The sequence below is a fragment of the Burkholderia sp. SR8 genome (genome assembly GCF_052851275.1).
Map to the genome: position 1 here is coordinate 1 of NZ_JAULUC010000034.1, position 55,052 is coordinate 55,052.

The 55,052-nt window shown below is 67.8% G+C and carries 49 protein-coding genes and 1 pseudogene; 21 read left to right on the forward strand and 29 right to left on the reverse strand.

All coding sequences use genetic code 11. The features are described 5' to 3' along the window. Nucleotides 1-480 precede the first annotated feature (480 nt). On the forward strand, nt 481-837 hold the full coding sequence (arsC, locus tag Q3A80_RS28925; protein ID WP_446332268.1) for an arsenate reductase (glutaredoxin): 357 nt from the start codon (nt 481-483) through the stop codon (nt 835-837). 460 nt (nt 838-1,297) lie between these two features. Here arsC and Q3A80_RS28930 read toward each other — a convergent pair whose 3' ends face one another. Next, complete coding sequence (locus Q3A80_RS28930; protein WP_446332223.1) at nt 1,298-1,528, reverse strand: zf-HC2 domain-containing protein; 231 nt, start codon at nt 1,526-1,528, stop codon at nt 1,298-1,300. Beyond that, the gene (locus Q3A80_RS28935; RefSeq protein ID WP_446332224.1) at nt 1,509-2,105 is read right to left on the reverse strand and encodes an RNA polymerase factor sigma-70; all 597 of its coding nucleotides are present in this window, start codon (nt 2,103-2,105) and stop codon (nt 1,509-1,511) included. The genes Q3A80_RS28930 and Q3A80_RS28935 overlap by 20 nt, the downstream gene beginning before the upstream one ends. 380 nt (nt 2,106-2,485) lie before the next feature. Here Q3A80_RS28935 and Q3A80_RS28940 point away from each other — a divergent pair, with 380 nt between their 5' ends. After that, nucleotides 2,486-3,040, forward strand: a complete 555-nt coding sequence (locus Q3A80_RS28940) for an NADPH-dependent FMN reductase (RefSeq protein ID WP_446332225.1) — start codon at nt 2,486-2,488, stop codon at nt 3,038-3,040. Nucleotides 3,041-3,086: 46 nt separating this feature from the next. Here the strand turns inward: Q3A80_RS28940 and Q3A80_RS28945 are convergent, their stop codons facing one another. Then, the gene (locus tag Q3A80_RS28945) at nt 3,087-5,327 is read right to left on the reverse strand and encodes a response regulator (protein WP_446332226.1); all 2,241 of its coding nucleotides are present in this window, start codon (nt 5,325-5,327) and stop codon (nt 3,087-3,089) included. A 470-nt stretch (nt 5,328-5,797) separates the two neighbouring features. On the opposite strand from Q3A80_RS28945, the gene Q3A80_RS28950 reads away from it, so the two are divergent. Genes Q3A80_RS28950 through Q3A80_RS28960 form a run of 3 tightly spaced genes read left to right on the forward strand, consistent with a single transcriptional unit; the run spans nt 5,798 to nt 7,732 of the window. Further along, nucleotides 5,798-6,166 carry a response regulator gene (locus Q3A80_RS28950; RefSeq protein ID WP_446332227.1) on the forward strand — a complete coding sequence of 123 codons (369 nt, stop codon included), beginning with the start codon at nt 5,798-5,800 and terminating at the stop codon, nt 6,164-6,166. Next, nucleotides 6,159-6,785 (forward strand): chemotaxis protein CheC, encoded by a 627-nt coding sequence (locus Q3A80_RS28955; protein WP_446332228.1) that lies wholly within the window; start codon nt 6,159-6,161, stop codon nt 6,783-6,785. Before Q3A80_RS28950 ends, Q3A80_RS28955 begins: the two co-directional genes overlap by 8 nt. After that, nucleotides 6,782-7,732, forward strand: coding sequence for a GGDEF domain-containing protein (locus Q3A80_RS28960; protein ID WP_446332229.1), 951 nt, complete (start codon nt 6,782-6,784; stop codon nt 7,730-7,732). The genes Q3A80_RS28955 and Q3A80_RS28960 overlap by 4 nt, the downstream gene beginning before the upstream one ends. Before the next feature lie 47 nt (nt 7,733-7,779). Here the strand turns inward: Q3A80_RS28960 and Q3A80_RS28965 are convergent, their stop codons facing one another. Then, the gene (locus Q3A80_RS28965) at nt 7,780-8,664 is read right to left on the reverse strand and encodes an alpha/beta fold hydrolase (RefSeq protein WP_446332230.1); all 885 of its coding nucleotides are present in this window, start codon (nt 8,662-8,664) and stop codon (nt 7,780-7,782) included. Nucleotides 8,665-8,842: 178 nt separating this feature from the next. On the opposite strand from Q3A80_RS28965, the gene Q3A80_RS28970 reads away from it, so the two are divergent. The 5 genes from Q3A80_RS28970 to Q3A80_RS28990 all read left to right on the forward strand — a co-directional run bounded on the left by Q3A80_RS28970 (nt 8,843) and on the right by Q3A80_RS28990 (nt 14,240). After that, entirely contained in the window at nt 8,843-9,175 is a 333-nt protein-coding gene (locus Q3A80_RS28970) for a hypothetical protein (RefSeq protein WP_446332231.1), read from the forward strand. Between the two features lie 258 nt (nt 9,176-9,433). Next, nucleotides 9,434-10,282 (forward strand): presqualene diphosphate synthase HpnD, encoded by an 849-nt coding sequence (gene hpnD / locus Q3A80_RS28975; RefSeq protein ID WP_446332232.1) that lies wholly within the window; start codon nt 9,434-9,436, stop codon nt 10,280-10,282. A 4-nt stretch (nt 10,283-10,286) separates the two neighbouring features. Next, nucleotides 10,287-11,540, forward strand: coding sequence for a hydroxysqualene dehydroxylase HpnE (gene hpnE / locus Q3A80_RS28980; RefSeq protein ID WP_446332233.1), 1,254 nt, complete (start codon nt 10,287-10,289; stop codon nt 11,538-11,540). Between the two features lie 15 nt (nt 11,541-11,555). Continuing rightward, on the forward strand, nt 11,556-13,529 hold the full coding sequence (shc, locus tag Q3A80_RS28985) for a squalene--hopene cyclase (RefSeq protein ID WP_446332234.1): 1,974 nt from the start codon (nt 11,556-11,558) through the stop codon (nt 13,527-13,529). Nucleotides 13,530-13,532: 3 nt separating this feature from the next. Next, nucleotides 13,533-14,240, forward strand: coding sequence for a phosphorylase (locus Q3A80_RS28990; RefSeq protein ID WP_446332235.1), 708 nt, complete (start codon nt 13,533-13,535; stop codon nt 14,238-14,240). Nucleotides 14,241-14,351: 111 nt separating this feature from the next. Here Q3A80_RS28990 and Q3A80_RS28995 read toward each other — a convergent pair whose 3' ends face one another. Both Q3A80_RS28995 and hpnN read right to left on the reverse strand, forming a co-directional pair. Next, nucleotides 14,352-15,359, reverse strand: a complete 1,008-nt coding sequence (locus tag Q3A80_RS28995; RefSeq protein ID WP_446332236.1) for an MlaA family lipoprotein — start codon at nt 15,357-15,359, stop codon at nt 14,352-14,354. Continuing rightward, a complete protein-coding gene (gene hpnN / locus Q3A80_RS29000) occupies nt 15,352-17,985 on the reverse strand; it encodes a hopanoid transporter HpnN (protein ID WP_446332237.1) in 2,634 nt (877 codons plus the stop codon). The genes Q3A80_RS28995 and hpnN overlap by 8 nt, the downstream gene beginning before the upstream one ends. A 328-nt stretch (nt 17,986-18,313) precedes the next feature. On the opposite strand from hpnN, the gene Q3A80_RS29005 reads away from it, so the two are divergent. Then, entirely contained in the window at nt 18,314-18,910 is a 597-nt protein-coding gene (locus Q3A80_RS29005) for an MlaC/ttg2D family ABC transporter substrate-binding protein (RefSeq protein WP_446332238.1), read from the forward strand. A gap of 288 nt (nt 18,911-19,198) precedes the next feature. Here Q3A80_RS29005 and Q3A80_RS29010 read toward each other — a convergent pair whose 3' ends face one another. The 10 genes from Q3A80_RS29010 to glcD all read right to left on the reverse strand — a co-directional run bounded on the left by Q3A80_RS29010 (nt 19,199) and on the right by glcD (nt 31,063). Beyond that, entirely contained in the window at nt 19,199-19,423 is a 225-nt protein-coding gene (locus tag Q3A80_RS29010; protein ID WP_446332239.1) for a hypothetical protein, read from the reverse strand. Between the two features lie 29 nt (nt 19,424-19,452). Then, nucleotides 19,453-19,938 (reverse strand): DUF2778 domain-containing protein, encoded by a 486-nt coding sequence (locus Q3A80_RS29015; protein ID WP_446332240.1) that lies wholly within the window; start codon nt 19,936-19,938, stop codon nt 19,453-19,455. Nucleotides 19,939-20,277: 339 nt separating this feature from the next. Beyond that, entirely contained in the window at nt 20,278-20,922 is a 645-nt protein-coding gene (locus tag Q3A80_RS29020; RefSeq protein WP_446332241.1) for a response regulator, read from the reverse strand. A 32-nt stretch (nt 20,923-20,954) separates the two neighbouring features. After that, nucleotides 20,955-22,334: a cache domain-containing protein gene (locus Q3A80_RS29025; RefSeq protein WP_446332242.1), complete on the reverse strand. Its 1,380-nt coding sequence runs from the start codon at nt 22,332-22,334 to the stop codon at nt 20,955-20,957. A gap of 119 nt (nt 22,335-22,453) precedes the next feature. After that, on the reverse strand, nt 22,454-24,019 hold the full coding sequence (locus Q3A80_RS29030) for a sensor domain-containing diguanylate cyclase (protein ID WP_446332243.1): 1,566 nt from the start codon (nt 24,017-24,019) through the stop codon (nt 22,454-22,456). 550 nt (nt 24,020-24,569) lie between these two features. After that, nucleotides 24,570-26,744: a malate synthase G gene (locus tag Q3A80_RS29035; protein WP_446332244.1), complete on the reverse strand. Its 2,175-nt coding sequence runs from the start codon at nt 26,742-26,744 to the stop codon at nt 24,570-24,572. A 67-nt stretch (nt 26,745-26,811) separates the two neighbouring features. Continuing rightward, entirely contained in the window at nt 26,812-27,216 is a 405-nt protein-coding gene (locus Q3A80_RS29040; protein ID WP_446332245.1) for a GlcG/HbpS family heme-binding protein, read from the reverse strand. A gap of 14 nt (nt 27,217-27,230) precedes the next feature. After that, a complete protein-coding gene (gene glcF / locus Q3A80_RS29045; RefSeq protein ID WP_446332246.1) occupies nt 27,231-28,457 on the reverse strand; it encodes a glycolate oxidase subunit GlcF in 1,227 nt (408 codons plus the stop codon). A gap of 24 nt (nt 28,458-28,481) precedes the next feature. Then, nucleotides 28,482-29,564, reverse strand: a complete 1,083-nt coding sequence (glcE, locus tag Q3A80_RS29050; protein ID WP_446332247.1) for a glycolate oxidase subunit GlcE — start codon at nt 29,562-29,564, stop codon at nt 28,482-28,484. Continuing rightward, nucleotides 29,564-31,063: a glycolate oxidase subunit GlcD gene (gene glcD, locus Q3A80_RS29055; protein ID WP_446332248.1), complete on the reverse strand. Its 1,500-nt coding sequence runs from the start codon at nt 31,061-31,063 to the stop codon at nt 29,564-29,566. The genes glcE and glcD overlap by 1 nt, the downstream gene beginning before the upstream one ends. 223 nt (nt 31,064-31,286) lie before the next feature. On the opposite strand from glcD, the gene glcC reads away from it, so the two are divergent. Together glcC and Q3A80_RS29065 are read left to right on the forward strand one after the other, a co-directional pair. Continuing rightward, on the forward strand, nt 31,287-32,057 hold the full coding sequence (gene glcC, locus Q3A80_RS29060) for a transcriptional regulator GlcC (protein WP_446332249.1): 771 nt from the start codon (nt 31,287-31,289) through the stop codon (nt 32,055-32,057). A gap of 201 nt (nt 32,058-32,258) precedes the next feature. Continuing rightward, nucleotides 32,259-33,740 carry a nitronate monooxygenase gene (locus Q3A80_RS29065; RefSeq protein ID WP_446332250.1) on the forward strand — a complete coding sequence of 494 codons (1,482 nt, stop codon included), beginning with the start codon at nt 32,259-32,261 and terminating at the stop codon, nt 33,738-33,740. A 67-nt stretch (nt 33,741-33,807) separates the two neighbouring features. On the opposite strand, the gene Q3A80_RS29070 is transcribed toward Q3A80_RS29065, so the two are convergent. From Q3A80_RS29070 to Q3A80_RS29095, 6 genes are read right to left on the reverse strand one after another with little or no spacing between them, the layout of a single operon-like run. After that, nucleotides 33,808-33,990, reverse strand: a complete 183-nt coding sequence (locus tag Q3A80_RS29070) for a hypothetical protein (protein WP_446332251.1) — start codon at nt 33,988-33,990, stop codon at nt 33,808-33,810. A 19-nt stretch (nt 33,991-34,009) separates the two neighbouring features. After that, a complete protein-coding gene (gene aroE, locus Q3A80_RS29075) occupies nt 34,010-34,852 on the reverse strand; it encodes a shikimate dehydrogenase (protein WP_446332252.1) in 843 nt (280 codons plus the stop codon). Continuing rightward, nucleotides 34,849-36,072: a CaiB/BaiF CoA transferase family protein gene (locus Q3A80_RS29080; protein WP_446332253.1), complete on the reverse strand. Its 1,224-nt coding sequence runs from the start codon at nt 36,070-36,072 to the stop codon at nt 34,849-34,851. Before Q3A80_RS29080 ends, aroE begins: the two co-directional genes overlap by 4 nt. Next, on the reverse strand, nt 36,072-36,530 hold the full coding sequence (locus Q3A80_RS29085) for a MaoC family dehydratase (protein WP_446332254.1): 459 nt from the start codon (nt 36,528-36,530) through the stop codon (nt 36,072-36,074). Before Q3A80_RS29085 ends, Q3A80_RS29080 begins: the two co-directional genes overlap by 1 nt. Nucleotides 36,531-36,532: 2 nt before the next feature. Continuing rightward, nucleotides 36,533-36,925, reverse strand: a complete 393-nt coding sequence (locus Q3A80_RS29090; RefSeq protein WP_446332255.1) for a VOC family protein — start codon at nt 36,923-36,925, stop codon at nt 36,533-36,535. Then, nucleotides 36,922-37,872 carry a ketopantoate reductase family protein gene (locus tag Q3A80_RS29095; RefSeq protein ID WP_446332256.1) on the reverse strand — a complete coding sequence of 317 codons (951 nt, stop codon included), beginning with the start codon at nt 37,870-37,872 and terminating at the stop codon, nt 36,922-36,924. The genes Q3A80_RS29090 and Q3A80_RS29095 overlap by 4 nt, the downstream gene beginning before the upstream one ends. An 81-nt stretch (nt 37,873-37,953) precedes the next feature. On the opposite strand from Q3A80_RS29095, the gene Q3A80_RS29100 reads away from it, so the two are divergent. The 3 genes from Q3A80_RS29100 (at nt 37,954) to Q3A80_RS29110 (ending at nt 40,802) form a co-directional block, all read left to right on the forward strand. Then, a complete protein-coding gene (locus Q3A80_RS29100; RefSeq protein ID WP_446332269.1) occupies nt 37,954-38,874 on the forward strand; it encodes a LysR family transcriptional regulator in 921 nt (306 codons plus the stop codon). A 135-nt stretch (nt 38,875-39,009) separates the two neighbouring features. Continuing rightward, nucleotides 39,010-40,509, forward strand: coding sequence for a DEAD/DEAH box helicase (locus Q3A80_RS29105; protein WP_446332257.1), 1,500 nt, complete (start codon nt 39,010-39,012; stop codon nt 40,507-40,509). A 104-nt stretch (nt 40,510-40,613) separates the two neighbouring features. Then, nucleotides 40,614-40,802, forward strand: coding sequence for a hypothetical protein (locus Q3A80_RS29110; RefSeq protein WP_446332258.1), 189 nt, complete (start codon nt 40,614-40,616; stop codon nt 40,800-40,802). Between the two features lie 436 nt (nt 40,803-41,238). Here the strand turns inward: Q3A80_RS29110 and Q3A80_RS29115 are convergent, their stop codons facing one another. The 5 genes from Q3A80_RS29115 to Q3A80_RS29135 form a co-directional block, all read right to left on the reverse strand. After that, nucleotides 41,239-42,090 carry a carbohydrate ABC transporter permease gene (locus Q3A80_RS29115; protein WP_057925490.1) on the reverse strand — a complete coding sequence of 284 codons (852 nt, stop codon included), beginning with the start codon at nt 42,088-42,090 and terminating at the stop codon, nt 41,239-41,241. Nucleotides 42,091-42,111: 21 nt separating this feature from the next. Then, entirely contained in the window at nt 42,112-43,077 is a 966-nt protein-coding gene (locus Q3A80_RS29120) for a carbohydrate ABC transporter permease (RefSeq protein WP_446332259.1), read from the reverse strand. 54 nt (nt 43,078-43,131) lie between these two features. Beyond that, nucleotides 43,132-44,391: an ABC transporter substrate-binding protein gene (locus Q3A80_RS29125; protein WP_446332260.1), complete on the reverse strand. Its 1,260-nt coding sequence runs from the start codon at nt 44,389-44,391 to the stop codon at nt 43,132-43,134. Between the two features lie 63 nt (nt 44,392-44,454). Beyond that, complete coding sequence (locus tag Q3A80_RS29130) at nt 44,455-46,446, reverse strand: beta-galactosidase (RefSeq protein WP_446332261.1); 1,992 nt, start codon at nt 46,444-46,446, stop codon at nt 44,455-44,457. A gap of 9 nt (nt 46,447-46,455) precedes the next feature. Next, entirely contained in the window at nt 46,456-47,613 is a 1,158-nt protein-coding gene (locus tag Q3A80_RS29135; RefSeq protein WP_446332262.1) for an ABC transporter ATP-binding protein, read from the reverse strand. Between the two features lie 192 nt (nt 47,614-47,805). Between Q3A80_RS29135 and Q3A80_RS29140 the strand changes: the two genes are divergently transcribed. Further along, entirely contained in the window at nt 47,806-48,840 is a 1,035-nt protein-coding gene (locus Q3A80_RS29140) for a LacI family DNA-binding transcriptional regulator (protein ID WP_446332263.1), read from the forward strand. A 93-nt stretch (nt 48,841-48,933) separates the two neighbouring features. Here the strand turns inward: Q3A80_RS29140 and Q3A80_RS29145 are convergent, their stop codons facing one another. After that, nucleotides 48,934-51,039 (reverse strand): TonB-dependent siderophore receptor, encoded by a 2,106-nt coding sequence (locus tag Q3A80_RS29145; protein ID WP_446332264.1) that lies wholly within the window; start codon nt 51,037-51,039, stop codon nt 48,934-48,936. A 487-nt stretch (nt 51,040-51,526) separates the two neighbouring features. After that, nucleotides 51,527-52,168, reverse strand: coding sequence for a GntR family transcriptional regulator (locus Q3A80_RS29150; protein WP_446332265.1), 642 nt, complete (start codon nt 52,166-52,168; stop codon nt 51,527-51,529). 94 nt (nt 52,169-52,262) lie between these two features. Between Q3A80_RS29150 and Q3A80_RS29155 the strand changes: the two genes are divergently transcribed. From Q3A80_RS29155 to Q3A80_RS29170, 4 genes and pseudogenes are all read left to right on the forward strand, one after another. Next, nucleotides 52,263-52,739: an OsmC family protein gene (locus Q3A80_RS29155; RefSeq protein WP_446332266.1), complete on the forward strand. Its 477-nt coding sequence runs from the start codon at nt 52,263-52,265 to the stop codon at nt 52,737-52,739. A 20-nt stretch (nt 52,740-52,759) separates the two neighbouring features. Beyond that, nucleotides 52,760-52,912, forward strand: coding sequence for a hypothetical protein (locus Q3A80_RS29160; protein ID WP_446332267.1), 153 nt, complete (start codon nt 52,760-52,762; stop codon nt 52,910-52,912). A 363-nt stretch (nt 52,913-53,275) separates the two neighbouring features. Then, nucleotides 53,276-53,563 (forward strand): hypothetical protein, encoded by a 288-nt coding sequence (locus Q3A80_RS29165; RefSeq protein WP_446332270.1) that lies wholly within the window; start codon nt 53,276-53,278, stop codon nt 53,561-53,563. Continuing rightward, nucleotides 53,539-55,052 (forward strand): annotated as a pseudogene (locus tag Q3A80_RS29170) (hemagglutinin repeat-containing protein); the annotation flags it as partial. The gene Q3A80_RS29165 and the pseudogene Q3A80_RS29170, both read left to right, overlap by 25 nt.

The window sequence follows — 55,052 nt, forward strand, 5'->3', positions numbered from 1 at the left end:
ACCCGCGACGACCCGCGACGACCCGCGACGACCCGCGACGACCCGCGACGACCCGCGACGACCGTGAGGCGCCGGACACATCGTGTATCGAGTCGAGTATCTGAATGCGGGTACCTTCGCTGAACGTCCGCATGCCCCTGGCTCGACAGCGGCAGCTTTATGCGCATAAAGCTCCTGCCGATAAGCCGTACCGCGGCCCAATCGGACATACCGATCGTGTCGCATGACGATGCGCCATCATTCGACTGCACGCTTCCAATACGCGAGTACCCGCGCCCATTGCCTTCGCTCCGCACTGAGCTAAGCCCCGGCTTTATGCGCATAAACGCACCACCCGCCCACCACCTGCGGTAGGCGCTGCCGACGCACAGCATGCCAAACCAGACATTCAAACTTGCATCCGCATATGCGTCGATACCCACCGAAACACTGACAATCAGACTCGCTACAATACGGGCCTCTTCCATCCAGGCCTGAATGATGATCACGATCTACCACAACCCCCGCTGCTCGAAGTCCCGCGAGACGCTCGCACTGGTCGAAACGCTGAACACGACCGGCATGCCGGTGAACGTCGTCGAGTATCTGAAGACGCCGCCGACCGTCGAGGAACTGGAAGCGCTGCATCGTCAGCTTGGACTCCCGGTGCGCGACATGCTTCGCGATGGCGAGGAGCCGTACAAGACACTGGATCTAGCGCGTGCGAGCCTGACCGACGCGCAGGCGTACGAGGCAATCGCCGCGCATCCGATTCTGCTGCAGCGACCGATCGTCGTGTATCGAGGCAGGGCTGCAATCGGCCGGCCGCCGGAGTCGGTGCGCGCGCTGTTTGAATAATTGTTGTACGGCGTATTTTTCTTATCGCATCACGCCGTCGCAAACATGCCGGACTGACGGAAGAACGGACTGAGTTCGCGCACTACGATCGAGGTCGCCGCCCGCGCAGACCGCCGGCGGTCGAGCGCGATGGCCACCACGATCCTCCATCGGCCGATCAAGCGGGGCACCGGATCAACCACCGGGATCCATGTGCGCCCGCCGCCCACCATGGGTACGCGATCAACAGCTACCGGCGCGTCGACCCTCGACCACGCATCGCGGCAATGACGAACCCAGTCGGATCGATCGCCCGAAATCGCATCCCGCGGCTGACCTGGAACGTGCGCTTCGGGCAACACCGTCGGCAACAACCATGCGCACTCGACAGCGGCACCGCTCGACAGCCCATCGCTCGCCACCCACCCCCGACATCGCCACCCGCCCCTCCGCGCGCATGCCACGCAAGCGCGCCCGCGACTCAACGCTGCCCGTCGCCCGACGACTCGTCCCGATCCTCATCTGCCACCGCACCGCACCCCGCCGCCGCATGCGCGGCCGTCCGCAGCAACGCGATCTGTCCGCGATACGCGCGGCATCCGCTGCAAACAGGCAGATGCACGCGCACCTGCATGTGCTCGTGAAGCGTCAACGACCGGTCGAGCCCATCCGACAGCAGTCGCGTCACGTCCCTACATTTCCCCGGCAGCATCTTCGGTCGTCAGTCCTTTTTCGCTGAGGCAGGTGCGCAGGCGCGTCCGCGCGCGATACAGCAGCACGCTGCAATGGTTCGTCGTCAACGTCAGTTCGTGGCAGATATCGTCGATCTCGACATCGAGGAATTCGCGCATCATGAACACGCGGCCGATATGTTCGGGCAGATGATCGAGGCAGACCTGGAACAGTATCCAGAACTGCTGCTGCTGCAACAGCGTTTCGGGGCGCGGCCACGGTCGCGGCTTCGTATGTGCGGCCCAGTGTCCGTTTTCCTTGAACAGTTCGCGATCGAGCGCGGATTCGCCGTCGAGCTCCGCATCGAGCGCGGAGAGGCTCACCGTCCGCTGCCGCGCGCGCAGCACGTCGATCAGCTTGTTGCGCAGGATCCCGAACACCCAGGTCTTGTGCGCCGACCGTCCCGCGAACTCGCCCGCATGCTGCCACGCAGCGGTCAACGCCTCCTGCACGGCGTCCTCGGCCGCGTCGGCATCGCGCAGCTGCAGCCGCGCAAAGCGCAGCAGATCGTGCCGGAGTTGAGCGAGATAGGCAGGGTCGTCGTACGCGGACAGCATGGCGAGCGGGAAGCCTTACGAGGCGAAAGCGATGGATCGCGCGCGCGCCGCCGGGCGGCCACGTCACGGTGTGCGAGCAGCTTACTGGGCACGACGCCGCGCCGCAACGCATGTTCCGTCACGAATTCATGAAGCCGGCCGGCGCGCTGCGCTATGCTTGCCGGAACCCCGCGTCGAGTGCCGCAAAATCGCGATGCGGGCAGTTTGTAACTTCAGACCATAACGGCCAAGTTATCCACAATTTCTGTGGAAAACCTTGTGGAAAGTCGGCCGGTCGGCCCCGTGGGGCGGTTCGCGGGCTGGCTTGCCTATAAACAGACCTTTGTCGCCTGTCTCGAATCAATCGATCCGATTCCTCACTCACCGGAAAGGAGAAGACCATGTCCTATCGTGTTGCGGTCGTCGTCGGCAGCCTGCGTCGCGGTTCGTGGAACCGTGCACTCGCGCATGCCGTGATCTCGCTCGCCCCTGCCGATTTCTCGTTCGACTTCGTCGAAATCGGCGAACTGCCGCTGTACAGCCAGGACTACGACGCGGATTTTCCGGAAGTCGCGACACGCTTCAAGCAGTCGATCGAAGCAGCCGACGCGCTGCTGTTCGTCACGCCGGAATACAACCGCTCGATCCCGGGCGTGCTGAAGAACGCGCTCGACTGGGGCTCGCGCCCGTGGGGCCACAATTCGTGGGCGGGCAAGCCGGGCGCGGTGCTCGGCACGTCGCCGGGTGCGGTCGGCACCGCGCTCGCGCAGCAGCACCTGCGCAACGTGCTTGCGTATCTGGACGTGAAGATGCTCGGCCAGCCGGAAATGTTCATCAAGCACGACCCGGCGCGCATCGACGACGAAGGCCGGATCGTCAGCGAGGACACCCGCAAGTTCCTGCAGGGCTTCGTCGACCGCTACGTCGACTGGGTGCGCATGCTGAAGGCGGCCTGATCGCCGTCAGTGTCGCGTTGCCGGCGCCGGCCCGCGTGCCCGCGGGTCAGGCGCGGGCGTGCCGCGCATCGCGCGCATCGCGGATACCGAGCAGGATCTCGTCGAGCAGCGCGATGTCGAACGGTTTCGACAGCACGCGTACGTTGACGGTCCGCGTACGGTCGAGTTCTTCCGCGTAACCCGTGACGAGGATCACGGGCAGCTTGCCCGGCCGCTGGTCGATCGCTTCCGCGAGGTCGATGCCGTTCAGGCGGCCCGGCATGTGGATATCCGAAATCACGAGGTCGAATGCGTCGTTCGCGGCCGCGCCCTCGATCAGGCGCAACGCGTCGTCGGCGGTAGGCGCATAGGTGACGCGGTGACCGAGTAGCGTGAGCAGCGCTTCGGTGCCGGCCGCGACTTCGCTGTTGTCCTCCACCAGCAGCACGTGCAGGCCCGCGTGCGCGCCGGCGTCGTGCGCGCCCGGCTGCGGCCGCGCGACGATGTCCTCCACGCGCGCACGCGGCAGATAGAGCCGCACCGACGTACCGGCACCGACCGCGCTGTCGATCGTCGCCAGGCCGCCCGAGCGTTCGCAGAACGCGAACACCTGCGGCAGCCCGAGCCCGGTTCCCATCCCCTGCGCCTTCGTCGTGAACAGCGGCTCGAACGCGCGCGCGAGCACGTCGGGCGCCATGCCCGAGCCCGTATCGTCGAGCGAGATCTGCACGAAATCGCCGGTCAGCGGGAAGCCGTCCTCGCGGCGCAGCGTCACGTTGCGCGCGCCGACCGTGAAGCGGCCGCCCATCGCCATCGCATCGCGCGCGTTGACGGCCAGGTTGATCACCGCGAGCTCGAGCTCGGCGACATCGACCCGGATCGGCCAAACGCCCGGTTCGATCGCGACGACGAGCGACGACTTCGAGCCGAGCGACGTCTTCAGCAGTTCGCGGCACGTGTCGAGCCACTGGCCGATGTCGATCGTTTCGTTGTGCAGCGGCTGCTTGCGCGCGACGCCGAGCAACTGGCGCGTGAGCGACTGGCCGTTCTTCAGTGCGCGCTCGATCGCGCCCAGTTCCTTGTCGAGATGCTGGACGCCGCGCCGCCGCGCGATCTGCACGTTGCTCGAAATGATCATCAACAGGTTGTTGAAGTCGTGCGCGACGCTGCCGACCAGCGTGCCGAGCGCCTGCATCTTGCGCGACTGCCGGTACGCCGACTCGATCGAGCGGCGCATCGATGCTTCGGCCTGCCAGCGATCCCACGCCGCCTCTTCCGCCTTCAGCCGCTTCAGCGACAGCCAGATCACCCACCACAGCGCGACCGACGGCGCGAACATCGAGAGGAACAGCACGCTCAGGTGTTCGTACCATTCGTGCCAGATGGCCGAGGTCCGGTACGCGCAGCTCACGTATACCGGATAGCTGCCGACCTGCCGGTACGCGACGATCTCGCTGCCGGTGCCGTGGCCCACGCGTACGACGCCCGCGCGCGGATCGTTGTGCGCGTCGCCGAAGGTCGCCGCGCGATCGGTGTGCGCGAGCGACGGCGGCGGCGGATACGACGCGATCACTGCGCCGTCGGAGCGCGCGAGCGCCATCGTCATCGGCGTGGATGCGCCGCCGAGCAGGTCGCGGTAGAACGCACTGAAGTATGACGATTTCAGCGCGATCGACACCATCCCGGCGAACGAACCGTCGCTATGGCGCCGCGCGACGCCGGTGTTGAACACGGGGATGTTCTCGAGCTTGAGCGGCCCCATCATCAGCCGCGAGATATGTTCGATGACCTTGCCGTCGCGGATGCCGGCGAAGTCGTCGCGGTTCGCGATCGACGCATAGGGCGCCGGATAGTAGAGGCTGTTCGCGAGCAGCATCCCGCTCGCGCCGAAGATCGACACCGCGGCCACCTGCGGATAGCCGCCGCCGATCGTGTTCAGCGCGTCGTGAATGTCGGCTTCCTGGCGGCGCACCGCGGCGTCGTCCATGTCCTGCACGAGGTCGACGATGCGCGCATCGAGTGTTTCGCTCAGGTCGAACACCTTGAGCGCGTGCTCCTCGGCGACGCGCACGGTGCGCATCGTCACGTCGCTCGCGGCGGCTTCGCGCGCCTTCAGGTCGTTGTACGCCATGACCGACACGTAGATGCACGGCAGCACGATCGCCGCGACCAGCAGCACGATCAGCGTCACGCGCCGGACCGCGAAATCGTGCTCGGGCGCGCCGGACGAATAGTTGCCGTCGTCCTGCCAGTCGTCGGCAGGCGGAGAAGCAGGCGGGCGGGAGTCGGCGGGACGTTCGGACGTCATCGAAGCAAGCGGGCGAAGCGGAGGTGTTCAATCATAAACGAGTTGCGCGCGGCCGCCGTACGCCAGCGCACATGGACAACCTGTTGATTCCGACAGGAACGGAATGAAAGAATGAAAACGCTATGAATCCGGCAGCGCAAACGTACACAAAGAAAAATTTTGCGGGCTTATCTCGAAAATGGTCGCGGCTGTTTTCGGAATGACAGGGAATCGAAGCGATTCTGTTCGAAATGGTGAAAAATGGCGAGTTGCACCGCCTCCGGTTTACTCAGAGAATCGCGCCTTGCTTTCCCTATGACAGATATATGCGCCCGCCGGCGTTTGCGGCGCGGTGCGTCGCGTGCTTCGTGCCGCGATGCCCGCGCGCGGCCGCCAGGCGGTTGCCCGCGCTTGATTGCATGGCGCCCTCAAGAAGCGCGCCGCGCGGTCGTTAACGCGAGAGAGACCATTCCGTATACCGCTTCGCCGCCATGCCTTTGCCGATAGTGATTGCCGACGATTCCCTGCTCGCTCGCAAACTGCTGACAAAGGCGCTGCCGGGAGACTGGGACGTCGACGTCGCATATGCGGCGAATGGTCGCGAAGCCCTGGCGCTCTATCGTGACGGCAAAGCTTCCGTGATGTTTCTGGACCTGACGATGCCCGACATGAACGGCTACCAGGTGCTCGAGACACTGCGCCACGAAGATCTGAACACGTTCGTGATCGTGGTATCCGCCGATATCCAGCCGCAAGCGCAAGCACGCGTGCGCGAGCTCGGCGCGATCGCATTCGTTGCCAAGCCCGTGACGTCGGACGCGTTGCTGCCCATTCTCAAGGAGTATGGGTTGTATGCCTGAATCGGTGTTCACGGCGGAGCAACGCGACGCGTTGCAGGAGATCGCCAACCTCGCGATGGGACGAGCCGCCGCACGGCTCGCGCTGCTGCTCGGGCACTTCATCGAGCTGTCGGTACCGCGCGTGCGCGTCGTGAAGGCGGCCGACGCGGGCGACGCGCTGCGCGAGATGACCGGCATTCACGAGAACGTGACGGCCGTGCGCCAGGGTTTTCGTTCCGACATCAAGGGCGAGGCGATCGTGCTGTGCCGCAGCGCGGGCGTCGCGCGCCTGATGTCGCTGATGGATCGTACGTTCGGCGACGGCGTGTATGCGGGCATGGCGACGCAGGACGAACTCGTGTTCGACGTCGCCAACGTGCTGATGAGCGCGTGCGTCGCGTCGATCCTCGACGAGCTCGGCCGCAAGCCGGTGTTCTTCCCGCCGGGGCTGCTCGGCGCGAACGTATCGTTCGAAGACGTGTTCCAGCCGAACGCGCTTGCATGGAGCGTCGCGCTGCTGCTCGAAGTGAACTTCGGGCTCGAGGATCACGCGTTCCGCGCACATTTCGTGATGCTGATGGCCGAGGATTCGATCCGGCTGATGGGCGATGCGCTCGACGCGTTGCTGTCCGCGCTATGAACGCGCCGATCCCTGCCACCGCTCCGTCGCTGAGCGACCTCGTGATCGAGCGGGTCGGCTTCGGCCTGTTCGTGCTCGATCGTGCGATGACCGTGCTGATGTGGAACCGCTTCATGCAGGACCACAGCGGCATTCCGGCCGCCGACGTGATCGGCCGCAACCTGTTCGACTGCTTTCCCGATCTGCCGCGCGCGTGGCTGCAGCGCAAGCTCGAGAGCGTGTTCCAGCTCGGCAGCTTCGCGTTCAGCTCGTGGGAGCAGCGCCCGTACCTGTTTCGCTTCGAGCACGACCGGCCGATCACGGGCGGCGTCGACTACATGCAGCAGGACTGCACGTTCATGCCGCTCACGCGCGGCCGCGAAGTCGAGGCCGTGTGCGTGACGATCTCGGATGTCACCCATGTGAGCGTGATGCAGCGCGAGCGCGAGGAGGCCGTCGCGAAGCTGCGCGAACACGCGAATCTCGACGGCCTGACCGGTATCGCGAACCGGCGCTACTTCGAGGCGCGGCTCAGCGACGAGTTCGCGCGCTGGCAGCGCTACGGCGGCGACCTGTCGGTGCTGCTGTTCGATCTCGACCACTTCAAGACGATCAACGACCGGTTCGGGCACGCGGTCGGCGACGCGGTATTGCGCGAGACGGCGCGCCGCGTGGCGTCGATCGTGCGCGCGCAGGATACGTTCGGCCGCTTCGGCGGCGAGGAATTCGCGTTGCTGCTGCCGTGCACGGATCTCGACGAGGCGATGCTCGTGGCCGACAAGGTGCGCGACGCGATCAGCGGCACGCCGGTCGACGCGGAAGGCGTCAGCGTGCCGGTGACGGCGAGCGTCGGCGGCGCGTGCGCGACGGCGGGCGCGGCGGCGTGCGACGTGCTCGTCAACGAGGCCGACACCGCGCTGTATCGCGCGAAGCGGCTCGGGCGCGACCGGTCGGTCGCTTACGCATGACGTCCGCGCCGCCGCCGTTGCCGCTTCGCGCGTTCGCCGCACGCCGTTCAGCTTTTCGCGATGTCGGCGAGCACGCCGGCCAGCACGGCCGGCTGCGACACGAACGGCGAATGGCTGCTGTCCAGCTGGTGCACGTGCGTCGGATTGCCGGGCACGAACACGTCGGCTTCGTCGATGAAGCGCTGCTGTAGCGCAGGCAGGATCACGCGATCGGCCAGGCACTTGATGTAGTGACGGTCGATCGTCCCCCAGCGCGCGGCGCTTGTCGGGATCGCGGTCGCGAACGGCGCGGCCGGTACGTCGCAGGTCATCAGGTTCGCCACCGCATCGAAGTCGGCCTGCGGCGCGTCGTCGTACAGCGCGCGCTTCACGAGCGCGCGATACGCGGTGTCGCCGCTGCGCGGATCGATCCGCAGCGCGCCGGCGACGCGCGGGCTCGCGAGCATCAGCGGGCCGAGCAACTCGCCGTTGTTCTCGGGCGCGCGCACGTAATCGAGGCCCGGCACGCCCGACGCGGGCATGAACGCGGCGAGATAGACGATCTTCGCGATCTTCTCCGGCGCGCGTTCGGCGGCTGCCGTGATCGCGAGTCCGCCCATGCTGTGGCCGACCAGCACGACCTTGCCGCGGCCGAGCGCATACGCGTCGTCGACGGCCTGCATCACCTGCGTCGCGTAATCGTCGAGCGTGGTGTTCGCGACCGGCGACGGCTCGGCGCCGAACGCATCCTTGTCGAGCGGCCGGGCGAGATACGACGCGGGAAAGCGGGCATTGATGCCGTGCGCCGGCAGGTCGCGCGCGATCGACAGGTAGCCGCGCGCGGCCAGCGCCGCCGCGACGTGCGCGAAGCACCACGCGCCGTGCCATGCGCCGTGCACGAGCACGAAGACGGGGTGGTCGGACTGCGGGGTGGCGGTTGCGTTCGTCTCCATGATGTCCGTGTCGTTCGAGAAAGATGTCCATCTTAGACGAAGCCGCGCGCGTTCAAGCATCGTCGCGCGGCGCGTCGCGATGCAGCCTTTTGTCTCGTACAGGCCACATTTCGTCCTGATCTGATTTGAATTTGCGCCGAAGCGCGCTAATTTGACGCTTTCCTCCCGATTGCGCCCCATGAACGTCGACTATCTGTTCTACCGGAAGCCGGACAAACCCGGCCCCTATTCCCTCGACGACCTGGGCGACGTCGCGCCGCCGATCGGCCCGAGCGACGTCGTGCGTGCGGGCATCGCCCGCGTATTCGACACGATCGACTGGCAGGAGTCGCCCGACGTGCCCGGCGCGTGGTTCGGCACCGGCGGCCCGTCGTTCCAGTTCACCGCGGAGCCGGACGGCTGCGTGACGAGCTTCATGGGCTCGCGGCTCGAACGCCGGTCGATGCTGCAGCTGACCCGCGAAATGGGCCTCATCGCGCTCGACCTGCAACGCGACATCGTCTACGGCTGACGCGGGGCGCACCGCCCCGCCGGCCGCGCTTGCTCACGCCCGGCCCACGCGCACTCGGAAGGCCCGCCGGGCATGGCGCCCGTCCGCCATCGAACTTCAAAGATTGCTATACTTTCGGCCAATTCCGGCTTCCGGCCGGTAATTTGTGCCTGTCTGCGTCGATCGTTCGCATATCTCGCACGCATTTGACGCCCTGACCAACCCAGCCGGGCATGGCTTCTTCAATCGCCCCGCGTGGGGGTCTCCGTGGAGCTCGTCTTGGCCGTTTCCAATCTCGTCGTGGACGAACAAGAAACCGACGCCGCTGCCGTTACTTCGGGCAGTTCTTTCTATCTGGCAATGCGCATCCTGCCGGCGGTGCAGCGCGATGCGATGTTCCAGGTCTACGCGTTCTGCCGCGCGGTCGACGACATCGCCGACAGCGACCTGCCGCGGGCCGAGCGCAACGCGGGCCTCGACCGCTGGCGCGCGGACATCGACGCGTGCTTCGCCGGCCGTCCGCCGCGCCACCTGGTCGCGCTCGAGCGCGAGATCCGCGCGTTCAACCTGCAGCGCGACGACTTCCACGCGATGATCGACGGGATGGCGATGGACGCCGCCGAAGACATCTGCGCACCCGACGAGCCGACGCTCGATCTCTTCTGCGATCGCGTCGCGAGCGCGGCCGGCCGTCTGTCGGTGAGGATTTTCGGGATCCCCGAAGCGGAAGGCATCAAGCTGTCGCACCACCTCGGCCGCGCGCTGCAACTGACGAACATCCTGCGCGACATCGACGACGATGCGGCGATCAACCGCTGCTACCTGCCGCGCGAGCTGCTCGCGCGCGAAGGCATCGCGATCGCCGATCCGGCGACGATCGCGCGCGATCCGGCGCTGCCGCGCGTGTGCGCGACGCTCGTCGAGCGCGCACTCGCGCACTTCCGCGAAGCGGACGCCGTGATGGATACCTGCACGCGTGCGCAGGTGAAGGCGCCGCGCATCATGTCGGGCGCGTATCGCTGCATTCTCGATGCCGCGATCGCACGCGGTTTCGCTTACCCGCGCGCACCGCTGCGCAAGCCGAAGGCGCGCATGCTGATGATCGCGGCGCGCTACGCGCTGTTCTGAGCCGATGCCCAGAACCGTCCACGTGATCGGTGCAGGACTCGCGGGCCTGTCGGCTGCCGTCGAGCTGCAACGCCGCGGGCGGCGCATCGTGCTGCACGACGCGCATGCGCACGCGGGCGGCCGCTGCCGCACGTGGTTCGACGGCACGCTGAACACGACGCTCGACAGCGGGCTGCACCAGATCTTCGCGGGGCAGCCCGCGACGCAGCGCTACCTGCGCACGACCGGCGCGGCCGATCAGCTCGCAGGGCCCGCGCTGTCCGAATATCCGGTCGTCGACGTCGCGTCGCAGCAGCGCTGGACGCTGCGCTTCGGCAACGGACGCTGGCCGTGGTGGCTGTTCGACGCCGCATCGCGCGCGCCGGGCACCACGCCGCTCGATTACCTCGCGCTGGCGCCGCTCGCATTCGCGCGCACCGGCCGCTCACTCGCACAGACGATGCGATGCGACGGCGTGCTGTGGGATCGTTGGTTGCGGCCGTTTTTCCTCGGCGTGCTGAACGTCGAGCCGCGTCATGCGAGCGCGGAACTCGCTCGGGCGGCGCTGTGCGGCACATTCGCCGCGGGCGGCCCCGGCTGTCGTCCGCTCGTCGCGCGCCACGGGCTCGGCAGCGCATTCGTCGAGCCCGCGCTGCGGATGCTGCAGCACGGCGGCGCCCAGATCCGGCTGAACTCGCGGCTCGATGCATTCGAATTCGGCGCACACGGCAATGCGGTCGACGCGATCACGATCGGCGGCGAACGCGTCGATCTCGCACCGGGCGACGCGGTCGTGCTGGCCGTGCCGCCGGAGGTCGCGCAGCCGCTGGTGCCGGATCTCGCCGCGCCCGATACGTTCGGCGCGGTCGTGACCGCGTATTTCGCGGTCGACACGCAGGACGGCAATCCGCAGCAGACGACCGTCGTGAACGGCATCGTCGACGCGGTGCGCACCGGCAACGGCACGCTCGCGGCGACGATCCGCGATGCGGGCCGCTGGCTCGACACGCCGCGCGACGTGCTCGCGCAGCGCATCTGGGAAGACGTGGCGCGCGTGACGGGCGTGAACCCGGACGCCATCCCCGCGTGGCAGCTCGTCGTCGAGCCGCGCGCCGGTTTTGCGGCGGTGCCGTCGCAGGAAATGAAACGTCCGGCCGTGCGTACGCGCTGGACCAATCTCGTGCTGGCGGGCGACTGGATTGCCACCGGCCTGCCCGCCACGATCGAGGGCGCGATCCGTTCCGGCCAGCTGGCCGCGGACGTGCTCCAGACACAATAAGCAACAGAGGGACCGATGAACGATCTCACCGAAATGGCTAACCTGTCCGCCGGCACCGTGCCGGCGGGGCTCGACACGGCCGTCGCGCGCGCGACCGACGCGTTGCTGGCCGCACAGAATGCGGATGGACACTGGGTCTACGAACTCGAGGCCGATTCGACGATTCCCGCCGAATACGTGCTGCTCGTCCACTACCTCGGCGAGACGCCGAACCTGGAGCTCGAACAGAAGATCGGCCGCTATCTGCGCCGCATCCAGCAGGCCGACGGCGGCTGGCCGCTGTTTACCGACGGCGCGCCGAACATCAGCGCGAGCGTGAAGGCGTATTTCGCGCTGAAGGTGATCGGCGACGACGAGAACGCCGAGCACATGCAGCGCGCGCGCCGCGCGATCCATGCGATGGGCGGCGCCGAGATGTCGAACGTGTTCACGCGGATCCAGCTCGCGCTGTACGGTGCGATTCCGTGGCGCGCGGTGCCGATGATGCCGGTCGAGATCATGCTGCTGCCGCAGTGGTTCCCGTTCCACCTGTCGAAGGTGTCGTACTGGGCGCGCACGGTGATCGTGCCGCTGCTGGTGCTGAATGCGAAGCGCCCGCTCGCGAAGAACCCGCGCGGCGTGCGGATCGACGAGCTGTTCATCGACCCGCCGGTCAACGCCGGGCTGCTGCCGCGCCAGGGCCACCAGAGCCCCGGCTGGTTCGCGTTCTTCCGCGTGGTCGACCATGCGCTGCGCGCGGTCGACGGCCTGTTCCCGAGCTACACGCGCGAACGCGCGATCCGTCAGGCCGTGTCGTTCGTCGACGAGCGCCTGAACGGCGAGGACGGCCTCGGCGCGATCTATCCGGCAATGGCCAACGCGGTGATGATGTACGACGTGCTCGGCTATGCGGAAGATCATCCGAACCGCGCGATCGCGCGCAAGTCGGTCGAGAAGCTGCTCGTCGTGCACGACGACGAAGCGTATTGCCAGCCGTGCCTGTCGCCGGTGTGGGACACGTCGCTCGCCGCGCATGCGTTGCTCGAAACCGGCGACGCCCGTGCCGAGGAAGCCGTGCTGCGCGGCCTCGAGTGGCTGCGCCCGCTGCAGATCCTCGACGTGCGCGGCGACTGGATCTCGCGCCGCCCGAACGTGCGGCCGGGCGGCTGGGCGTTCCAGTACGCGAACGCGCATTACCCGGACGTCGACGACACGGCCGTGGTCGTGATGGCGATGGACCGCGCGCAGAAGCTCAAGCAGACGGACACGTACCGCGAATCGATGGCGCGTGCGCGCGAATGGGTCGTCGGCATGCAGAGCAGCGACGGCGGCTGGGGCGCGTTCGAACCGGAAAACACCCAGTACTACCTGAACAACATCCCGTTCTCGGATCACGGCGCGCTGCTCGATCCGCCGACGGCCGACGTGTCGGGCCGCTGCCTGTCGATGCTGTCGCAGCTCGGCGAGACGCCGCTGAACAGCGAACCGGCCCGCCGTGCGCTCGACTACATGCTGAAGGAGCAGGAACCGGACGGCAGCTGGTACGGCCGCTGGGGGATGAACTACGTGTACGGCACGTGGACGGCGCTGTGCTCGCTGAACGCGGCCGGTTTGACGCCGGACGATCCGCGCATGAAGCGCGGCGCGCAGTGGCTGCTGTCGATCCAGAACAAGGACGGCGGCTGGGGCGAGGACGGCGACAGCTACAAGCTCAACTACCGCGGCTACGAGCAGGCGCCGAGCACGGCATCGCAGACGGCCTGGGCGCTGCTCGGCCTGATGGCGGCCGGCGAGGTGAACAACCCGGCCGTCGCGCGCGGCGTCGACTACCTGATCGCGCAGCAGAACGAAGAAGGGCTGTGGGACGAGACGCGCTTCACGGCGACCGGCTTCCCGCGCGTGTTCTACCTGCGCTATCACGGCTATCGCAAGTTCTTCCCGCTGTGGGCGCTCGCGCGCTATCGCAACCTGAAGCGCGCGAATGCGACGCGCGTGACGGTCGGGATGTAACGCGTGCCGGCGACGCAGCACAACGGCACGTTGCCCGTCATCGCGGTCACGGGGATGGCGTTCGAGGCGCGCATCGCGCGCGGTCACGGCGTCGAGGCCGTGTTCGCCGCGCGGGCCGACCGCCTCGAGCGCGCGCTGGCCGAAGCGACCGCGCGCGGTTGCGCGGGCATCGTCAGCTTCGGCACCGCCGGCGGGCTCGCGCCCGACCTCGCGCCCGGCGCGCTCGTGATCGCGGACGCGATCGACGGGCCGTTCGGCCGCGTGAAGACCGATACGGGCTGGAGCGCGCGCCTCGTCGCCGCGCTGCACGACACGCCGGTGTGGGCGCGCGTCACGCGCGGCACGATGGCGGCGGTCGGCGCGCCGGTGATCAGCGAGCAGGAAAAGACGTCGCTGCATCGCGCGAAGGGTGCGCTCGCCGTCGACATGGAATCGCATATCGCGGCGGCCTTCGCCGCGTCGCGCGGCGTGCCGTTCGCGGTGTGCCGCGCGATCGTCGATCCCGCGTGGCGGACGCTGCCGCGCGCGGCGACGGCCGGCCTGCGCGACGACGGCAGCACCGCGATCCTGCCGATCCTGCGCGAACTGCTGAAGCAGCCGTCGCAGTTGGGCCCGCTGCTGCAGGTCGCGGGCGACGCGCGCGCGGCGCGCACGACGCTGATCCAGGCGCGGCACGCGTTCGAGCGTGCGGGCGCGATGCGGATCGTCTGAGCGGCGTTCGCCGCTTCTTCTCCTCCTTCCTTGTCCGTTTTCCGGACGCGCAAAAAAAGAGCGCTGCACGATGCAGCGCTCTTCGTTTTTGCGGCGGACGGCGTGGCCGCGTTACTGCGCGGCCGGACTGCTCGCGGGCGCGGGCGGTACCGTCGGCACGGCCGGCGCGATCGGCGCGCCGTTGGCGGCCGGTGCGGTGGTCGCACCGGCCGGCGCAGTCGCCGATGCCGCGGCAGGCGCGCTCGCGGGCGTCGCGCTGTCCGCGCCCGGATCGTCGTACTGCGGCAGCCCCGGCGCGGCCGGCGCGTTGTTCGGCGCCGCGCCGCCCGACTCGCCCGGATCCTCGTAGTTCGGCAGGCCGCCCGGCATGGCCGGCGTAGCCGCCGGCACCGCGCCCGCTTCACCGGGCTCCGCATAGTTCGGCGCCGCGGCCGATGCCGACTGGCCGTGATACGTGAGCGACTTGCGCTGCTGCAGATACGCGTCGCGGACGAACGAATACGGATCGAGCGCCGCCTGCTTCAGCAGATCGGTCGCGCCGAGCAGGTCCGAGCGTGCGCTGATGAACTGCGCGATGTACATCGGATTGCGCGCGGCCGGCTCGATGTAGTTGAGCAGGTTGAAGCGGACGTCCACCGCACGGCCGACGCCGTCGCGGATCGTGCTCGGCCCGAACAAGGGCAGCACGAGGTACGGGCCGGACGGCATGCCCCAGCGCGCCATCGTCAGCCCGAAGTCCTGGTGATGCTTCGGCAGCCCGGCCGGCGTCGCGATGTCGATCAGGCCGGCGACGCCGAACACCGAGTTCATTGCCACGCGCATCAGATCCTGCGTCGCATCGGTGATGCGCAACTGCAACAGGTTGTTCGCCATGTTGCCGAGATCGCCGATGTTCGAGAAGAAGTTGCTGATCGCGGTACGCACGGGTGTCGGCGTGATCTTCTGGTAACCCTTCGCGATCGGCACGGCGATGTTGGTGTCGACCGTGTCGTTGACCTTGTACATCACCCGGTTCATCGGCTCGAGCGGGTCGTTGGGGTTGCGGTTCGGGCCCGTCGCGCAGCCGCTCAGCACTGCCCCGGCAGCGACGGTCGCCGCAATGATTCGCACCTTATTCATTGTTTCCTTGCGATTGGTTCTTGGCGCGTTTGACGCGCGGTTTGCCCATCAGGACGGGCTGGAACACCACGGCGCCGATCAGGGTACAGGTCAACGCCAGCGCGAGCAGCTTGCCCATGCTCGACGTGCCCGGATGATGCGACAGCCACAGGCTGCCGAAGGCGGTTGCCGTTGTCGCGGCGCTGAACAGCACCGCGTGCGTGAGGCTCGAGTGCAGCAGGCCCGTCTGCCCCGCGCGCCACGCCATCACGAAGTACACCTTGAACGCGACGCCGACGCCGAGCATCAGCGGCAGCGCGATGATGTTCGCGAAGTTCAGCGACATGCCGAGCACGACGCACATCTCGAGCGTGACGAGCCCGGACACGAGCAGCGGCACCAGCGTGCGCAGCACGTCGCCGAAGCGGCGCAGCGTGATCCACAACAGGACCGTGATCGAGATGATCGACCACAGCGCCGCGTGCAGGAATGCGTTGATGATCGTATCGGCCGAATGCAGGATCGAGATCGGGCCGCCGATCGCGCCCGGCTCCGCGGCTTTCACGGCCTTTGCGAAGCGGCGCAGCATCGTGTCGTCGTTCGGGTCGACGCCCTTCGGCACCTTCGGCGAAATCTGCACGAGCGCGTGGCCGTCCGGCGCGACCCAGTCGCGCACGAGCTGCGGCGGCAGCGATTCGCGCGTGATCTCCTGCGGCTGCAGCAGCGTCGCGAGCTGGTTCAGCGCGATGCGCAGCGTGTCGGAGAACGCGCGTTCGGCGCGATCGCGCGTTCCGCTGTCGGCCGCGGCCAGCTTTGCGAGCGAGGCCGACAGATGCTGCGCGGCCGACGCGCCCGGGCCCGGGTGATCTTCCGCCGCGTAGCTCAGCAGGTCCGACACGCGCTTGAGCGCGGCGACGCGCTGCGCGTCGGTTGCGGGCGGCGCGGCCGGCTGCGTCAGCGCGGGCAGCAGCTCGCTCGCGGCCGCGGCGATCGCCGCGCGCTTGGCCGGCTGGTCGGCCGGCACGAAGGACGTGAGCGTCGTCGTGCGGCCGACTTCCGGCAGTGCGTCGAGGCGCTTCGCGGCCGCGTCGGCTTCGGCGAGCGACGGCGCGAGCAGCGTGACGTCGTTGACCGCTGCTTCGGGCGAATCCTTCAGCGCGAGCAGCGTCGCCATCGATTCGCTGTGCGGATCCTTCAGGTGCAGCGGATTGAAGTCGAAGTGCAGGAACGCGAGCAGCGGCAGCGCGCCGATCACGACCGCGAGCGTGCCGATCAGGATCGGCTTGCGATGGCGATCGAGGAAATCGTCGACCGGCGCGAGCCACGGAAAGCCCGGCGTCTTCGATTCGCCGGGCGGCGCGAACAGGCGCAGCAGCGCGGGCAGCAGCGTCAGCGTGGTCAGCAGCGCGACGAACATCCCGACGCCCGCGATCAGCCCGAGTTCGGACACGCCGCGGTAGGCAGTCGGGATGAACGAGAAGAAGCTCGCCGCGACGGCCGTGGTCGCGAGCGCGAGCGGCATGCCCATCGAGTGCGCGGCGCCGATCAGCGCGTGGTCGATGCGCGGGTCGCGGAAGCGTTCCTCGCGGTATTTCACGCCGTACTGGATCGAGAAGTCGACGCCGAGGCCGACGAACAGCACCATGAACGCGACCGAAATCATGTTCAGCGAGCCGACCATCGCGAGGCCGAGCGCGGCGGTCACGACGAGGCCGACGAACAGCGTGACGAGCACCGAGCCGATCATCCGCTTCGAGCGCAGCGCGAGCCACAGAATCACGAGCACGGCGAGCAGCGTGAGCACGCCGTTGAGCGCCGCGCCGTCTTCGACCGATGCGAATTCGTCGTCGGCGAGCGGCTGTTCGCCGGTCAGGCGCACGACCGCGCCGTAGCGTTTCTCGAGATCGAGCGTGCGCGCGGTGTCGCGGATCACCTCGCTCGTGGCGGCACCGGCCTTCAGCGCGCCGTAGTTCACGACCGGCTGCACGGTGACGAACGCGCGCGCCGGCTGGCGCGCGGCATCGCTGTCGACCAGCCCGCGCCACGAGAACGCGGCCGGCTTGCCGGCCAGCACGTCGTCGACCGTCGCGGCGCTGCGCGAGAGCAGCTTCGCCATCGCAGGCAGCTTCACCTGGCCGGTCAGCAGCGGCTGGCCGAGCGTGGTGGACAGCGTGGTCGCGAGCCCGGTGAGGCTCGGATTCTTCGCGAGCTCGTTGACGAGCGGCCGCGCGCTCGCGAGCTGCGACGTCGTATCCGACACTTCCTGCGGCGACAGGAACAGCAGCCCGTTGTGTTCGAAGAACGGGCCGCCGCCCGGTTCGCCGACCTGACCGATATGGCCCGCATCGGCCTGCTTCTGCAGCGCTTCGGTGAGCGTGTGCGCGGCGGCCGTCGCGAATTCGGGCGCGGGCGCTTCGACTACCGCGAGGATCGTGCCGTTGCGTTGCGGGAACGCCTGGTCGACGGCCTTGCTGAGCGATGCCCATTGCGGCTCGGCGTCGACGAGCTTGCTGATGTCCGTGTTGATCTTGAAGTGCTGCGCGACATACACGCCGCTGAACGCGGCAATGACGAGCGACAGCACGACGACCCAGACGGGGCGGCGTACCGACCATGCGACGAGTCGGACGATGAGAGATGTCACCATGTGGCGGCGGGGAGGGGCTGGCAAGGGCAAAGCAACGAGTATACCGGCGCAGCGTGGCGTCGGTCGCAACGTTGGTACGTAAAGGGGCGGGAAGGATATTTGCTCTGCCGTGAAGGAATCGGCGCGAAAGATCCGACGATTGGTAAGGGGATGCTTACATAATCGGTGCGGATCGCGGCCGCGGCGGCCCTGTGACAAAAGGGGCTCAAAGGTAACAGTCGGTCACGGCGCGGCAGGCGGGCGTGCGGGCCGCTATACTTCGACCCACCGGCCGATGCAATGCAGGCGATTCGCCGGCCGTTTTTTCTCATCGAGTGCGAATATCAGTATGAAACGTCATCTGTTTGCTTTCGTCGCGGCGGCTGCCGTGTCGGTTTCCGCTTTCGCGCAGAGCGCGCCGGTCGACGTCGTCCGCAATGCGGTCGAGGGCACCGTCAACGCGATGAAGGCCGATCCGGCCGCGCGCGGCGGCAACATGGCGAAAGTCACGCAAGTCGTCGAGCAGCGCTTCCTGCCCGCGACGAACTTCGAGCGCACGACCCGCATCGCGGTCGGCGATGCGTGGAAGCAGGCCACGCCGCAACAGCAGCAGGAGCTGTACAAGCAGTTCAAGCTGCTGATGACGCGCACGTATGCCGCGTCGCTCGCGCAGCTCGGCAGCCAGGATGCGAAGTTCTCGTTCAAGGCGGGCGGCGCGTCGGGCGCCGACGCGCTGGTGCAGTCGACGGTCACGACGCCGGGCGACAGCCAGTCGGTCGGCTACCGGCTCGGCAAGGTCGGCAACGACTGGAAGATCTACGACATCGACATGTCGGGCGCGTGGCTGATCCAGGTCTACCAGGGCCAGTTCAAGAGCCAGCTCGCGTCGGGCGGCGTCGACGGGTTGATCGCGTATCTGCAGAAGCACAACTCGCGGACGAATTGAGCATCTCCGACGCGAGTCGCGACCGGAATGAGACAGTGAAATCATGACGCCCCGGCCGCGGATGCAGCCGGGGCGTTTGACATCGAGCAGCGTCCGTCGACCTCGCCCCCAGGAAATCAATAGCTGGCGCATAAAAGCGCAGCGAACACGGTAGAACCCGTTCCTTCCACGAAGGGTGCGAAGCCCCCTTCATGTCGGTTCCTCTGCGATGTTGGGGCGAGCGGATGCCGGCTCGTTGCGCGCGCAAATTGCCCGCGCCCGCATGAACCCATGCACGTCGGTCGTTCCCTAGCGCCGAACTACCCGGTTAACGCCCCAAACAGCTAAGCCGGCCACGACGAGACAGACGGCCAATACGAGCAGGAGCCCGATCCCATCGATGTCGTCGGCAAGAGCAATGGTGTCGACCCCGAAAAACGCCAGCGCCGATTCGATTGCCACGGGAATGCGCGTTTCGATTGGCAGATGGACGAACCAGCGTGCGAGTAGCGTACCGAGAATGAGGGTTGCCAAGATGTTGAGGCCATATCGCGCGCGCGTCATTACTGCACCTCGACTATTCCGTATGCCTTGACGTTGCTCCCGGGGATCGGCAACGTTGCGCCCCATGCCCGAAGGTGCGCCGATAACCGTTCGAAGTCTTGCGCATCCTTCACGGTGATGCAGCCTTCGCTGCGTCCGAGCGGGCCGTTCGGATGCAGACGGAATGCGCCGCGACGCACACCGTTCACGGTTGTCCAATCGTCAATTGTCCCGTCGGCACGGTACAGCGCAAACCATCTATCGCGGTCGGTTCCATACAAGTTCGCACGTACGAAGTCATAGAGCCATCCCAGGCGCCCGCCCGACTGTCGATCGACGACGTAATACAAGCCTCGGGGCAAAGGACCTGACTTCGGTTTCACGATCGCTTCCGGTTTGTTGCGATCGTCCGGCATTCCGCTGAACGCCGGTACGGGACGGACGCCAACACAGGAAGGGGTGGAAATTGGCCGCCCGTTCAGGACGAAGGTGCATGACGCTGACATGAGGGATCCCGCAGTTGATTTGGACGGAACGTATCAGACGAACCTCGGTCACTCAATTCGGTAGTCCGTCTGGGCACGGCGATCAGGTTGACGTCCTCGGTGAAATCGTCCCCAACTGTTATGGCTACCGCCGGGAAGCGACGGCGTGGGGCAGCCGAAAAATGTTACGGACTGTGCGCGCAATCATGGCCGCTGTCACTCGCGTCAAGTAGGTCAAGCGGTGCTGCTCCACTGCATCGCGTAACACGTGACGATGGCCTCACACTAGATGGGTGTGGCTCGCCACGTCGAACATCCATATCAAACGGGTGAATGTAAAAAATCGGCTGGCAATCCGCCCTACCGCCGCCGATGCTCGACCGCGAACTTGATCAGCTCCGCCTGCCCCTCGATGTCGAGCTTGCGTTTCAGGTTCAGCCGGTGCGTTTCCACCGTGCGCACCGACAGCCCCGTCTGCTGCGCGATCTGCTTGCTCGACAGCCCCTCGGCCAGCGCATCGAGGATGTCGCGTTCGCGCGGCGTCAACCGGTCGAGCGGCGACGCGGTCGCGCTCGCCTGGATCATCCGCGCGGCGAGCCCTTCGCTGAAGAACGTCTGCCCGGCCAGCACCGCGCCGATCGCGCGCACGATCTCGCTGGCCGGCGAATCCTTCAGCAGATAACCGCTCGCGCCGGCGCGCACGGCCTGCGTCACGTACTCGATGTTGTCGTGCATCGACAGCATCAGCACGCGAATCGCCGGAAAGCGCTCGTGGAACACGCCCGCGAGCGTGATGCCGTTCATTCCGTTCATGCCGACGTCCATCAGCGCGAGATCGGGCTCGAGCGACGCGGCGAGCGCAAGCGCCTCCTCGGCATTGCCGGCTTCGCCGACGACGGACAGGTCCGCCGCCTCGAGCCGCATCCGCAGGCCGTCGCGCACCAACGGGTGATCGTCGACGAGCAGCAGTCTGGCAGCGGGCCGGGCGGGGTCGGGGGCGCTCATGGGCAAAGGTCTCCGGTGATGGTGGCGCGCCGTCAGGCGGCGCGCAGCGGCACGCGCGCGGCGACGACGGTGTGGCCGACCTGCGACGTGATCGTCAGCGTGCCGCCGAGCGCATCGAGGCGCTCGCGCATGTTGCGCAGACCGATGCCGCGGCGCGCATCGGTCTGCGTCCGCTCGGCATCGAAGCCGCAGCCGTTGTCGGCGATGGTCAGCGTGACGGCATGCGCGCCGACGTCGAGCGTGACGGCCGCGCGCGACGCCTGCGCATGATGCACGATGTTGCTGAGCGCTTCCTGCGCGATCCGGAACAGCGCCGTGTTGACCGCCGCGGGCAACGGCCGCGCGCCGCTGTGCGCGACCTGCGTATAGCCGATGTCGATGCCGCTTTCCGTGCCGAGTTCGCGCACGAGCTGTTCGAGCGCGGCCGCGAGGCCGAGATCGTCGAGCATCGCCGGGCGCAGCGCATGCGAGATGCGCCTCACTTCGCGCAACGTGTCGCCGAGCCGCCCGACGCCCGACGCGAGCGCCTGCTCGGCTTCGGGCATCCGTGTCGCGCCGCGCTCGAACCGCGCGAGCGCGGATTCGAGCATCAGCTTGGCGGACACCATCATCTGGCTGATCCCGTCATGCAGCTCGCGCGACAGCCGCTCGCGCTCCTGTTCCTGCGATTCGACGACGCGCTGCGCGAGCTGCTTGAGCTTCGCGTCGGCGCTGCGCGACTCGCTGACGTTCAGCACCAGCGCGCAGACGGCGATCGCCGCGGCGCCCGTCAGCGCGATCGCGGTGAGCCAGCTCATCGTGCGCTCGATGTTCGCGGACGCGCGCGCATCGATGCGCTGCAGCGCGGTGTCGACGTCGTCGAGATAGATGCCGGTGCCGACCATCCAGCCCCAGCGTTCGAGCGCGACGACGTAGCCGAGCTTCGGCGCGGCCTTGCCCGTCGACGGCCGCTGCCACGTGTAGCGCACGTACCCGCCGCCGTGGGACGCGGCGCCGATCAGCTGCTGGATCGTCAGCGCACCCTGCGGGTCGCGCATCGACCAGAAGTTGTGGCCGACGCGCTCGGGCTCGCGCGGATGCATCAGCGCGTTGCCGTGCAGGTCGTAGACGAAGAAATAGCCGTCGGGGCCGAAATCCATCTTCTGCAGCATCGCGAGCGCCTGCGTGCGCAGCATCCCGTCGTCGCGCGCGTTGCCGCCGCTCGCGTCGTACAGCGGCATGATCGCGCTCGTCGCGAGCTCGACGTAATGCTTCAGCTCGACTTCCTTGCTCGACAGGTACGCGGCCTGGATCGTCGCGTGCTGCGTGCGCGCGAGCGACGTCGCCTGCTGGCGCACGCCGAAGCCGATGCCGGCGATCGCGAGCAGGAACGGCACGATGGCCAGAAGGAAAATCTTTGCCTTGAGTCTCATGGTGATCGGAAGCGTGCGCCGCCGCGGCGGGCGGGCGTCGCCGAGCGCGCGGCGCGGCGAGCCGACATTGTCGGCGATTTTGCCCGCAGGCGGCGGGATGGCGGAAGACCCGCCGGTGTTCACGCGCGCCGCGGCTCGCGCCCGGCGGCGCGCGGCGCCGTCTGCACGACGACCTGGTTGCGCCCGCGCTCCTTCGCGCGGTACAGCGCGTCGTCGGCGAATTTCAGCGCGGCCTGGATGCTGTCGTCGCGCTCCGGATAGCAGGTCGTCACGCCGATGCTCGCGGTGAGACGCCCGGCCGTGCCCGTGTCGTGCCGGATGCCGAGATCGAGGATGCCGCTGCGGATCGCCTCGGCGATCGTCACGGCGCCGTCCGTATCGACGTTGGGCAGCACGACGACGAACTCCTCGCCGCCGTAGCGCGCCGCATAGTCGGCCGGCCGCCGCAGGCAGCCGGCGATGCAGCGCGCGACCGCGGCGAGCGCGTCGTCGCCGGCCTGGTGGCCTTGCGTGTCGTTGTAGCGCTTGAAGTGGTCGACGTCGACGAACAGCAGCGACAGCGCGTGCTGCGAGCGCGCGGCGCGACGCCATTCGCGCGCGAGCGTGACGTCGAGCATCCGGCGGTTGTCGAGGCCGGTGAGGCCGTCGGTGCGCGCGAGCGCCTCGAGCTCGGTTTCCGCGCGGTGGCGCTTGCGCAGCTGCACGTCGAGCAGCAGCGACAGGCCGACGAAGCCGAGCGCAAGCACGGCCATCGCCGAGCCGATCGGGATCGCGCGGTCGTACCACGCGGCGTAGGTATCGGCTTCCGAGCGCGCGACCATGATGATCAGCGGCAGGTGCTCGAGATGTCGGAACACGTACAGGCGCCGCACGCCGTCGATCGACGCGGTATCCGCGAAGCTGCCTTCGCGGGCGGTCATGAACTGCCGGAACGTGCTCGCCTTGCTGATGTTGCGGCCGACGATCGCGGGATCGTACGGCTGGCGCGCGAGCATCAGGCCCTTCGTGTTGATCAGCGCCATCGAACCGCGATCGCCGAGCGCGAGGCGCGAGAACAGGTCCTGGAAATATTCGAGCCGGATCGACATCACCGCGACGCCGCCGAACGACCCGTCGGGCCGCGTGATCCGCCGGCTGAGCGCGATGCTGGGCGACCCGCCGCGCAAGCGCGAACGGTATGGATCGCTGACGTACAGGCCGACGTCCGGGTGATCGCGGTGCACGGTGAAGTACGGTTCGTTGCCGAAATTGGCCTTGCGCGGCACGTCGCTCTTGCCGTCGACCGCGATGTCGCCGTTCGCGTCGAGCACGTAGATGCCGCCGAGGTATTTGGCCGTCGTCGCGCGATCGAACAGCACCTGGCGACGCAGCGGCATCGGCAACGCGGTGACCGCCGGATCGTTCTCGCCTTCGACGACCGCCTGCAGCGACAGCGCATACAGCTCGATATTGCGTTCGATGTCCCACGACGCCATCAGCGCGATGTTCTGCTGCGTGATGCGCGCGCGATCGCGCGCGTCGATGCGGGCCTCGTACAGCACGATGCCGCACAGGAGCAGCAGGAGCAGACCGATCAGCAGCCCGGAATAAAAGATCAGGTGCGGCAGCAGGAGCCGGCGCAACTGAGCGGCGACGCGGCCCGTCGGACCGGATTCGCTGGGCATTGCGTAGTCGGTTTCTGCCATGGTCGGTGAAGCGAGCGGCACCGCCGCCAGCACGCGGCTCGATGCAATTGTTCGTATGATTGGCGCGTGGCGATCCGGTACGCGGCCCCCGTGTGTTCTGCCCTGGCGACGATCGTGGTAACGGGCGCCAATTATCGAAAATCGCGGCCGCCCGAACCGGTCGATCTCCCCGTTTTGCCGGCAAGTTTTGCCGCCATTCGACGATCCGGCGCATCGGGCCGCGTGGATGGGTCCGAGTATAACGCGCACATGTGCGGGCGCGAAAAATGTTGCGGGCCGTTGATCCCGATCAAATTACCGGGGCGGCCGCTGCTTGTGAATTGCGCGCGCAACGGTGCGGCGCAAGATGTGCGCCCGCAGCACGCCGCCGCCCGTTCCGCTGCCCGCGCGCTTGCGTGCCTTGACGGGCCGCGCATGCGCAATCCGGACTCGTGCGATACGCACCGGTCGTTCTTGTTGGCGTCCGCGTCAATCCGCACAGGAAAAACGGACGGCCGCGAGGGCCGTCCGTTTCGTGAAACCGCATGCGGGCAAGCGCGCCCGCCGACGCTTACGCGCCGTGCTGCTGCGCCTTGAACGCGAGCCGGAACCGATGCAGCAGCGGCTCGGTATAGCCGCTCGGCTGCGACGTGCCCTGCAGCGCCAGCGCGCACGCGGCCTTGAACGCGGTCGACTGGTCGTAGCCAGGCGCCATCGGCCGATAGTTCGGATCGCCGGCGTTCTGCTGGTCGACGACGCGCGCCATCCGCTTGAACACGTCTAGCACGAATGCTTCGGTGATCACGCCGTGGCGCAGCCAGTTCGCGATGTGCTGGCTCGAGATCCGCAGCGTCGCGCGGTCTTCCATCAGGCCGACGTCGTGGATGTCGGGCACCTTCGAGCAGCCGACGCCCTGTTCGACCCAGCGCACGACGTAGCCGAGGATGCCCTGCGCGTTGTTCTCGACTTCGCTGAGGATCTCGGCCTCGCTCCACGCGGCGCGCTCGACGACCGGCACGGTCAGCAGCCCTTCGAGCAGCGCGTCGCGCTCGCTCGCGTACGGCGTCTTCTCGAGTTCCTGCTGGACGGCCTGCACGTCGACGAGATGGTAGTGCAGCGCGTGCAACGTCGCGGCGGTCGGCGACGGCACCCACGCGGTGTTCGCGCCGGCGCGCGGATGTGCGATCTTCTGCTCGAGCATCGCATGCATCAGGTCCGGCATCGCCCACATGCCCTTGCCGATCTGTGCGCGGCCGCGCAGGCCGGCCGACAGGCCCGCGAGCACGTTGTTGCGCTCGTACGCTTGGATCCACGCCGACGACTTCATGTCGCCCTTGCGGATCATCGGGCCCGCTTCCATCGCGGTGTGCATCTCGTCGCCGGTGCGATCGAGGAAGCCGGTGTTGATGAACGCGACGCGCGCGGCGGCGGCCGCGATGCACGCGGCGAGGTTCACGCTGGTGCGGCGCTCCTCGTCCATGATGCCCATCTTCAGCGTGTTGCGCGGCAGGCCGTACAGATCCTCGATGCGCGCGAACAGCGTGTCGGCGAACGCGACTTCGGCCGGGCCGTGCATCTTCGGCTTCACGATGTAGATCGACCCCGTGCGCGAGTTGCGCTTCGCCTTCAGGTCGTGCAGCGCGCACAGCGTCGTGACGACGCCGTCGAGGATCCCTTCCGGAATCTCGTTGCCGTCGCGATCGAGCACCGCGCCGTTGGTCATCAGGTGGCCGACGTTGCGCACGAACAGCAGCGAGCGGCCGTGCAGCGACAGCGTGCCGCCGGCCGGCGTCGTGTATTCGCGATCGGCGTTCAGGCGGCGCGTGAAGGTCTTGCCGCCCTTCGCGACTTCCTCGACCAGCGTGCCCTGCATCAGGCCGAGCCAGTTGCGGTAGAGCTGGACCTTGTCGTCGGCGTCGACCGCCGCGACCGAATCCTCGCAGTCGATGATCGTGCTGACCGCGGCTTCGAGCACGACGTCCTTCACGTTCGCGAGATCGGCGCGGCCGATCGGCGTCGATGCGTCGATCTGGATCTCGACGTGCAGGCCGTTGTGCTTCAGCAGGATCGCGGACGGTGCGTCGGCCGAACCCTGATAGCCGACGAATTGCGCGGGCTGCGCGAGGTGCACGACGCCCTTGCCGGTTTCGACGGCGAGCTGGCCGCCTTGCACGCGGTAGCGCAGCGCATCGCGGTGCGAGCCGCTCGCGAGCGGCGCCGCGTTGTCGAGCACGCCGCGCGCGTAATCGATCACGCGCTGGCCGCGCGTCGGGTTGTAGGCCGACGTGCGCTCCGCGCCGCCGTCTTCCGGCAGCGCATCGGTGCCGTACAGCGCGTCGTACAGGCTGCCCCAGCGCGCGTTCGCGGCGTTCAGCGCGTAGCGCGCGTTCGACAGCGGCACGACGAGCTGCGGGCCGGCCTGCGTCGCGATCTCGCTGTCGACGTTCGCGGTGGCTGCCGCGACGTTCGACGGGACCGGCACGAGGTAGCCGATCTTTTCGAGGAACGCGCGATACGCGGCGTGGTCGCGCACCGGGCCGGGGTTTGCGCGGTGCCATGCGTCGAGTTCCAGTTGCAGGCGGTCGCGTTCCGCGAGCAGTTCGCGGTTGCGCGGCGCGAGGTCGTGCACCAGGGCCGAGAAACCGCTCCAGAACGCGGCCTTGTCGATACCGGTGCCCGGCAGTGCTTCGTTTTCAATGAACTGGCTCAGCGCTGGCGCGACTTGCAGTCCTGCTTGGTCGATCATCGTGATTCCTCCCGGGGAATGAAAAACGCGCGCGCGTTGGCAAGCCCGTTATTAGCGTGAACAGGCCCTATGCCACGACGCTTTGTGTACCGGCGCGGGCGATCTGCGCGTCCTGTTCGGACTTTACGCCAGACACACCGATCGCGCCCGCAATGCGGCCGTCCACCGCGACCGGCACGCCGCCTTCGAGCAGGCCCGTCAGCGGCACGCTCAGAAACGCGGTGCGGCCACTGTTGATCATATCCTCATACGCCTTCGTCTCGCGGCGGCCGAGCGCCGCCGCGCGCGCCTTGTCCTGCGCGATATGGGCGCTCGCCGCCGACGCGCCGTCTAGGCGCGCGAACGCGAGCAGGTGGCCGCCGTCGTCAACGATGGCGATCGACACGGCCCAGCCATGACGTTCGGCTTCCGCGCGGGCGGCGGCGAGCATGCGCTCGACGTCGGCGAGTTCGAGTTCGGGTTTGGTCTTCATGGGGTTCTCCGGAATCAGCGTCGGTTGACGAGTCGGTTGTCGACGAGCTCGATCCAGTGGCGCACGGGCGTGCGGCCCGCGCCGTTCAGGTGAGTCTGGCAGCCGATGTTGGCCGTGACAATCAGGTCGGGGCCGGCGGCTTCGAGCGCATCGAGCTTGTTGTCGCGCAATTTCGTCGCGAGTTCGGGCTGCGTCAGCGAATAGGTGCCGGCCGAGCCGCAGCACAGGTGGCCGTCGGCGACATTCGTCAGATCGAAGCCGAGCCGCGTCAGGATGCCTTCCACCGCGCCGCCGAGCCGCTGCGCATGCTGCAGCGTGCACGGACAATGGACCGCGACGCGGCGCGGCGTCGCATCGGCCAGCGCGTCGAGCGGTTCGGCCGCGATCGCTTCGGCGAGGTCGCGCGCGAGCAGGCTCACGCGTCGTGCCTTGTCCGCATACGCGGGGTCGGAGCGCAACAGGTCGCCGTATTCCTTCACGAACGCGCCGCAGCCGCTCGCCGTCAGCACGATCGCTTCCGCGCCGGCCTCGAGCGCCGGCCACCACGCATCGATGTTGCGGCGCGCGCGGGCGAGCCCGGCATCCTGCGCGTTCAGGTGATATTCGGTCGCGCCGCAGCAGCCGGCCTCGCGCGCCGGCGTCACGCTGATGCCGAGCCGGTCGAGCACGCGCGCGGCGGCCGCGTTCGTGTTCGGCGACAGCGACGGCTGCACGCAGCCTTCGAGCATCAGCACGCGGCGCGCATGGCGCACCGGCGGGCGCGGCGCGGCCGCGGGCACGGCGGCCGGGATCTTGTCCTGCAGCGTGCCGGGGAGCAGCGGACGCAGTGCGCGGCCGGCCTTCAGCAGCGCGGCGAACGTCGCCGGGCGCGGCACGACGTGACGCAGGCCCGCGCGCAACACGCGCTCGCGCGCCGGACGCCGCACGCGCTTCTCGGCTTCCGCGCGGCCGATGTCGAGCAGCGTGTGATAGCGCACGCCGGACGGGCACGTGGTCTCGCAGTTGCGACAGGTCAGGCAGCGGTCGAGATGCTGCTGCGTGCGCTCGCCGCACGGCTCGCCTTCGAGCATCTGCTTGATCAGGTAGATGCGCCCGCGCGGCCCGTCGAGCTCGTTGCCGAGCACTTGATAGGTCGGGCAGGTCGCGTTGCAGAAGCCGCAGTGCACGCACGCGCGCAGGATCGCTTCCGCTTCGTCGGCCCGGTCGAGGGCCTTGCTTGCTTCGCTGAGATTGGTTTGCATCGGCGGTTCGAAGTCGGGTTGGCGTCAGACGTCCGCGTACAGGCGGCCGGGATTGAAGATCGCATGCGGATCGAGCCGGGCCTTCAGCTGCCGATGCACGCGCAGCAGCGCCGGCGGCAGCGGCTGGAACGGCTCGGGCGTCGTGCCGGGCGTGAAGCAGGTCGCGTGGCCGCCGCACTGCGCGGCGAAGCGCTGCACGTCGGCCGGCGCCGCGTCGGTCTTCAGCCAGCGCTGCGCGCCGCCCCAGTCGACGAGCTGCGCGCCCGCAAGCGCGTCGAGCGGCGCGAGGGCCGGCACCGACACGCGCCACAGCGGCCGCGGATCGTCGAAGAACGGCAGCGACAGGTCGCGCAGGCGCGCCCAGAAGCCATCGTCGCGAGCGTCCATCCGTTCGCCGCCGATCGCGTCGCGCGCGGCCTTCACCGAACCCTCGCCGCCTTCGAGCCGCACGCGCAGCACGCCGTCCGCATGGCACGCGCCGGCCAGCGGCAGGCCGGCGCGGCGCCATGCGGCGACGCGTTGCACGGCTTCGCCGGCCGCGAGCGGCAACGCGAGGTCTTCGGTCGCGCGCGGCTTCGGCAGCACCTTCAGCGATACCTCGGTCACGATGCCGAGGCAGCCGAAACTGCCGGCGAGCAGCCGCGACACGTCGTAGCCGGCGACGTTCTTCATCACTTCGCCGCCGAAACGCAGATGTTTCGCATGGCCGGTGATCACGCGGCAGCCGAGCACGAAGTCGCGCACCGCGCCGGCCCACGGGCGGCGCGGGCCCGACAGCCCAGCCGCGAACATCCCGCCGACGGTGGCCGCGCCGCCGAACGTCGGCGGCTCGCACGGCAGCATCTGGCCGGCCGCGTCGAGCACCGCATCGAGTTCGGCGAGCGGCGTGCCCGCACGCGCGGTGATCACGAGTTCGGTCGGATCGTACGCGACGATGCCGCGGTGCGTGCGCACGTCGAGCGAGCGGCCGTCGACCGCGCGGCCGACGAACGCCTTCGTGCCCGCGCCGCGGATCTGCAGCGGCTGGCGATCGCGGAGCGCGGCGTCCACTTGCGCGATGAGCGCCGCGCTGTCGTCGATCGATTCGAGTTCGGGGTCGCGTCGCATCAGAAGCGCTCCAGTTCGGGAAACGGCAGCTTGCCGTGATGGACATGCATCGCGCCGAATTCGGCGCAGCGGTGCAGCGTCGGAATGTTCTTGCCGGGATTGAGCAGCCGCTGCGGATCGAACGCGGCCTTCACCGCATGGAAGAACGTGATTTCGTCGGCGTTGAACTGCACGCACATCTGGTTGATCTTCTCGCGGCCGACGCCGTGTTCGCCGGTGATGCTGCCGCCCACCGCGACGCACAGCTCGAGGATCCTGCCGCCGAGCGCTTCGGCGCGGTCGAGCTCGCCGGGACGGTTCGCGTCGAACAGGATCAGCGGATGCATGTTGCCGTCGCCCGCATGGAACACGTTCGCGACCGGCAGCGCGTATTCGGCGGACAGTGCCGCGATCCCTTCGAGCACGCGCGGCAGCTCGCGGCGCGGGATCGTGCCGTCCATGCAGTAGTAGTCGGGCGACATGCGGCCGACCGCCGGGAACGCATTCTTGCGGCCGGCCCAGAAGCGCTGCCGCTCGGCCTCGTCGCACGCGACGCGGATCTCCGACGCGCCGGCATCGCGCAGCAGCGCGGCGACGCGTTCGGCATCTTCGTCGACATCGCTTGCCGCACCGTCGAGTTCGCACAGCAGGATCGCCTGCGCATCGACCGGGTAGCCTGCATGGATGAAGTCCTCGGCCGCGCGGATCGCCAGGTTGTCCATCATCTCGAGCCCGCCGGGGATCACGCCCGCGCCGATGATCCGCGCGACCGCCGCGCCGGCTTCGGCGACGTCGTCGAAGCTCGCCATCAGCACCTTCACGCTCGGCGGCAACGGCCGCAGCTTCACCGTCACTTCGGTGACGATCCCGAGCATGCCTTCGGAGCCGGTGAAGAGCGCGAGCAGGTCGAAGCCCGGGGCGTCGAGCGCGTCGGCGCCGAGCGTCAGCGTGTCGCCGTCGATCGTCAGGATCTCGACCTTCAGGATGTTGTGCACCGTCAGCCCGTATTTCAGGCAATGCACGCCGCCCGCGTTTTCGGCGACGTTGCCGCCGATCGAGCACGCGATCTGCGACGACGGATCGGGCGCGTAGTAGAGGCCGTACGGCGCCGCGGCCTGCGAGATCGCGAGATTGCGCACGCCGGGCTGCACGCGCGCGATGCCGGCATCGGCGTCGATCTCGAGAATCCGGTTGAACTTCGCCATCACGAGCAGGATGCCCTTCTCGAGCGGCATCGCGCCGCCGGACAGCCCGGTGCCCGCGCCGCGCGCGACGACCGGCACCTGGTGCGCGGCCGCGACGCGCAGCACCGCGCGCACCTGCTCGACCGTGTCGGGCAGCACGACCGCGAGCGGCACCGTGCGGTACGCGGCGAGGCCGTCGCATTCGAACGGCTTCAGCGCCTCGCGCTCGTGCAGCACGTCGAGGCCGGGTGCCGCCGCATTCAGCGCGGCGACCAGGGTGGCGCGGTCGACGGTCGCCAGCGGGCCGTCGATCCGTTCGTCGTAGGTGAAACTCATCGTGTGTCTCCGTCTCCACCATGCAGGCGGCCACGCGATGCGCGGCGCGCCGGATGGACGGCATTCTTGGCGGGCGGCCGATGCGTGTCCAGACGTCGCGGGCGTGGTCATACCAGTTTTTCGAAGCGCGGCCGGCGAGGGGCTTCAGTGACAATGGAAAACCCAATCCGTACAAGGGTTCGTGCGAAAATCGGCGATATTCGTCCGGAGTGGTCATACCAGTATGGAATTGCAGGATCGACAAGCGCCGGCGCGCAATGTCGCCGATGTCGTCGCCGAGCGGATCGAGCAGCTGATCGTCGACGGCGTGTTGAAGGCCGGACAGGCGCTGCCGTCCGAACGGCGGCTCACCGAGAAGCTCGGCGTGTCGCGCACCGCGGTGCGCGAAGGAATGAAACTGCTGCGCGCGCGCGGCATCATCGACACGACGCACGGCAAGGGCTCGTTCGTCGCGAGCCTGACCCCGCACCGCGAAGTCTCGCCGATGATGCATCTGCTCGGCTCGCAGCCGCGCACGCTGTACGACCTGTTCGAGGTACGCGGCATGCTCGAGACGGAAGCCGCGCGGCTCGCCGCGCTGCGCGGCACGCCGGCCGACTTCATCCTGATCAAGCGCCGCTACGACGAGATGACGGCGGCCGACGCGCAGGATCTCGACCCGGCCGCGCGCGCGAAGCTCGATCATGCGTTCCATCTCGCGATCTGCGAGGCGTCGCACAATCCGGTGCTCGTCAACACGCTGCAGTCGCTGACCGATCTGCTGCTCAGTTCCGTGTTCGCGTCGGTGAACAACCTGTATCACCGCGAGCCGCTGAAGAAGCAGATCGACCGCCAGCACGCGCGGCTGTACAACGCGGTGACGGGGCGGCTGCCCGACCAGGCGCGCAAGGCCGCGAGCGAACATATCCGGCAGTGCGTCGAGTATCTGCGCGAGATCGAAGCCGAGGAGCAGCGGCTCGTGCGCTCGACGCTGCGACTCGAGGGATGGAACTGATTCGAACCGGGTGCGCCGGCGCAGCCGTCGCCCGCGTGACGCGCATCAAGCAACCGGCGCCGGCGATGCGGGCTGACGGCCAAATATGTCACAATGTGAGCTATTCGATGCGCGGCCCGATACGACCCGTTTTGCCGTTGCGCGATGCGCACGATGGCGGTCGACCGTGACGCGCCGCCGATCCTTGAAGGAGGACGCTGCATGTCGATTCCGATGCGTGGCGACGGGCCCGAAGCCCGCGCCGTCCAGATTCTGCATCGCCCCGTCTGCGACTTGCTCGGCTGTGCCTGGCCGATCGTGCTCGCGGGAATGGGCGGCGTCGCGCGGGCCGAACTGGCGAGCGCCGTGAGCGCAGCCGGCGGGTTCGGTTTTCTCGGGATGGTGCGCGAGCCGGTCGCGCTGATCCGGCGCGAAGTCGGGCAGGTGCGCGCGGCCACCGAGCGGCCGTTCGGCGTGAACCTGATCCCCGCGTCGACGCCGCCCGAGCTGCTCGATGCGCAGCTCGACGCGTGCATCGAACTGCGGGTGCCGGTCGTCGCGCTGTTCTGGGACGTGATGCCGGGTGTCGTCCGGCGCCTGCGCGACGCGGGCGTGCGCGTCGTGCATCAGGTCGGTTCGCTCGACGATGCGCGCGCGGCCGAGGCGGCCGGCGCGCAGGCGCTGATCGTTCAGGGGCACGAGGCCGGCGGCCATGTGCGCGGCGATCGGCCGCTGGCCGAGTTGCTGCCGCAGGTGGTCCGCGCGACGCGGTTGCCGGTACTGGCTGCGGGCGGGATCGTCGACGGCGCGGACGTAGCCGCCGCGATGGCGCTCGGCGCGCAGGGCGCGGTGATGGGCACTGCGTTCATCGCGACGCACGAGTCGTTCGCGCATGCGTATCACCGGCAGCGGATCGTCGATGCGCGCGAAGGCGACACGCTGCTGACCGACATCTTTCACATCAACTGGCCGCGCGGCGCGCGGGTGCGCGTGCTGCCGTCGAGCGTGACGCGCGGCGAGCGCGGCGATCCGTTCGGCGGCGAGCGCACCGTGATCGGCGACGAGGAAGGGCGGCCGATCTATCTGTTCAGCACCGATTCGCCGCTGCGCACGATGACCGGCGATTTCGAGGCGATGGCGCTGTATGCGGGCACGGGCGCGGGGCGGATCGGTAAGATCGAGTCGGCCGCAGACGTGCTGCGCCGGATCGTGCTCGATGCGGCGGCGATCGTCGAGAAGCACGCGGTGGCGCCTGCTGCACGGGTGACGGATGAGCAGCGTACGGCGTTGCTCGCAGCGCTCGACGAGCTGCTGGAGGCCGAGCGTGCAGGCGCACGCGTGGCGTCGGAAACGGCGGCCGAAGTCAGCGACGATCCCGAGTTGCATCGGCTGATCGCACATATCCGGCAGGACGAGGCGCACTGGTGCAGCGTGCTGGTCGACGCGATCCGCACGCTCGGCGCGACGCCGACGCGCGCGACCGGCGCATTCTATGAAAAGGCGATGGCGATCGACGCTCTGGCCGAGCGGATGGCGTTCCTGAATCGCGGCCAGCGCTGGGTCGTGCGCAAGCTGCAGGCGCTGCTGCCGACGCTCGCCGATCCCGATATGCATCATGCGCTGTCGCTGATGCTGGTCGCGCACGAGAAGAACATCGGCGCGGTCGATGTGCGGTTGAGGGAGAAGGGGGCGGGCGGCGGGTGACGATGTGCGAGCGCGACGGCGGCACGGTGTGACGGAACCGCGGCGATTCGCGCGCGCTTTGCGCCGTTCACGCTCGCGCGATCGCTCGCCTCTGCACAAGTTGCCTGTGGGTAACGTGCAGCGCAACCCGCAGAGAAAAGGCTCGTCGGCGCAGCATGTCGACCGGAGCGGCCGCCGGGAGAAAAACGCCGTCGAACTGCGTGAGCGGCACTTCCGTGATGGCGGCCTGGAGCATCAGGATCGTCTCCATGCCGCCGCCCATCGCGCGTTCAGTCGAACGGCACGGCAAGCCGGTCGATCACCGAACTGGTTTGCGGACGCACACCGCGCCACCACGCGAACGCTTCGGCCGCCTGCTCGACCAGCATGCCGACCCCATCCGCGATCCCGTGCACGCCCGCATTTCTCGCGAGCCGCAGGAACGGCGTGAGGCGCTTGCCGTAAGCGAGTTCGTAGGCTGTGCCGTGCGGACTGAACACGCTCGGCGGCACGGGCGGCAGGTTGCCGGTCAGGCTCGCCGACGTCGCATTGACCACCAGGTCGAAACGCCCCATTCGAGCGAGGTCCGCATAGCCGGCCGCAACGAGCGAACCGCCTCTGCCGGATTGCGACACCTGCGCGACCAGTGCGCGCGCCTTGTCGACGTCGCGATTCGCGATGACGAGTTCGGCCGGCCGCGCGTCGAGGAACGGCAGCAGCGCACCGCGCGCCGCACCGCCGGCGCCGAGCAGCAACACGCGCTTGCCGGCCATCGGCAGGCGCAGGTTGACTTCGATATCGCGAACCAGCCCGATTCCGTCGAAGTTGTCGGCTTCGATGCGGCCGCCGTCGAACTTCAGTGCATTGGCCGCGCCCGCCAGCTTCGCACGCTCGCTTCGTTCGTCGGCCATCGCGAACGCGTCGAGCTTGAACGGCGCGGTGACGTTGATTCCTTTGCCGCCGCTTTCGAAGAACCCGCGCACCACGTCGGCGAACGCGCCCGCCGGCTCGAGCGGCCCTTCGATGGCCGTGTAGCTGAGGTCCTGCTGCGTCTGTTGCGCGAACAGCCCGTGAATCAGCGGGGATTTCGTGTGCCCGATCGGATTGCCGATCACCGCGTACTGGTCAGTCATCGTTGGCTCGCATGTGAATAGAGGACGCCATCGGCCAGCAGCGCATCGATCTCGGCCGAATCGAACCCGAGGGATTGCGCGACTTCCGCGTTGTGCTGCCCGAGATCGGGCGCGACGTCGCGAATCGTCGTATCGCAATCGGAAAACCGGAACGGAAGGTTGGGCAGGCGAAGCGTCCCGTAGCGCGGATGCTGTTGCTCGACGACCATGCCGCGTGCCTGGATCTGCGGATCGGCCAGCACCTCGTCGATGCGCTGCACCTTCGCGCACGGAACGTCGATGCCGTCCAGCAGGTCGAGCACCGATGCGACCGAGCGGGCGGCCACCCACGGCTCGACCACCGCCAGGATTGCCGCGCGATGCGCGTTACGCCCGACGCTGTCGTGAAAGCGCGTGTCGGTGCCGAAGTCCGCCGGTCCGCCATGCGCGGCAATCATCGCAGCGAAACGCTTCCACGCGTCGTCGACCTGTGCCGCGATCACGAGATCGCCGTCCGCCGCGCGGAACACGCCGTACAGCGTCGAAGTCGGCATGTCGTGCCCGGTCTGCTCCGGCAGCACACCCTGCAGCGTGTAGCACTGCACCGCGTATTCGTGCATCGAGACCAGCGTGTCGTACAGCGCCATGTCGATGTGTTGCCCGCGGCCGCTTTTCACGCGGCCCAGCAGCGCGGCGTTGATGGCCGCGACCGCATGAATGCCGGTGTACATGTCGCCGAGCGAAATGCGCAGCAGCGGCGGCCGCTCGCCCGGCGTGCCGACCATCTGCATGATGCCGCTCTTCGCTTCCGCGATCAGCCCGAAGCCGGCCCGATGCGCATCGGGGCCGGTATGCCCGTACGCCGAAATCGAGCAGTAGACGAGCCCCGGATTGCGTGCCGACAGCTCCGCATAGCCGAGGCCGAGCTTGTCCAGCGCGCCGGGCCGGTAGTTTTCGATGAATACGTCGGCGGAGTCGCACAGCCGCTGCATGAACGCCTTGCCGCGCGCGTCCTTCATGTTCACGCTCACGCCGCGCTTGCCCATGTTGAGCTGCAGGAAATAGCCGCTTTGCTGGTCGTCGAGCACGGTCGCATGCTGGCGCCCGGCGTCGCCGGTGCCGGGACGCTCGACCTTGATCACGTCGGCGCCGAGTGCCGCGAGACAGCGCCCGACGTACGGACCGGCGAGGAAGTGGCTGTAGTCGACGACGCGGATGCCTTCGAGGGGGCGGGCCTGCATCACTGTGCTCCCGGGCGGCGCGGCACCATCAGCCGATGTTCGCCGCGTTGAACGACCTGCCCATCCTGATTGACGAGTTCCGACGGCAGCACGACGATGCCCCATTCGGGGCGGCTCTTGCTTGCGCGCATCGAGCCGACGCGGAATTCCACGTGCAGCACGTCGCCGACCTTGATCGGCAGCAGGAAATCCCAGGTCCAGCCGAGCGACATGCCCGGCAGGAACCGGTAGTCGCTCTGCGTCTTCAGGCCGTCGGCAATCGACAGCCCGAACAGTCCGTGCGCGACGAGGCAGCCGAAATGGCTGGCGTTCGCGTATTCCTCGTCGACGTGGACCGGCGTATGGTCGCCGGTGAGTTCCGCGTACGCGAGGATGCGCTCCTTCGTCACGATGTAATCAGGGCTGGTGCACGTGTCGCCCTCGCGGGCGTCGTCCCAGTATTTTTCGACGATCGTCATGGTCACGCCTCCGCGCGCGGGTTGATCGACAGCGCCTGTGCAACGCACGACGCGGGCCGGGCTTGAATCAGTTCGACGGCAAGGCCGTCCGGCAGCCGGATCCAGTTGCGCCCTTGCGGCATTTCCGTCACGCCGAAGCGCCGTGCGGCGGCCAGCGCGGCCTCCAGGTCTTCGCACATCACGCCGAGATGCGCGAGCCGGCCTTCCGGGCCGTCATGTTCCGGCGCGTGGATGAACTGCAGGCCGCCGAGCGTCCAGTACTGCCGCGGCGCGTCGAGCGTGCCGTCCACTTCGCGCATCGTCATGCCGAGCACTTCCTCGAAGAAACCGATGTGCCAACGGATGTCTTTCACCCAGATCGCAACGTGTTCCAGATAGGCCTTTGGCGTATTCATGCGGAAGCCTCCTCGCGCCGGCGATCGGCCATCGCGCGTTCGAGCCCCTTGATCGCTGCGACGAGCGTGGCATTGACCGGGGTCGGCACGCCGTAGCGCTGTCCGTAGCGCACGACCGAGCCGTTGATGAAGTCGATTTCGGTGATCGAGCCTTTCTCCAGGCTCTGCAGCATCGACGTCTTGAAGGCCGCGGGCAGCCCTTCGGCGGCGAGCGTCCACGCCTGTTCGGGATCGGTCATCGACAGCTTCACGCCCGCTGCCTGCGCCGCCGCGATCGCCTCGGCAACCGCCGCGAGCGACGTGGCCTTCAACAGCGGCTCGTCGTAGAGCTGGCCGTAAGTGAGGCCGGTGATGCCGGTCAGCGCGCCCGTCGCGACGTTCACCAGCAGCTTGTCCCACATCGTGCCGACGATGTTGTCGCTGATCGTCGTGGCGAGGCCGGCGGACTCGAACGCGTCGGCGATCGCCTGTACCCGCGGCGTGATGCGGCCGTCGAGTTCGCCGATGTACGTGTACTTGCCGACCACGCCCGACTCGATGTGGCCCGCGCCGCGCCGCACGCCGCCGACGTAGGTCTTGCCGGCGAGCACGCGCTCGCGGCCGACGACGTCGGCCAGGATGTCCTCGTGGCCGAGGCCGTTCTGCAGCGACAGCACGACGGTATCTGGCCCCACGAGCGACAAGGCGCCGCGGATGGCCGCGTCGGTGTGGAACGATTTGACGAGCACGATGACGAGATCGGCCACGCCGACGTCGGCGGCCTGCGTCGTCGGATGGACGCGCACGTACCGGGCGCCGCTGGCGTCGTCGACGCGCAGGCCGTCACGGCGCATCGCATCGACGTGCGCGGGCGAACGGTCGATCAGCCAGGTTTCGTGACCGCCTTCAGTGAGGGTGGCACCGATTGCACAGCCCAGTGCGCCGGCACCCAGAATCGCAATTTTCAACGGCTTCTCCTTGACGTATGGCGGTACGATAGGAGCCGCCGCTCATGCTGCCAATGCAATGGATACAATGACGTCATTGCAATGGACAATAATGCTGCGATGCCCGCCGACCTGCCCGACCTGAAGCTGCTGCAGCTCTTCGATCTTCTGTACGAAGTGCGCAGCGTCACGCGCGTGGCCGAGCAACTCGGCCAGAGCCAGCCGACGATCAGCATCTGGCTCCGCCGCTTGCGCGAACATCTTCACGATCCGCTCTTCATCCGGACGCCCGGCGGCATGGCGCCGACCCCGCAGGCGGACGCACTGATCGGACCGTGCCGCGAGATCCTCGAATCGCTGCGGCGCTTCGCCGCGTGGGAGATCGCATTCGATCCGGCGACGGCCCAGCGGCGCTTTCGCATCTGCATGACCGACGCGAGTCACATCACGCTGCTGCCGCGGCTGTTGGCGCATGTCCGCGCGCAGGCGCCCGGCGTTCGGCTGGAGGCTGCACGCATCGACGGCAACACGGAACGCTCGCTCGAATCCGGCGAGGCCGATCTCGCGATCGGCTATGTGCCGTGGCTGGGTGGCGGCATTTATCAGCAGAAACTGTATGACCAGGACTGGGTATGCCTGGCCAATCGGCATCACCCGAGGATTCGCGGTCGCCTGGGGCCGAAACAGTATCGTTCGGAAGGACATGTCGCGATTACGGCGGGAACGGGCGCGCAACTCCTCGAACAGGCGCTGCGGCAGGCGCGTATCGAGCGCGACGTGGTGCTGGAGCTGCCGGGCTTTCTCGGCCTCGGGGCGATCATCCAGAGCACCGACCTGATCACGACGCTGCCGCGCCATATTGGCGAGACACTCGCTCAGGCCAGCGATCTGGCGGTTCATGCGTGCCCGATCGCGGTCGACGGATTCGCGGTACGGCAGCATTGGCATGCGCGATATCACCATGAGGCGGGCAATCGCTGGCTGCGTGGTCTCGTGATTCAATTGTTCGGCGCGTCGCATTGACGGGCGGCGGCGGCCTTTCGCACCCTACGGCGGCGCAATGCGGGATCACGGAAGCGAAGCGCGCGAGCGTCGACGCCATGCGGTGCGCCCGACCCGCCAACCGCTAGAATTGCGGTTTTAGCCCGGAATACGCCCATGTCCTTTGCCTCGCTTGGCCTGATCGAGCCGTTGCAGCGCAATCTGCAGGATCTCAATTACCAGACACCTACGCCGGTGCAGGCCAAGGCGATTCCCGCCGTGCTCGGCGGCAAGGACGTGATGGCCGCCGCGCAGACGGGCACCGGCAAGACCGCCGGTTTCGCGCTGCCGCTGCTGCAACGGCTGGTGCAGCACGGGCCGGCGGTGTCCAGCAACCGCGCGCGCGTTCTGGTGCTGGTGCCCACGCGCGAGCTGGCCGAGCAGGTGCTGCAAAGCTTCGTCGCATACGGCAAGGGGCTCGATCTGCGGTTCCTGGCCGCGTACGGCGGCGTGAGCATCAATCCGCAGATGATGAAGCTGCGCAAAGGCGTCGACGTGCTCGTCGCCACGCCGGGCCGTTTGCTGGATCTCAATCGCCAGAACGCGGTGCAGTTCGATCAGGTGCAGACGCTGGTGCTCGACGAGGCCGACCGCATGCTCGATCTCGGCTTCGCGCGCGAGCTCAACGCCGTCTTTGCCGCGTTGCCCGCGCAGCGCCAGACGCTGTTGTTCTCCGCCACGTTCACCGACGACATCCGCGCGATGGCGGCGAGCATCCTGCGCAAGCCGGTCGATATCAGCGTCAGCCCGCCCAACGCGACGGCCAGCAAGATCAAGCAGTGGGTGGTGCCGGTAGACAAGCGGAACAAGCCGGATCTCTTCATGCACCTGGTGCGCGAGAACAACTGGGAACACGCGCTGGTGTTCGTGAAGACCCGCGCCGGCGTGGACTATCTCGCTGCGATGTTGCACGACGCCGGCTATGCGGTCGACACGATCCACGGCGACAAGCCGCAGCCTGCGCGGCTGCGTACGCTGGAGCGCTTCAAGGCCGGCGACGTGCAGATGCTGGTTGCCACCGACGTAGCGGCGCGCGGGCTCGATATCGACGACCTGCCGCTGGTGATCAACGTCGACCTGCCGATCGTCGCGCAGGATTACGTGCACCGTATCGGCCGCACCGGCCGCGCGGGCGCGAGCGGTGTGGCGGTGTCGCTCGTGTGTGCGGACGAAGCGCCGCAACTGGCCGCGATCGAGGCGCTGATCCGGCAGACGCTGCGCCGCGAAGAGGAACCGGGTTTCGAAGCCGAACATCGCGTGCCGGAAACCAGCGCGACCGGGCAGATCATCAAGAAACCGAAAAAGCCGAAGAAACCGAAAGTGCCGCAGGCTGCGCCGGTCGCGAGGCCGATGCCGGGCAAAAAACCGGGTTCGCAGGCAGGCCAGAACAAGCGCAAGCCGGCGGCGCAGCGGGCCGCGGCGCCGGGCCACGCGGCGGGCGGAGCGAGCGGGGCCAGTGCAGCGAGCGTGATCATCGGCAGCCCGTTCAGCGTGCAGAAGCCGCGCGGCAAATCGGGCGGCAAGCCTGCGGGCAAGCCGGGTTCGGGTCCGGGTCCGGGCAAGCCGGCCGGGAAGCACGCCAAACCCGCAGGTGCCCGCGGCAAAGGCCGGCCCTGATTCCGGTCGATGTGACTGCAACCCCGACAATTTGGCCGGCGGGGTTGCGTACAAAATCGTGGCAGCTAGACTGGAAGTTCCCCATGCAAACCATGGAGGGACACATGGCAACCATCTATGTCGTGAAGACCGGCGAGCAGTTCCTCTGCACAGGCGAGGATGGCGATATCGGCATGGCACCCGTGATCGAGGACGCCGCGTCCTTTCTGTCCTACGAGGAAGCGATCAAGGTGGCGAACCAGCACGCCGACCCCGGATTCGAAATCCTGACCGTCGATATCACGTGCCGTTGACGTCGCGCTGGGTGCTCCGTGCTCCGTGCTCCGTGCTCCGTGTTCCGTGTTCGGTGAGAGCGCCGGCGCGCGATCTTCCTCGCTGGATATGCGGTACGGCGCCTCGCCTCGCGTGGTGCGTTGGCCGGCGTTGCGATTCGGCCAACGCCTGCCGGTTGCCGCAATAACCCGATAGCGGCGTTCTCACCATGGTATCCGCGGGTAATGCGCGTCTATCGTCAACGACCGAACGAACGTCGGGATCAAGTTGTCGAGGAGGTAACTGCCTCGTTGCGGGATTGAGTGGAAACGAGCTGGTTTTTGACCGGGCGAAGGCGTGACCGTGCGCTTCGAGCGGGTAACCGACATCCTCCTTCCGCAAAAAAAAAGCCCGCCGAAGCGGGCAACCTCTCGATGAAGAGGAGGGAGATCCCACCGCGCGACCCGCGCCGCGCGCTCAACCCTTCGTCGCGCCGAACGTCAGCCCCGCGACGAAATGCTTCTGCATCGCGAAGAACATCGCGACCGACGGAAGCGCGGCGAGAATCGACCCGGCCGAAACGAGATTCCACGACGTCGTCCATTGCCCCTTCAACGCCGCCACGCCGGCCGTAATCGGCGCAGCCTCGTCGCCTTGCGTCAGACACAGCGCCCAGAAGTAATCGTTCCATACGAACGTAAACACGAGAATCGCGAGCGCAGCCAGCGCAGGCCGGATCAACGGCAACACGATCCGCCAGAACACCGTCCACTCGCCCGCGCCTTCGATTCGCGCGGCCTCGATCAGCTCGAACGGCAGCTGCTTGATGAAGTTGCGCAGAAACAGCGTGCAGAATCCCGTCTGAAACGCGACATGAAACAGGATCAGCGCCTCGACCGTATTGAACACGCCGAGCCGGAGCGACAGATCCCGCACAGGAATCATCAGCACCTGCACCGGCACGAAGTTCCCCGCGACGAACGTGCCGAACAACGCGGTATTGCCGCGAAACCGGTAAGTCGCGAGCGCGAACCCGGCCATCGCGGCAAGCGCGATCGACCCCAGCACCGACGGCACCGTGATCTGCACGCTGTTCCAGAAGTAATGCAGCATCGGCGACGTGGTCAGCGCGTCGCGATAGTTCTCGATCATCGAGAAGTGCCGCGGCCAGCCCCAGTAGTGACCTTCGACCAGCTCCTCGGTCGAACGCACCGACGTGACGAACACCGCGATCATCGGCAGCAGCCAGATCACGAGCGCGACGGGCAGCGACAGCTTGTACAGCCGGCGCGATACCGGCTTCCAGTGGGCAACGGGTGTCGGAAACATGATGAGTGAACTCCCGCAAGATCACTGCTCGTTGCGCAGCATGCGGCGCAACTGGAACACGATGTAGACGAGCATGATCGCGAACAGCACGACCGCGATCGACGCGGAATAGCCGAGCCGGTAATACTTGATCGCCTGGTCGTACATGTAATACGCGAGCACGGTCGAGCTCTCGAACGGGCCGCCGCCCGTCATCACCGAAATCAGGTCGAAGCTGCGCAACGCGCCGATCACCGTGACGACGATCGCCATGAACGTGGTCGGCCGCAGTTGCGGCAGCACGACGTGCCACAGCAGCGCGAAGCCGCGCGCGCCTTCCATCCGCGCCGCTTCGATCTGCTCGGGATTCACCGACGTGAGGCCGGTCAGGTACAGGATCATGCAGTACGCGGTCTGCGGCCACAGCGCGGCGAACACGATGCCGAACGTCGCGTAGCGCGCATCGCCGAGCACCGGAATCCCGTGCCCGGCGATCAGCGCGAGCAGCCCGAAGGTCGGGTCGTAGAACCACGAGAAGATCAGCCCGACGACCACGCCGGACAGCACGAACGGCGCGAAGAACAGCGACTTCACGAGCCGGATGCCGGCCACCGCCTGGTTCAGGTACAGCGCAAGCGCGAGGCCGAGCGGCGGCGCGAGCATGAACAGCGCGAGCCAGATCACGTTGTTGCGCAGCGCGGTGTAGAACGTCGGCGCTTGCAGCAGCTCGGCGTAGTTCGCGAGACCGACGAACGTGCGCTCGGTCATCCCGTCCCAGTTGCAGAGGCTCAGCCACAGCGTCGACAGGATCGGCCAGATCACATAGACGGCAACCATGGCGCACGCCGGCGCGAGGAAGAGCCACGCGGCGCGACGCTGCCGCCGCACGGCCGGCGACGGACGGCGCGCGGACAGCGTGGATCGTGCGGCGGGCGAGCTGCGGCCCGGCGGTCCGGCGGCCGGGCCGGCAGGCGTTTCGACGGGTCTGGACGTGATCGGACTGGACACGGCAAGCCTCCTGGGCGGACGCGGCGGCCCTCGGCCGCCGCAGGGGTCACGCGGTTACTTCTTGTAGATCCGCTTGCGGGTCTGCTCGAGCTGCGCGAGCACGGTATCGAGCTGCGCGGGATTCGCGACGAACTGCTGCATCCCCTTCATCCCTTCGTCGGCCATTTCCTTCGTCATGTCGCGGTCGTAGAACTGCGCGACGCCGCCCTTCGTATCGGCCAGGATCCGGAAGCCGATCCGCGAGATCGGATCGGCCGGCTCCGGCGACTTGCTGTTGGCCGACAGCGAGCCAAGCCCTTCCGCGAGCTTCGCGCCGATCTCGGGCGTTTCGACGAACGCGAGGAACGTATGCGCGTCGGCCTTGTTCTTCGCCCTGGTCGGGATGTGCAGCGACTCGACCGGGCCGTCCTCGGCGGTCGGCACCTTCGGGTCGATGATCGGGAAGCGGTAGTAGCCCATCTCCTGCTTCACGTTCGGCGGAAAGCCGGCTGCGATGAAGGTGCCCATCAGCATCATCGCGGCCTTGCCCTGGAACAGGAACGGCTGCGCGCCGTCGAGATCGTAGGACAGCGCGTTGTCGATGAAGTAGCCCGAGTCGATCAGCGATTTCCACGTCGTGTAGACCTTCTTCACGCGCGGGTCGGTGTACGGCACGTCGCCCGCCATCAGCTGCTGGTGGAACGCGTTGCCGTTCAGGCGCAGGTCGAGATAGTCGAACCAGCCGGCGAGCGTCCACGCATCGCGGCCGCCGACCGCGATCGGCGTGATGCCGGCCGCCTTCAGCTTCCTGCACGCATCGAGAAACTGGTCCCACGTCTTCGGCTCGTCGGCGATGCCGACCTTGCCGAACAGGTCCTTGCGGTAGAAGAGGCCCCACGAGTAGTAGACGGTCGGCGCCGCGTACTGCTTGCCGTTGTACGACGACGCGCTGCGCGTCGACGCGTACATCGCGTCCCAGCCGTTCTTCGCCCAGTCGCCGCTCAGGTCCTCGAACAGCCCGCGCCGCGCGTAGTACGCCATCCGCTCGCCCGCGTGCCAGTTCACGACGTCCGGCGCGACGGTCGTGAGCCACGCGGGCAGCTGCACCTTGTACGCTTCCTCGTCGACGAAGGTCGGCTTCACGTCGATGTCGGGATGGGCCTTGTGGAACGCCTCGATCGTCGACTGCCACACGGCGCGCTGACTGGCGCCCTTGAACGCGATGTTGATCGTCAGCGTGCCCGCGTCGGCCGGCGCCGCGGCGCCGAACGAAGCGAACGCAACGGCGGCGGCGGTCGCCAGCCGGGCGGCGACGCGAAGGGGGCGATGTGTCATGTGTGTCTCCATTCCTGTGTGTCGTTGTGCGTGACCGGCGCATCGGGGCGCCGGGGGCGGTTGCTACGAACGGCTTCGGTACACGGCGACGCCTTGCGGCTCGACCTGCGCGGCGCCGACCACGAACGCGGACGGCGGCACCGCGTCGATCGCGTGCGGCGTGCTGCCGTAGTTGAATACGTAAGTCAGGCCGCCGCGCCGGCTCACGCGCACGCCGTCGCCGAGCGGCGACGGTGCCAGGCCGGCTTCGGCCGCGACGTCGGCGAACAGGCGCGCGGTGGTCGCGTCGTCGAACAGCGCGGCCCAGTAGTGCAGCGCACCGTGCGACACGCAGGCCGGATGACCGTCGGCGAAGCGCGCACGCACGACGCTGCGCGCGTCGTCGTGCAGTTCGACGAGGTCGCGCCAGTGACGCGCGTCGCCGGTGAGCGGCGCGCCGTCGCGCAACGTGCCGTCGATCCGCGCGGTCACGTTCGGCCGCAGCGATTCGACACGCCACACGCGCACCGGCAGCAGCGACACGAGCGGGCCGGGCGGCAGCGTCGGCGGAATCTGCAGGTCGGCGGTCTTCGAACCGGTGCGCGGGCCGAACACCACGTGCGCGCCCGATGCGGCGACGCGCGTCGCGAAGTCGTCCGGCACGATCGGCAGCGGCGGCACGACGACGAGCCGGTAGCCGTCGAGCGGCGCATGCGCGGAAACGATGTCGACGTCGAGGCCGAGCGAACGCAGCGCCGAGTAGTACTCGAACGCGAAGCGCGCGTAGTGGAAATCGGCGCCCTGCGGCTGCACGTCGAACAGCCACTTCGCTTCGTAGTCGAACACCAGCGCAACGGGCGCGCGCACCGCGCCGTTCGCGTCGGCATCCGCGCCGGCGTCGAGCACGGCGGCGATTTCCTGCGCGACGCGCCGCGCTTCGCGGCCGCCTTCGTCGAGCCGATCGTCGGGCGTGTGCAGGCCCGCATGCATCTGCTCCTGCGCGAACGGCGCCTGCCGCCAGCGGAAGTACGACACGCAGCCGGCGCCGTGCGCGAACGCTTCCCAGCTCCACAGCCGCACCATGCCCGGCAGCGGCGCGGGGTTCCAGTGCGCCCAGTTCACCGGGCCCGGCTGCTGCTCCATCACCCAGAACGGCAGCTTCGACATGCCGCGATAGAGATCGTGATTGAACGACGCGAAATCGGGATGGCCAGTGCGCAGCCAGCGCGCCTTCACGTCGGGCGCGAACCACAGCTCTTCGAGCGCGCCGAGCGGATAGCTGTCCCACGTCGCGACGTCGAGGTCGCGCGCGACTTCGTAGTGGTCGAACTCGGTGAAGAGCTGCATGAAGTTGTGCGCGACCGCGCGGCCCGGCGAGTGCGTGCGGATCACGTCGACCTGCATCCGGTGATAGCGCGCGACTTCGTCGGACGCGAAGCGCCGGTAGTCGAGGCGGTGCGACGGATGCGCTTCGGTCACGGTGCCGACCGGTGCGTCCACTTCGTCGAAATGCCGGTACTCCATGCTCCAGAACACGGTGCCCCACGCGCGGTTCAGCGCGTCGATCGTGCCGTAGCGCGCCTTCAGCCACGCGCGGAAGCGCACGAGCGCGGCCGGCGAGTAGCTGACGACCGTCTGGTGGCAGCCGAGCTCGTTGTCGGTCTGCCAGTAGCGCACGGCCGGATGGCGGCCGTAGCGTTCGGCCACCGCGGTGCAGATCCGGCGCGACGCTTCGAGGTAGGTCGGCGACGAGAAGTCGTAGTGGCGGCGCGAGCCGAACTTGCGCGGCTGGCCGTCCGCGCCGATCGCGAGAATGTCGGGATGACGGTCGACGAGCCACTTCGGCGGCGTCGCGGTCGGTGTGCACATCACGATCTCGAGGCCGGCCGCGCCGAGCACGTCGACCGCGCGATCGAGCCAGCCCCAGTCGTATTCGCCGGGCGACGGCTCGATGCGGCTCCATGCGAATTCGGCGATCCGCACTTGGGCGATGCCGAGTGCCTTCATCCGGCGAGCGTCGTCGGCCCACATCGATTCCGGCCAGTGTTCCGGGTAGTAACAGACTCCGAGGCGCATGCCCGATCCTTATGCGTAGTGGTGGACGGGAAGGTCGGCGCGCGCGGGCACCGCGCGGCCGTCTTCGGTGAACAGGTGACAGGCCGCGGCCGGCGCATGCACGTGCACGCGCTCGCCGCTGCGCACGGCGGCGTCGCCGGGCACCTTCGCGATCAGCGGCGCAGCGTTGGGTTGGCCGGGCTGGTCGAGGTGCACGTAGGTCTGCTCGCCGAGGCGTTCGACGAGGGCGACGTCGCGCGCGAGCGTCGTCGCGTCGAGCGCGGCGCCGAGCGTCAGGTGTTCGGGGCGGATGCCGAGCGTGACGGCAGCACCGGGCGCGAGCGCGGAGCCGTCGCGCGGCAGCGTGAAGGTTTCGCCTGACGGCACGACGGTGACGGCCGTGCGCTGCGCGTCGCACGCGGCGACGACGGCCGGCAGGAAGTTCATCCGCGGCGAGCCGATGAAGCCGGCGACGAAGCGGCTCGCCGGATGGTGATAGAGATTGAGCGGCGCGCCGACCTGCGCGATGCTGCCGTGCTGCGCGGTGTCGGCGCCGGCGTGCAGCAGCACGATCTTGTCGGCGAGCGTCATCGCTTCGGTCTGGTCGTGCGTCACGTACACGACGCTCGCGCGTTCGAACTGCCGGTGCAGTTTCGCGATCTCGACGCGGGTCTGGCCGCGCAGCGCCGCGTCGAGGTTCGACAGCGGCTCGTCGAACAGGAACACGCCGGGCTCGCGCACGATCGCGCGGCCGATCGCGACGCGCTGCCGCTGGCCGCCGGACAGCGCCTTCGGCTTGCGGTCGAGCAGCGTGTCGAGCTGCAGGATCCGTGCGGCGTCGCGCACCTTCCGGTCGATCCCGGCCTTCGGCACGCGCGCGAGCTTCAGCCCGAACGCCATGTTCTCGTAGACCGTCATGTGCGGAAACAGCGCGTAGCTCTGGAACACCATCGCGACGCCGCGTTCGGCGGCCGGCACGTCGTCGACGCGGCGGCCGTCGATCGACAGCTCGCCGTCGCTCAGGTCCTCGAGGCCCGCGATCATCCGCAGCAGGGTCGACTTGCCGCAGCCGGACGGACCGAGGAACACGCAGAACTCGTGCGCGCCGATCTCCAGATCGACGTCGCGTATGACCGGCGCGTGGTCGCCATAGGCTTTCTGCACGCGCCGCATCGAGATGCTCGCCATTGTCTCCACTCCATGTTTTAATGCGCTCTCGTCGATGCTTAAGCGCTTAATCATCGCGATCAAAAAAAGAGCCGATAGCGATCGCGGCCGAGTCGCGCCCGTCGCGCGGGCGGCAAGGTGTGTGCGGCGATAGTGCGCCGCTTCGGTAAGCGAAGCAAATATTGGATCAACGTCTCATATAGTGAGCAATGGATGGCGACACTCGATGAAGTGGCCCGCCGCGCCGGCGTGACGGCCGCGACGGTATCGAACGTGCTGCGCAACCGCGGCCGGGTCGGCGACGCGACCCGCGCGCGGGTGCTCGAAGCGGTGCAGGCGCTCGGCTACCGGCCGCACCTTGCCGCGCGGGCGCTGGCGGAAGGACGCGCGCCGACGGTCGCGTTGATGGTGTCGAGCATCGCGAACCCGTTCTACCCGGAATTCGCGCTCGCGGTCGAGCGGGCGGTGCGGCGCAACGGCCAGTTCCTGATCGTCTGCAATACGAACGAAGATCCGTTGCAGGGGCGCGCGTATCTCGACCAGATCGCCGGCACGATTTCCGAAGGCATTCTCGTGACGAACGCGAACCTGCACCTGCCCGATCTCGTCGACGTCGCGCGGCGCGGCGTGCCGGTCGTGCTGTGTCTGTGGGAGCGGCCCGATGCGCCGCCGGAAGGCTTGCCGTGCGTCGCGGTGGACTTCCGCGAGGCTGGGCGGATCGCGACGCGGCATCTGGTCGAACTCGGGCATCGCGAGATCGGCGTGATCGTCGGCGGGTCGGCAAACGGCGTGCAGGCTGCGCGCTACGACGGCTTCGTCGACGTGATGCGCGAAGCGGGGCTGGACGCGTCGCGCGTCGGCGCCGGGCACGATTCGATCGAAGGCGGCGTGCGTGCGGCCAGTCAGCTGCTCGATGCGCATCCCGCGCTGACCGCGCTGGTCGCGACCAACGACCTGCCCGCGATCGGCGCGCTGCACGCGGCGGCCGATCGCGGCCGGCGCGTGCCCGACGACCTGTCGATCGTCGGCATCACCGATATTCATCTGGCGAGCGATACGCGGCCGACGTTGACGACGGTCGCGATCCCGACCGGCGAGGCCGCGGGGCTCGCGGTCGAACTCCTCAACGCGTTGCGCGAGGCGGGCGGCCAGATCGACGATGCGTCGCGCGTGCGGACCGCGTCGGCACCGCGGCTGGTGGTGCGGCGGACGACGGGCGCGGTGCCGCGGTCGCGCACGGGCGCGTAGCGGCGGCCGGCGCGCGCCGCATGTGCCCGACGTGCGCGCGGTGCCGCCGGCGTCGTTGCTGCCGCGTGCCGCGTTACGCCGCCGGCAGCCGTTCTAGAACGAGTACGCGAGCGATGCGAACAGGCTGCGCGGCGCGCCCGGCGTGACCCACAGGCTGTTGTACGAGCTCACGTAGTACGTGCGGTTGAACAGGTTGTTCAGCACGACCGATGCGCGCAGATGCTTGTTGACCTGCACGTAGCCGTTGAGCTGCACGGTTGCGTAAGCGGGCAGGTCGAAGCCGTCCTGCGTGTTCGCGGTGTTGCCCGCGCGGCGCCCGACGTAGATCACGCCCGCACCCGCGCCGGCCTTGTCGACGAGCGGCAGCGCGGTTTCGTACATCAGCATCGCGCTGCCGCTCACGCGCGGAATGTCGACGAGGCGTGCGCCCGGCGTCAGCACGCTGTCGTGCGTGACCTGCGCATCGACGTACGCCAGGTTGACGATGCCGCGTAACCCGTGGCCCAGTTCGCCGTTCCATTCGAATTCGACGCCGCGGCTGCGCACTTCGCCGGCCGCACGCGAGAACCCGGCATTCGCCGGATCCGCGGTCAGCACGTTCCGCTTGTTCACGTAGAACCCGGCGACGGTCGCGAGCCAGCGCGTGCCGGCCCATTTCACGCCGGCTTCGTAGCCGTGTCCCTTCTCCGGATCGAATGCGCGGCCGTTCACGTCGGCGCCGTTGTTCGGCCGGAACGAGTATGCGGTGTTCGCATACAGCGACAGCGCGGGGCTGGCCTCGTACACGATGCCGAGCCGCGGGCTCAGCGCCGTTTGCAGCTGGCTCGTCGTCACGCCCTTCAGCCGGTTCTCGACCGACTGATGAAAGCGGTCCCAGCGCAGCCCGGCGAGCACTTTCCAGTGCGGGCCGAACGCGAGCGTGTCCTGCGCGTACAGGCCCTGGCCGTCGTCGCGCTCGAGCAGGTTCGTCGCGGTGCGCGGCACGGGCGCCGGCTGGCCGTAGACCGGATCGAAGATGTCGATCGCATACGGCGCGGCGGCCGTCGGCGTCGAGCGCGCGACGAACTGGTCGTAGTTGAAGCGATACGCGTCGACGCCCATCACGAACGAATGGCCGATGCCGGCGGTGCGGACCTTGCCGGCCACTTCGACACGGCCTTGAATGTCGTTCGAGTGAAACGCGACCTGCCGGTAGCGGCGCCACAGCGTGCGGCCGTCCGACTGCAGCGAGAACGCTTCGGACGAGCGGCCGGACAGGTCGGTGTCGCGCTGCGCGAAGCCGGCGTTGACCGACCAGTCGGCATTGAAGCGATGTTCGAGCGTGAACTGGTGCCCCGAGTTGCGCACGTCGTAGTCGCCGTCGCGCGGCTCGCCCATGAACCTCGACGCCGGCACCGCGCCGAGCTGCCCGCCCACCGCGACCACGCCGCGATCGAGCGGCGCGCGCTGGCGGGCGGTCTCGAATTCGTAGTGGAGCGTCGTGTCGGCGCCGATATCCCACGTGAACGACGGCGCGAACAGGTAGCGCTTGCTCGACACCGTATCGCGGAAGCTGCCGTTGTCCTCGTTCATCGCGATGAAGCGGTACGCGAGCGACTTCGTGACGGGGCCGGTCGAATCGAGCGTTTCGCGCAGTGCGCCGTAGCTGCCGGCCGACACGCCGATCGTGTTCGAGCGCGCGAACTGCGGCTGCTTCGTCGTGTAGCTGATGAGGCCGCCGGGGTCGCCGCGGCCGTACAGTGCGGATGCCGGGCCCTTGAGGACTTCCATGCGCTCGAGCGTCGCGGTGTCGCGCGGCACGCTGATGCCGCGATTCCACGAGAAGCCGTTGACGAGGTAGTCGGTGCCGGACGTGTTGCCGTCGCCGGCGAAGCCGCGCACCGCGTAGTTGTCCCACAGCCCGCCGAAGTTGTTCTGCCGCGCGACGCCGGCGACCCAGTCGTACAGGTCGTCGCCGCGCGTGGCGGCCACCGTCTGGATCAGTTTCGTGTCGACGCTGCTGACCGCGAACGGAATCTCCATCACGTCCGTCTCGGTGCGCGTCGCGCTGGTCGATTCGGGCGCGCGAAACGGTGCTTTCGTGCGCTGTCCGGAGATTTCGATCGCGGGCAGCGACAGCTCCTGTGCATCCGCGGCGCTCAGCCCGGCCGCGCCGACGACGATGGCCATCGGTGCGGCCGCCCAGTTCTTCCTGCTCATACCCGTCCTTCAGAGATTGGTCCGCGTTCGGGCACCGCGGGCCGTCTCGCGCCGGCAACCGTGTTCCAAACAGTACATTTGCGCGCCGAAATCTAATGCAAATGAGAGTTATTTGCAATCGTAAGTTGACCTTGTTGCGTTTAGGCAAAAGGGCGTGCGGGACAGCGGGCAGATTCGCGGGAGGAAGCGACGGACAACGCGTTGGCTGATTCGGCCGTGCGCTGTGGTGCCGAGAATCTGGACGGGCCGCGACGGTGTTGCCGGGGGAAATTGCCGGCGGCTATGGGTCGAACCGTGTGTATTCGGGAAGGGTGTGCGGAACGCCGAATGACGGCTCACCGACTGGCGGACTTCACGGCAGCGGTGAGCAAGCGCGCTGCGCGATCCTGCGGGCACAGAGCGCGCCGCGAGGGCGCAGACTTCGGCCGAGCGAGCCGGAGCCGGTCAGCCAACCGCTCTGAACACCGTGGCCGGACGCGTGCCGATGTCACGCGCCTTCGACGAGCCGCAGCACGATGCGCCGGGCCGAATCGAGATGCGCGACCGTCATCGCGCGGGCGCCGCGTGCATTGCGCTCGCGGCACGCTTGCAGGATCTCCTCGTGCTCGACCTGGAACGACGGTGTGTCCGCGAGCAGCGTGGCTTGCAGGCGCTCATACCGTTCGACCTGGCTGCGCAGCTCGGCGATTACCTTCAACTGCCGCTCGTTGCCGCAGCACGAATAGAGCAGCGCATGGAATTCGCGATTCAGCTCGCCCTGGCGGCGCGGCACGCTCGATTCGCCGAGCAGCCGATGCACGAGTTCGGCGCGCGCGAGCGTCTCGTCGTCGAGCCGCTTCACGCTGCGATAGATCGCGTCGCCCTCGAGCAGCGCGCGCATGTCGTAGATCTCCTGCACGTCGGACGCGCTCAGCATCCGCACGATCGCGCCGCGATTGCGGAAGATGTCCAGCAGTCCTTCGCGCTCCAGCCGCTGGATCGCTTCGCGCATCGGAATCCGGCTGATCCCGAAATGCTCGGCGAGGTCGCGCTCGACGAGCCGCTCGCCGGCCTGCAGCTCGCCGTTGATGATCATTTCCCGCAGCGATGCGGCGACCGCATCCGCCGTCGAATCGAGTCTGGCTTCCATCTCGTCGGGTTCCTCATTTTGGAATAATGGTATACCAAATGGCATTCCGGTGCCACAATGACGGCCTCACGTTCCGATATCGAAGGAGACCGAGATGGCGCATGGCGAACACAAGTACCGCGTGGCTGTTGAATGGATCGGCAACCGGGGAACCGGCACGTCGGGGTATCGCGAATACGGTCGCGATCATGTGATCCGTGCGGGTTCGAAGCCGGACATTCCGGGCTCGTCGGATGCGGCGTTCCGCGGCGACGCGGCGCGCTGGAATCCGGAGGATCTGCTGCTCGCGTCGGCGTCGGCGTGCCACAAGCTCTGGTATCTGCATCTCTGTTCCGATGCGGGGATCCGCGTGCTCGCGTATGTCGACGACGCCGAAGGGACGATGCTCGACAGCGCTGAGCCGGGGCGCTTCACCGAAATCGTGCTGCACCCGCGCGTGACGATTCGGGCGGGCGACGATCGTGCGCTCGCCGAGCGGCTGCATCGCGACGCGCATGCGAAGTGCTATGTGGCGAACTCGGTGAATTTCCCGATCCGGTGTGAACCGGTGATCGTGGTCGCGGCCGAGTGACGCGTGTCGGGGAGAAGGCGTTGACGCTCTCTACCCCAACCAACGCAAGCATTGCGCGCCATTTCGTGCCGGAAGAATTCAGGAAGCCGGAGCAGCGGCTTGCACCGGCGGGCGACCGGCGGCGTGCTTTTGGCGGCGAAGACGCGCGCCCGATGTACGCCGGTTCATTGTGACCGAGTGGACCGGTGCCTTCCCATCGATCTCGAACACCCATGGTTTGATTCGCCGCATACCGAAACAATAATTGCGGACAAGAATCGTGCGTGAGAACTCGGCAAACGAAAGCTGTGCGACAAGTCGATAGGGGTATCGGTCAGTATGCCTTAGGGACTCAACTGAAGCGTTCGCTGTGCATGTCAATCAGACGGGTCTGAATTTCAAAATTTGTGGTTTCCAATAAACGGCTTGGCAATTTTTGACAGTCATTTTCCGGTGCTTCGGTAACCTCTCGCCCAATAAGTAACGAATGGACGCGGGCCGCGTCGGCGAGAATGAACAAGAATACGCACCGCCTGGTGTATTCCAGGCTTCGGGGTATGGTGGTGGCCGTTGCGGAGACTGCAACCGCTGAGGGCAAATCGGCAACAGGCGAAGCACGTGCGCGTCGGCGGTCGTCGACGTCCGGCGCTCGCGTCGTGGTGGCGGGCATCACCGCGCTTGGCATGCTACCCACCCTGTCCGGTGCGCAGATCGTCCCGACGCCGGGTACCAGTACACAGGTGATCCAGACGCCGAACGGCCTGCCGCAAGTCAACGTGGCGCGTCCCTCGGGTGCAGGCGTACCTTCACGAACAATGCGGATCTGCAATCGGTCAACAACCTGAGCGTCAACGCGGGCAACATCGTCAACGTGGGGGCGCTGACTGCAGGCGGGCTGCTGCACACGCAATCGACCAACGTGACGAACACGGGCGCGCTCGTGGGCGCCAGCGCCTCGCTCACCGCGACGAATACGATCTCGAACCTCGGGCCCACCGCGCTGATCGGTGCATCGGACAGCAACGGCACGCTCGAAATCCTCGCGCGCGACATCGAAAACCGCGACGACATGACCGCGACCGATTCGATGGCGACGACGGCCATTTTCGGCATGGGCAAGGTCGTGTTGGCCGGAGGCAAGGATGCGAGCGGCAATTACACCAACGCCGCGCTGGTCAACAACGTGTCCGCGCTGATCCAGTCCCAAGACGACATGGAACTGCATGCGGACAAGGTGACGAGCACGCGTCGCGTGATGAAGACGTCCACCAATCAGATCGATCCTGCGTCGCTCTCGCAGTTCGGCATTCCGATCAGCGGCCGCACGGGCCAGGTTGGCGTGAAGGATCCGGACAGTATCGGCGGCGTCTACACCGAGCCGCCTCACGGCGGTCACGCGGACGGCGATTCGACGACGTGGACGAACACGCATGTCGCCGCGGGCGATACGCTGACGATCAAATCAGGCGGCGATGCGAATCTGAAAGGCGCCGTGGCGTCGGGCAAGCAGGTCGTGGCCGACGTGGGCGGTAACCTGAATGTCGAGAGCTTGCAGGACAAGGACCATTACGATTCGAAGCAGCAAAGCGCGGGCGTGTCGGTCAGCGTCTGTGTGCCGCCCTTCTGTTATGGCGGGTCGTCGAGCGCGGCGGCAAACTTCAGTCAGCAGAAGATGCATAGCGACTACGCGGCCGTGGGCGAGCAGTCCGGCATCAAGGCTGGCGACGGCGGATTCCAGGTCAACGTCAAAGGCAACACCGACCTCAAGGGTGGCGTAATCGCGAGCAGCGACAAAGCCGTCCAGGACGGCGCGAACAGTTTGACGACTGCGACACTCACGCACAGCGATATCGAAAACCATGCGTCGTACGACGCGTCTTCGATCGGACTGTCGGGCGGTGTCGGCGGGCAGATCGGCAAGGATCAGAAAGGCACGGCGACCAACGTGAACCCGGTGCCGGGCACGACGCTGCCGAAGGGCGATGGCGGATTGCAGGTAGCGCCGCCGGTCGCGCTCAGCGCGTCGGGCGATGCCAATACGACCACGAAGAGCGGCATCAGTGGCGGCGCCGTCACCATCACAGACAGTGCGAAGCAGCAGCAATTGACGGGCCAGACGGCCGCCGAAGCGGTCGCCAGCGTCAATCGCGATACGTCGAACACTGGCGGTGCGCTCGCGCCGATCTTCGACAAGGACAAGATTCAGGCCGGATTCGACATTACGAGCCAGTTTATCAATCAGGCGGGGACATTCGTCGCGCATCGCGCGGCGGAAGCCGATGCAGCAAAGGCCGCCGCGAACAACCCGAATCTGACGCCGGAGGAACGCGCGGC

Coding starts and splice junctions, on each gene's coding strand:
- arsC (WP_446332268.1), top strand. CDS start 481: ATGATCACGATCTACCACAACCCCCGCTGCTCGAAGTCCCGCGAGACG.
- Q3A80_RS28930 (WP_446332223.1), bottom strand. CDS start 1,528: ATGCTGCCGGGGAAATGTAGGGACGTGACGCGACTGCTGTCGGATGGG.
- Q3A80_RS28935 (WP_446332224.1), bottom strand. CDS start 2,105: ATGCTGTCCGCGTACGACGACCCTGCCTATCTCGCTCAACTCCGGCAC.
- Q3A80_RS28940 (WP_446332225.1), top strand. CDS start 2,486: ATGTCCTATCGTGTTGCGGTCGTCGTCGGCAGCCTGCGTCGCGGTTCG.
- Q3A80_RS28945 (WP_446332226.1), bottom strand. CDS start 5,327: ATGACGTCCGAACGTCCCGCCGACTCCCGCCCGCCTGCTTCTCCGCCT.
- Q3A80_RS28950 (WP_446332227.1), top strand. CDS start 5,798: ATGCCTTTGCCGATAGTGATTGCCGACGATTCCCTGCTCGCTCGCAAA.
- Q3A80_RS28955 (WP_446332228.1), top strand. CDS start 6,159: ATGCCTGAATCGGTGTTCACGGCGGAGCAACGCGACGCGTTGCAGGAG.
- Q3A80_RS28960 (WP_446332229.1), top strand. CDS start 6,782: ATGAACGCGCCGATCCCTGCCACCGCTCCGTCGCTGAGCGACCTCGTG.
- Q3A80_RS28965 (WP_446332230.1), bottom strand. CDS start 8,664: ATGGAGACGAACGCAACCGCCACCCCGCAGTCCGACCACCCCGTCTTC.
- Q3A80_RS28970 (WP_446332231.1), top strand. CDS start 8,843: ATGAACGTCGACTATCTGTTCTACCGGAAGCCGGACAAACCCGGCCCC.
- hpnE (WP_446332233.1), top strand. CDS start 10,287: ATGCCCAGAACCGTCCACGTGATCGGTGCAGGACTCGCGGGCCTGTCG.
- shc (WP_446332234.1), top strand. CDS start 11,556: ATGAACGATCTCACCGAAATGGCTAACCTGTCCGCCGGCACCGTGCCG.
- Q3A80_RS28995 (WP_446332236.1), bottom strand. CDS start 15,359: ATGAATAAGGTGCGAATCATTGCGGCGACCGTCGCTGCCGGGGCAGTG.
- hpnN (WP_446332237.1), bottom strand. CDS start 17,985: ATGGTGACATCTCTCATCGTCCGACTCGTCGCATGGTCGGTACGCCGC.
- Q3A80_RS29005 (WP_446332238.1), top strand. CDS start 18,314: ATGAAACGTCATCTGTTTGCTTTCGTCGCGGCGGCTGCCGTGTCGGTT.
- Q3A80_RS29015 (WP_446332240.1), bottom strand. CDS start 19,938: ATGTCAGCGTCATGCACCTTCGTCCTGAACGGGCGGCCAATTTCCACC.
- Q3A80_RS29020 (WP_446332241.1), bottom strand. CDS start 20,922: ATGAGCGCCCCCGACCCCGCCCGGCCCGCTGCCAGACTGCTGCTCGTC.
- Q3A80_RS29025 (WP_446332242.1), bottom strand. CDS start 22,334: ATGAGACTCAAGGCAAAGATTTTCCTTCTGGCCATCGTGCCGTTCCTG.
- Q3A80_RS29030 (WP_446332243.1), bottom strand. CDS start 24,019: ATGGCAGAAACCGACTACGCAATGCCCAGCGAATCCGGTCCGACGGGC.
- Q3A80_RS29035 (WP_446332244.1), bottom strand. CDS start 26,744: ATGATCGACCAAGCAGGACTGCAAGTCGCGCCAGCGCTGAGCCAGTTC.
- Q3A80_RS29040 (WP_446332245.1), bottom strand. CDS start 27,216: ATGAAGACCAAACCCGAACTCGAACTCGCCGACGTCGAGCGCATGCTC.
- glcF (WP_446332246.1), bottom strand. CDS start 28,457: ATGCAAACCAATCTCAGCGAAGCAAGCAAGGCCCTCGACCGGGCCGAC.
- glcE (WP_446332247.1), bottom strand. CDS start 29,564: ATGCGACGCGACCCCGAACTCGAATCGATCGACGACAGCGCGGCGCTC.
- glcD (WP_446332248.1), bottom strand. CDS start 31,063: ATGAGTTTCACCTACGACGAACGGATCGACGGCCCGCTGGCGACCGTC.
- glcC (WP_446332249.1), top strand. CDS start 31,287: ATGGAATTGCAGGATCGACAAGCGCCGGCGCGCAATGTCGCCGATGTC.
- Q3A80_RS29065 (WP_446332250.1), top strand. CDS start 32,259: ATGTCGATTCCGATGCGTGGCGACGGGCCCGAAGCCCGCGCCGTCCAG.
- Q3A80_RS29070 (WP_446332251.1), bottom strand. CDS start 33,990: ATGGAGACGATCCTGATGCTCCAGGCCGCCATCACGGAAGTGCCGCTC.
- aroE (WP_446332252.1), bottom strand. CDS start 34,852: ATGACTGACCAGTACGCGGTGATCGGCAATCCGATCGGGCACACGAAA.
- Q3A80_RS29080 (WP_446332253.1), bottom strand. CDS start 36,072: ATGCAGGCCCGCCCCCTCGAAGGCATCCGCGTCGTCGACTACAGCCAC.
- Q3A80_RS29085 (WP_446332254.1), bottom strand. CDS start 36,530: ATGACGATCGTCGAAAAATACTGGGACGACGCCCGCGAGGGCGACACG.
- Q3A80_RS29090 (WP_446332255.1), bottom strand. CDS start 36,925: ATGAATACGCCAAAGGCCTATCTGGAACACGTTGCGATCTGGGTGAAA.
- Q3A80_RS29100 (WP_446332269.1), top strand. CDS start 37,954: ATGGACAATAATGCTGCGATGCCCGCCGACCTGCCCGACCTGAAGCTG.
- Q3A80_RS29105 (WP_446332257.1), top strand. CDS start 39,010: ATGTCCTTTGCCTCGCTTGGCCTGATCGAGCCGTTGCAGCGCAATCTG.
- Q3A80_RS29110 (WP_446332258.1), top strand. CDS start 40,614: ATGGCAACCATCTATGTCGTGAAGACCGGCGAGCAGTTCCTCTGCACA.
- Q3A80_RS29115 (WP_057925490.1), bottom strand. CDS start 42,090: ATGTTTCCGACACCCGTTGCCCACTGGAAGCCGGTATCGCGCCGGCTG.
- Q3A80_RS29125 (WP_446332260.1), bottom strand. CDS start 44,391: ATGACACATCGCCCCCTTCGCGTCGCCGCCCGGCTGGCGACCGCCGCC.
- Q3A80_RS29130 (WP_446332261.1), bottom strand. CDS start 46,446: ATGCGCCTCGGAGTCTGTTACTACCCGGAACACTGGCCGGAATCGATG.
- Q3A80_RS29135 (WP_446332262.1), bottom strand. CDS start 47,613: ATGGCGAGCATCTCGATGCGGCGCGTGCAGAAAGCCTATGGCGACCAC.
- Q3A80_RS29140 (WP_446332263.1), top strand. CDS start 47,806: ATGGCGACACTCGATGAAGTGGCCCGCCGCGCCGGCGTGACGGCCGCG.
- Q3A80_RS29145 (WP_446332264.1), bottom strand. CDS start 51,039: ATGAGCAGGAAGAACTGGGCGGCCGCACCGATGGCCATCGTCGTCGGC.
- Q3A80_RS29150 (WP_446332265.1), bottom strand. CDS start 52,168: ATGGAAGCCAGACTCGATTCGACGGCGGATGCGGTCGCCGCATCGCTG.
- Q3A80_RS29155 (WP_446332266.1), top strand. CDS start 52,263: ATGGCGCATGGCGAACACAAGTACCGCGTGGCTGTTGAATGGATCGGC.
- Q3A80_RS29165 (WP_446332270.1), top strand. CDS start 53,276: ATGGTGGTGGCCGTTGCGGAGACTGCAACCGCTGAGGGCAAATCGGCA.